General features: G+C 65.7%; 51 protein-coding genes (1 of these 51 running past the window's edge). 29 read left to right on the forward strand and 22 right to left on the reverse strand.

Annotation, left to right across the window (positions count from 1 at the left end):
- Nucleotides 1-154 precede the first annotated feature (154 nt).
- From P1X14_RS09930 to P1X14_RS09940, 3 genes are all read left to right on the forward strand, one after another.
- Nucleotides 155-1,390, forward strand: coding sequence for an MFS transporter (locus P1X14_RS09930; RefSeq protein ID WP_277315195.1), 1,236 nt, complete (start codon nucleotides 155-157; stop codon nucleotides 1,388-1,390).
- A 70-nt stretch (nucleotides 1,391-1,460) separates the two neighbouring features.
- Nucleotides 1,461-2,387: a LysR substrate-binding domain-containing protein gene (locus P1X14_RS09935; protein WP_277315196.1), complete on the forward strand. Its 927-nt coding sequence runs from the start codon at nucleotides 1,461-1,463 to the stop codon at nucleotides 2,385-2,387.
- 68 nt (nucleotides 2,388-2,455) lie between these two features.
- Nucleotides 2,456-3,358: an alpha/beta fold hydrolase gene (locus P1X14_RS09940; RefSeq protein ID WP_277315197.1), complete on the forward strand. Its 903-nt coding sequence runs from the start codon at nucleotides 2,456-2,458 to the stop codon at nucleotides 3,356-3,358.
- Nucleotides 3,359-3,401: 43 nt separating this feature from the next.
- On the opposite strand, the gene P1X14_RS09945 is transcribed toward P1X14_RS09940, so the two are convergent.
- The 4 genes from P1X14_RS09945 to P1X14_RS09960 form a co-directional block, all read right to left on the reverse strand.
- A complete protein-coding gene (locus P1X14_RS09945) occupies nucleotides 3,402-6,338 on the reverse strand; it encodes a TonB-dependent receptor (protein ID WP_277315198.1) in 2,937 nt (978 codons plus the stop codon).
- 158 nt (nucleotides 6,339-6,496) lie between these two features.
- Entirely contained in the window at nucleotides 6,497-7,318 is an 822-nt protein-coding gene (locus P1X14_RS09950; protein WP_277315199.1) for a TauD/TfdA family dioxygenase, read from the reverse strand.
- Nucleotides 7,315-8,643, reverse strand: a complete 1,329-nt coding sequence (locus P1X14_RS09955) for an MFS transporter (protein ID WP_277315200.1) — start codon at nucleotides 8,641-8,643, stop codon at nucleotides 7,315-7,317. The genes P1X14_RS09950 and P1X14_RS09955 overlap by 4 nt, the downstream gene beginning before the upstream one ends.
- 38 nt (nucleotides 8,644-8,681) lie before the next feature.
- Complete coding sequence (locus P1X14_RS09960) at nucleotides 8,682-11,567, reverse strand: TonB-dependent receptor (protein WP_277315201.1); 2,886 nt, start codon at nucleotides 11,565-11,567, stop codon at nucleotides 8,682-8,684.
- A gap of 276 nt (nucleotides 11,568-11,843) precedes the next feature.
- Here P1X14_RS09960 and P1X14_RS09965 point away from each other — a divergent pair, with 276 nt between their 5' ends.
- Entirely contained in the window at nucleotides 11,844-12,833 is a 990-nt protein-coding gene (locus tag P1X14_RS09965) for a TauD/TfdA family dioxygenase (RefSeq protein ID WP_277315202.1), read from the forward strand.
- A gap of 34 nt (nucleotides 12,834-12,867) precedes the next feature.
- Entirely contained in the window at nucleotides 12,868-14,403 is a 1,536-nt protein-coding gene (locus tag P1X14_RS09970) for an ABC transporter substrate-binding protein (RefSeq protein WP_277315203.1), read from the forward strand.
- Here P1X14_RS09970 and P1X14_RS09975 read toward each other — a convergent pair.
- The 6 genes from P1X14_RS09975 to P1X14_RS10000 are packed head-to-tail and all read right to left on the reverse strand — an operon-like array spanning nucleotide 14,400 to nucleotide 20,297.
- Complete coding sequence (locus P1X14_RS09975) at nucleotides 14,400-15,380, reverse strand: oligopeptide/dipeptide ABC transporter ATP-binding protein (RefSeq protein ID WP_277315204.1); 981 nt, start codon at nucleotides 15,378-15,380, stop codon at nucleotides 14,400-14,402. The genes P1X14_RS09970 and P1X14_RS09975 overlap by 4 nt on opposite strands.
- Complete coding sequence (locus P1X14_RS09980; protein ID WP_277315205.1) at nucleotides 15,377-16,360, reverse strand: ABC transporter ATP-binding protein; 984 nt, start codon at nucleotides 16,358-16,360, stop codon at nucleotides 15,377-15,379. Before P1X14_RS09980 ends, P1X14_RS09975 begins: the two co-directional genes overlap by 4 nt.
- Nucleotides 16,353-17,270 carry an ABC transporter permease gene (locus tag P1X14_RS09985; RefSeq protein ID WP_277315206.1) on the reverse strand — a complete coding sequence of 306 codons (918 nt, stop codon included), beginning with the start codon at nucleotides 17,268-17,270 and terminating at the stop codon, nucleotides 16,353-16,355. The genes P1X14_RS09980 and P1X14_RS09985 overlap by 8 nt, the downstream gene beginning before the upstream one ends.
- The gene (locus P1X14_RS09990; protein ID WP_277315207.1) at nucleotides 17,270-18,187 is read right to left on the reverse strand and encodes an ABC transporter permease; all 918 of its coding nucleotides are present in this window, start codon (nucleotides 18,185-18,187) and stop codon (nucleotides 17,270-17,272) included. The genes P1X14_RS09985 and P1X14_RS09990 overlap by 1 nt, the downstream gene beginning before the upstream one ends.
- Nucleotides 18,181-19,332: an enolase C-terminal domain-like protein gene (locus tag P1X14_RS09995; protein WP_277315208.1), complete on the reverse strand. Its 1,152-nt coding sequence runs from the start codon at nucleotides 19,330-19,332 to the stop codon at nucleotides 18,181-18,183. The genes P1X14_RS09990 and P1X14_RS09995 overlap by 7 nt, the downstream gene beginning before the upstream one ends.
- A complete protein-coding gene (locus tag P1X14_RS10000; RefSeq protein ID WP_277315209.1) occupies nucleotides 19,329-20,297 on the reverse strand; it encodes a D-2-hydroxyacid dehydrogenase in 969 nt (322 codons plus the stop codon). The genes P1X14_RS09995 and P1X14_RS10000 overlap by 4 nt, the downstream gene beginning before the upstream one ends.
- Before the next feature lie 169 nt (nucleotides 20,298-20,466).
- Between P1X14_RS10000 and P1X14_RS10005 the strand changes: the two genes are divergently transcribed.
- Together P1X14_RS10005 and P1X14_RS10010 are read left to right on the forward strand one after the other, a co-directional pair.
- A complete protein-coding gene (locus tag P1X14_RS10005; protein ID WP_277315210.1) occupies nucleotides 20,467-21,084 on the forward strand; it encodes a glutathione S-transferase N-terminal domain-containing protein in 618 nt (205 codons plus the stop codon).
- The gene (locus P1X14_RS10010) at nucleotides 21,084-22,265 is read left to right on the forward strand and encodes a mandelate racemase/muconate lactonizing enzyme family protein (protein ID WP_277315211.1); all 1,182 of its coding nucleotides are present in this window, start codon (nucleotides 21,084-21,086) and stop codon (nucleotides 22,263-22,265) included. The genes P1X14_RS10005 and P1X14_RS10010 overlap by 1 nt, the downstream gene beginning before the upstream one ends.
- Nucleotides 22,266-22,268: 3 nt before the next feature.
- Here the strand turns inward: P1X14_RS10010 and P1X14_RS10015 are convergent, their stop codons facing one another.
- From P1X14_RS10015 to P1X14_RS10025, 3 genes are read right to left on the reverse strand one after another with little or no spacing between them, the layout of a single operon-like run.
- Nucleotides 22,269-23,009, reverse strand: coding sequence for a GntR family transcriptional regulator (locus P1X14_RS10015; RefSeq protein WP_277315212.1), 741 nt, complete (start codon nucleotides 23,007-23,009; stop codon nucleotides 22,269-22,271).
- Between the two features lie 17 nt (nucleotides 23,010-23,026).
- Nucleotides 23,027-23,935, reverse strand: coding sequence for a 2-hydroxyacid dehydrogenase (locus P1X14_RS10020; RefSeq protein ID WP_277315213.1), 909 nt, complete (start codon nucleotides 23,933-23,935; stop codon nucleotides 23,027-23,029).
- Nucleotides 23,932-24,756, reverse strand: a complete 825-nt coding sequence (locus P1X14_RS10025) for a TauD/TfdA family dioxygenase (protein WP_277315214.1) — start codon at nucleotides 24,754-24,756, stop codon at nucleotides 23,932-23,934. Before P1X14_RS10025 ends, P1X14_RS10020 begins: the two co-directional genes overlap by 4 nt.
- 137 nt (nucleotides 24,757-24,893) lie before the next feature.
- Here P1X14_RS10025 and P1X14_RS10030 point away from each other — a divergent pair, with 137 nt between their 5' ends.
- The 9 genes from P1X14_RS10030 (at nucleotide 24,894) to P1X14_RS10070 (ending at nucleotide 32,489) form a co-directional block, all read left to right on the forward strand.
- The gene (locus P1X14_RS10030) at nucleotides 24,894-25,757 is read left to right on the forward strand and encodes a fumarate hydratase (RefSeq protein WP_277315215.1); all 864 of its coding nucleotides are present in this window, start codon (nucleotides 24,894-24,896) and stop codon (nucleotides 25,755-25,757) included.
- Entirely contained in the window at nucleotides 25,757-26,374 is a 618-nt protein-coding gene (locus tag P1X14_RS10035; RefSeq protein WP_277315216.1) for a fumarate hydratase C-terminal domain-containing protein, read from the forward strand. Before P1X14_RS10030 ends, P1X14_RS10035 begins: the two co-directional genes overlap by 1 nt.
- A 136-nt stretch (nucleotides 26,375-26,510) precedes the next feature.
- Nucleotides 26,511-27,125 carry a glutathione S-transferase family protein gene (locus P1X14_RS10040; protein ID WP_277315217.1) on the forward strand — a complete coding sequence of 205 codons (615 nt, stop codon included), beginning with the start codon at nucleotides 26,511-26,513 and terminating at the stop codon, nucleotides 27,123-27,125.
- On the forward strand, nucleotides 27,118-28,350 hold the full coding sequence (locus P1X14_RS10045; RefSeq protein WP_277315218.1) for a CaiB/BaiF CoA-transferase family protein: 1,233 nt from the start codon (nucleotides 27,118-27,120) through the stop codon (nucleotides 28,348-28,350). The genes P1X14_RS10040 and P1X14_RS10045 overlap by 8 nt, the downstream gene beginning before the upstream one ends.
- Nucleotides 28,347-28,982 (forward strand): carboxymuconolactone decarboxylase family protein, encoded by a 636-nt coding sequence (locus P1X14_RS10050; RefSeq protein WP_277315219.1) that lies wholly within the window; start codon nucleotides 28,347-28,349, stop codon nucleotides 28,980-28,982. The genes P1X14_RS10045 and P1X14_RS10050 overlap by 4 nt, the downstream gene beginning before the upstream one ends.
- 2 nt (nucleotides 28,983-28,984) lie before the next feature.
- Complete coding sequence (locus tag P1X14_RS10055) at nucleotides 28,985-29,884, forward strand: amidohydrolase family protein (RefSeq protein WP_277315220.1); 900 nt, start codon at nucleotides 28,985-28,987, stop codon at nucleotides 29,882-29,884.
- Entirely contained in the window at nucleotides 29,881-30,666 is a 786-nt protein-coding gene (locus P1X14_RS10060; protein WP_277315221.1) for an enoyl-CoA hydratase/isomerase family protein, read from the forward strand. The genes P1X14_RS10055 and P1X14_RS10060 overlap by 4 nt, the downstream gene beginning before the upstream one ends.
- A 4-nt stretch (nucleotides 30,667-30,670) precedes the next feature.
- Complete coding sequence (locus tag P1X14_RS10065) at nucleotides 30,671-31,276, forward strand: flavin reductase family protein (RefSeq protein WP_277315223.1); 606 nt, start codon at nucleotides 30,671-30,673, stop codon at nucleotides 31,274-31,276.
- A 16-nt stretch (nucleotides 31,277-31,292) separates the two neighbouring features.
- A complete protein-coding gene (locus tag P1X14_RS10070) occupies nucleotides 31,293-32,489 on the forward strand; it encodes an acetyl-CoA C-acyltransferase (protein ID WP_277315224.1) in 1,197 nt (398 codons plus the stop codon).
- On the opposite strand, the gene P1X14_RS10075 is transcribed toward P1X14_RS10070, so the two are convergent.
- The 6 genes from P1X14_RS10075 to P1X14_RS10100 form a co-directional block, all read right to left on the reverse strand.
- Nucleotides 32,486-33,355, reverse strand: coding sequence for a shikimate dehydrogenase (locus tag P1X14_RS10075; protein WP_277315225.1), 870 nt, complete (start codon nucleotides 33,353-33,355; stop codon nucleotides 32,486-32,488). The genes P1X14_RS10070 and P1X14_RS10075 overlap by 4 nt on opposite strands.
- The gene (locus P1X14_RS10080; protein WP_277315226.1) at nucleotides 33,352-34,632 is read right to left on the reverse strand and encodes an MFS transporter; all 1,281 of its coding nucleotides are present in this window, start codon (nucleotides 34,630-34,632) and stop codon (nucleotides 33,352-33,354) included. The genes P1X14_RS10075 and P1X14_RS10080 overlap by 4 nt, the downstream gene beginning before the upstream one ends.
- Nucleotides 34,632-35,078 carry a type II 3-dehydroquinate dehydratase gene (locus tag P1X14_RS10085; protein WP_277315227.1) on the reverse strand — a complete coding sequence of 149 codons (447 nt, stop codon included), beginning with the start codon at nucleotides 35,076-35,078 and terminating at the stop codon, nucleotides 34,632-34,634. Before P1X14_RS10085 ends, P1X14_RS10080 begins: the two co-directional genes overlap by 1 nt.
- Nucleotides 35,079-35,216: 138 nt before the next feature.
- Complete coding sequence (locus tag P1X14_RS10090) at nucleotides 35,217-36,200, reverse strand: alpha/beta hydrolase (protein ID WP_277315228.1); 984 nt, start codon at nucleotides 36,198-36,200, stop codon at nucleotides 35,217-35,219.
- Between the two features lie 59 nt (nucleotides 36,201-36,259).
- Nucleotides 36,260-36,901, reverse strand: a complete 642-nt coding sequence (locus P1X14_RS10095; RefSeq protein ID WP_277315229.1) for a TetR/AcrR family transcriptional regulator — start codon at nucleotides 36,899-36,901, stop codon at nucleotides 36,260-36,262.
- 22 nt (nucleotides 36,902-36,923) lie between these two features.
- The gene (locus P1X14_RS10100; RefSeq protein ID WP_277315230.1) at nucleotides 36,924-38,798 is read right to left on the reverse strand and encodes a sugar phosphate isomerase/epimerase and 4-hydroxyphenylpyruvate domain-containing protein; all 1,875 of its coding nucleotides are present in this window, start codon (nucleotides 38,796-38,798) and stop codon (nucleotides 36,924-36,926) included.
- 326 nt (nucleotides 38,799-39,124) lie between these two features.
- Here P1X14_RS10100 and P1X14_RS10105 point away from each other — a divergent pair, with 326 nt between their 5' ends.
- A complete protein-coding gene (locus tag P1X14_RS10105) occupies nucleotides 39,125-42,067 on the forward strand; it encodes a TonB-dependent receptor (protein WP_277315231.1) in 2,943 nt (980 codons plus the stop codon).
- A 187-nt stretch (nucleotides 42,068-42,254) separates the two neighbouring features.
- Here P1X14_RS10105 and P1X14_RS10110 read toward each other — a convergent pair whose 3' ends face one another.
- The gene (locus P1X14_RS10110; protein WP_277315232.1) at nucleotides 42,255-42,845 is read right to left on the reverse strand and encodes a hypothetical protein; all 591 of its coding nucleotides are present in this window, start codon (nucleotides 42,843-42,845) and stop codon (nucleotides 42,255-42,257) included.
- A 164-nt stretch (nucleotides 42,846-43,009) separates the two neighbouring features.
- On the opposite strand from P1X14_RS10110, the gene P1X14_RS10115 reads away from it, so the two are divergent.
- The 6 genes from P1X14_RS10115 to P1X14_RS10140 all read left to right on the forward strand — a co-directional run bounded on the left by P1X14_RS10115 (nucleotide 43,010) and on the right by P1X14_RS10140 (nucleotide 47,885).
- On the forward strand, nucleotides 43,010-43,615 hold the full coding sequence (locus P1X14_RS10115) for a hypothetical protein (RefSeq protein ID WP_277315233.1): 606 nt from the start codon (nucleotides 43,010-43,012) through the stop codon (nucleotides 43,613-43,615).
- A gap of 153 nt (nucleotides 43,616-43,768) precedes the next feature.
- A complete protein-coding gene (locus P1X14_RS10120; RefSeq protein WP_277315234.1) occupies nucleotides 43,769-44,221 on the forward strand; it encodes a MarR family transcriptional regulator in 453 nt (150 codons plus the stop codon).
- A gap of 155 nt (nucleotides 44,222-44,376) precedes the next feature.
- Nucleotides 44,377-45,606 carry an FAD-dependent oxidoreductase gene (locus P1X14_RS10125; protein ID WP_277315235.1) on the forward strand — a complete coding sequence of 410 codons (1,230 nt, stop codon included), beginning with the start codon at nucleotides 44,377-44,379 and terminating at the stop codon, nucleotides 45,604-45,606.
- The gene (locus tag P1X14_RS10130) at nucleotides 45,603-46,076 is read left to right on the forward strand and encodes a flavodoxin domain-containing protein (RefSeq protein WP_277315236.1); all 474 of its coding nucleotides are present in this window, start codon (nucleotides 45,603-45,605) and stop codon (nucleotides 46,074-46,076) included. The genes P1X14_RS10125 and P1X14_RS10130 overlap by 4 nt, the downstream gene beginning before the upstream one ends.
- Nucleotides 46,073-46,933, forward strand: coding sequence for a fumarylacetoacetate hydrolase family protein (locus P1X14_RS10135; protein ID WP_277315237.1), 861 nt, complete (start codon nucleotides 46,073-46,075; stop codon nucleotides 46,931-46,933). Before P1X14_RS10130 ends, P1X14_RS10135 begins: the two co-directional genes overlap by 4 nt.
- 16 nt (nucleotides 46,934-46,949) lie before the next feature.
- Nucleotides 46,950-47,885, forward strand: coding sequence for a VOC family protein (locus P1X14_RS10140; RefSeq protein WP_277315238.1), 936 nt, complete (start codon nucleotides 46,950-46,952; stop codon nucleotides 47,883-47,885).
- A gap of 39 nt (nucleotides 47,886-47,924) precedes the next feature.
- Here P1X14_RS10140 and P1X14_RS10145 read toward each other — a convergent pair whose 3' ends face one another.
- Entirely contained in the window at nucleotides 47,925-49,568 is a 1,644-nt protein-coding gene (locus tag P1X14_RS10145; RefSeq protein ID WP_277315239.1) for an FAD-dependent monooxygenase, read from the reverse strand.
- 134 nt (nucleotides 49,569-49,702) lie between these two features.
- Between P1X14_RS10145 and P1X14_RS10150 the strand changes: the two genes are divergently transcribed.
- The 5 genes from P1X14_RS10150 (at nucleotide 49,703) to P1X14_RS10170 (ending at nucleotide 54,301) form a co-directional block, all read left to right on the forward strand.
- Entirely contained in the window at nucleotides 49,703-50,623 is a 921-nt protein-coding gene (locus tag P1X14_RS10150; protein WP_277315240.1) for a LysR substrate-binding domain-containing protein, read from the forward strand.
- A 126-nt stretch (nucleotides 50,624-50,749) separates the two neighbouring features.
- Nucleotides 50,750-51,124: an antibiotic biosynthesis monooxygenase family protein gene (locus tag P1X14_RS10155; protein ID WP_277315241.1), complete on the forward strand. Its 375-nt coding sequence runs from the start codon at nucleotides 50,750-50,752 to the stop codon at nucleotides 51,122-51,124.
- 35 nt (nucleotides 51,125-51,159) lie between these two features.
- The gene (locus P1X14_RS10160; protein ID WP_277315242.1) at nucleotides 51,160-51,513 is read left to right on the forward strand and encodes a non-heme iron oxygenase ferredoxin subunit; all 354 of its coding nucleotides are present in this window, start codon (nucleotides 51,160-51,162) and stop codon (nucleotides 51,511-51,513) included.
- A 43-nt stretch (nucleotides 51,514-51,556) separates the two neighbouring features.
- Complete coding sequence (locus tag P1X14_RS10165) at nucleotides 51,557-52,918, forward strand: aromatic ring-hydroxylating dioxygenase subunit alpha (protein WP_277315243.1); 1,362 nt, start codon at nucleotides 51,557-51,559, stop codon at nucleotides 52,916-52,918.
- A 24-nt stretch (nucleotides 52,919-52,942) separates the two neighbouring features.
- Nucleotides 52,943-54,301: an MFS transporter gene (locus P1X14_RS10170; protein WP_277315244.1), complete on the forward strand. Its 1,359-nt coding sequence runs from the start codon at nucleotides 52,943-52,945 to the stop codon at nucleotides 54,299-54,301.
- Here P1X14_RS10170 and P1X14_RS10175 read toward each other — a convergent pair.
- Nucleotides 54,298-55,245: an AraC family transcriptional regulator gene (locus P1X14_RS10175; RefSeq protein WP_277315245.1), complete on the reverse strand. Its 948-nt coding sequence runs from the start codon at nucleotides 55,243-55,245 to the stop codon at nucleotides 54,298-54,300. The genes P1X14_RS10170 and P1X14_RS10175 overlap by 4 nt on opposite strands.
- Nucleotides 55,246-55,463: 218 nt before the next feature.
- On the opposite strand from P1X14_RS10175, the gene P1X14_RS10180 reads away from it, so the two are divergent.
- Nucleotides 55,464-56,564: the 5' portion of an amidohydrolase family protein gene (locus tag P1X14_RS10180; RefSeq protein ID WP_277315246.1), read on the forward strand. Its footprint extends 102 nt past the window's final position; only the first 1,101 of its 1,203 coding nucleotides appear in the window; its start codon is at nucleotides 55,464-55,466; its stop codon lies beyond the right edge, outside the window.

Genomic DNA, 56,564 nt, shown 5'->3' on the forward strand with positions numbered 1-56,564 from the left:
CGGTCGAGGATGCGAACCCGCCTTTCCGCCTGCCGCTCGGCGCCGTGGCCGCCGACACGATCCTGCGCGAGCTGGAAAGCGTGGCGGCCGACATCGCGCCCTGGCTGGCCCACGCCCGCGCGGCCGACGCTCCCTTGCCTGAAGAGGTGCCTGCATGACCCTGTTGCCCAGCCGCCGCTGGGGGATCGTCATCGTCCTCCATCTGATCTGCGCATTTTGCGGGACGATCAGCGCCTCCAAGGGCGTGTTCTTCCCCTCGCTGCTGAAGGAATTCCAGCTCAGCCATGCGGCGGGGGCGACCCTGCTCAGCGCCAATGTCGCGGTAGCAGGGGTGGTGTCGCTGCTCGGCGGATGGCTGATGCTGAAGCGAGTGCGGGCCGAGACCTTCATCGCGGTACTGGGCGCGATCATCGGCGGGGGCTTTCTGGTCGCCGGGACGGCGCAGAATTATACGCAGCTGCTGGTCGCATACATGCTGATGTCCGGGGGCGGCATCAGCCTGGTGGTGACGCCCTTCGTCCTCTCCAACTGGTTCGAAAAGCAGCGCGGCCTTGCCATCGGCATCGCGCTGTCGGGGACAACCACCAGCGGGGTGCTGTTCAATCCGTTGCTTGGCCTGGCGGTCGAGAATTGGGGCTGGCGCAGCGGCTATATCGCACTCGGCGTGGCGATGCTGGCGATCGTGCCGCTGGCGACACTGCTGGTGGTGCGCACACGGCCGCCGGAGCCGCTTGCGAGCGACGGCGCGGCGCCGGTGCAGGCCGAGGGGGTGACGCTGCGCGAAGCGGTGGCGACGCGCGCCTATTGGACGGTGCTGCTCGGCTATGTGCTGTTCTGGGCATCGACCAACGCCTATTTCCTCCACTTCATCCCGGCAGTGCTGGGCATGGGCTATGGCCTGAAGGAAGCGACGCTGATCATGAGCGTGCTGTTCCTGCTGGCCGCGGCGACCAAGCTGCTGTTCGGCTGGCTGTCCGACCGAGCCGATGTGCGCATCGCGCTGGTCGCGAGCCTGATCCTCGCATCCGCGGCACTCGCCTTGCTGTTCGTCTATCTCTCTGGCGGCAGTGCCATCGCGCTCCAGCTGTTCGTGCCGCTCTATGGCCTCACCTATTCGGCGCCGCTGGTGCTGTTCCCGGTGTTCGTCGCCAAGCTGTTCGGGCGGCGCCAGTTCACCATCATCGACGCGACGATCATGGTGGCAGGATCGGCAATCGGATCGCTCGGCAGCGTTTATGCCGGCTGGGTCTATGACGTGACCGGCACCTATCAGATCGCGTTCCTGACGCTGGGAATCGCCATGGCCGCGGTGGGTGGGCTGATCTGGACGCTGCCCGGACGCGCCGTCGCGCGCGAGCGGGCGCAGTCGCTGACGCCGTCCATCGCCTAAATCGCACGGGTTTTGCCCCGCGAACCAAAACTATCTTCCGTTCTGGAGTTAATTCCTATCAATTGAGAGGATGAATGAGGCCCTGCCTTCCCTGACGGCCCTCAAGGTCTTTGCCAGTTGCGCGCGCAACCGCAGTTTTACGCGCGCGGCGGACGAGCTGGGGATCACGCCGGGCGCGGTAACCCAGCATATCCGGGCGCTGGAATTGTGGGCCGGGACGCCCCTGTTCCGCCGCACCGGGCGATCGGTGCTGCTCACCACCAAGGCCGAGGCCGCCCTGCCGCTGCTGACCGAGGGCTTCGGACAGATCATCCAGGGCGCGGGGCTGCTGCGGCTTGAGGACGAACAGGCGCATGTCGTCAGCGTGACTGCGCCGCCGACCTTCGCGGCGAAATGGCTGCTCAGCCGCCTCGACGCCTTTCGCGAAGATCATCCCGAGTTCGACGTGTGGGTCTCGGTCGATGCGCAGGGTCCCCGCGGGGGCAAGGCGCAGTCGGACGTCTATATCCGGTACGGGCTGGATGCGGGCGACGAGGGCATTGCCGAACCTTTGGTCCATGACGAAGTGGTGCCGGTCGCCTCACCCGAGTTCGTCGAGCGATACGGCCTCGGCAAGGGGCCGACCGGCCTGATCGCCGCGCCGTTGCTCCACTATGTCAGCGACAAGGTGGACCCGTCCTTCCCCGACTGGCCGGCCTGGTTCCAGGCGCATGGCATCGCTTCGCCGGTCGAGAGCACGCGGGGGTCGCGGTTCGACCATCCGGGGCTGCTGATCGATCAGGCGGTTTCGGGCCATGGCGCAGCGCTCGCCAAGCGCATCCTTGCCACGCCCGACATTCTTGCCGGGCGGCTGGTGCCGCTGTTCGGCGACCGTACGCCGGTGCGCTCGGCCTATTGGATTTCGCGACCGCGGGGCCGCACGCTGCGTCCGCCGGTCCAGGCGTTCATCGACTGGATCCGGACCGATGTCCGCACGGCTTGCCCGGAACTGCATTGATCAGCAATAGTCTGTACATTTAGCCTATATCGATCCAGTATCCCCGCCAAATGGTGAGAGGATCGGATATGCCCCAGCAGCAACGCCTTGTAGCAAGCCGCCGCGCAATTTTGGCCGGTGCGCTGATCGTGCCGGTGCTGCCAGCACTCGCTCGCCCGGCGGATACGGTGTTCAGCGCGCCAGATGGGGCGGTCGAGCGGATCATCCCGGTTCAGGGTGCAAAGCTGTGGAGCTGGGATTCCGGGGGGAAGGGTCCTCCGATCCTGCTGCTGCATCCCGCAACGGGAAGTGCTGCGATCTGGGAGTATCAATATGCGGCGTTCCGTGACGCGGGGTACCGGGTCATCGCCTATTCCCGGCGCGGCCATTATCGCTCGCCGGTGGAGGCTGGTTCCGATCCGGGCTTCTCGGTCGATGATGTCGATGCGATCGCCGATGCCTATGGGCTGAAGCGCTTCTTTCTGCTGGGATCGGCGGCGGGCGGGTTCATGGTGCCGGACTATGCGCTGACCCGGCCCGAGCGGCTGTTGGGGATCGTCATGGCCTGCACCCAGGGTGCGGCGGCCGATCCGGCATTCCGGGCGAGCATCACCCGCATCCTGCCCGAGGGATTCTCGCAGATGCCGGCATCTTTCCGCGAGCTTGGCCCGTCCTACCGAGCCACCAATCCCGAAGGCATGGCGCGATGGGAAGCGCTGGAGCATGTCGCGACGATCGACGGACGCTTTCGCCAGAAGCCGCGCAACATCCTCGACTGGCCGACCGTCTCGCGGATCGCGGTACCGACGCTGGTGATTGCCGGGGGCGCGGACCTGTACATCCCGCCCGCGCTGGCGCGGATCTATGCCGGGCATATCCCGGGCAGCCGGTTCGAGGTGATCGCGGACAGCGGCCATTCGGCCTATTGGGAACAGCCCGAGGCGTTCAATCGCGCGGTGCTGCGTTTTACCAACAAGCACAAGCGGGGGTGATCCCCCGGCCGCCACGGAGCGGCCGGAGGATCGGGAGCATCACTTAAAACCGCAGGCGGACACCTGCCTTGTAGAAGCGGCCAACCACATCATAGTTGGTGCCGTTGGTCTGGGTCAGCAGCGTGGTCGACGGGATGATTGGCGGATCGCGGTCGAACACATTGTTGACCACCCAGAAGAACTGGAACCGGTCGCCAGCGTCGATCGTGCCCGACAGGTTGAACAGCGCATAGGATCCGATGGCATTGTCCGCATGGCTGACGTCGGCCGGCTGGCCATTGGTCGGCACTTCGGTATAGGCATTGTCGATCACGCCCGCGCTCACGAAGCGGACCTGCCCGGTGACCGAGAAGGGCTTCTGTGCGTAAGTGGCCGAGAAGTTCGCCTTCCAGTGCGGCACCGCGCCTTCCGACTGATCGAGCTGCCCCGCCTGTTCGTTGACCGAGGGCGCCTCGCCCGGACCGCCGGGCACGATGATCGTGAACTTGTCGACATAGGTCGCGTTGGCCCGCAGGTTCAGCTCGCCGCCGCCCAGCGGCAGGCTGTAGCTCGCCGCAAGGTCCATGCCGCGCGTTTCGAACGAGGAGAGGTTCAGGAACTGGTTGGTCACGCCGATCAGCGCGCCGCCGCTAAACTGGAGCAGGCTGCAATAGCTGGTGACCCCGAGACCGCAGAGACGGGCGATTTCGGCCTGGCCGACATTGGCGATGACGTCGCTCACGCGAATATCGAACAGATCGACCGAGAGGCGAAGCCCGCGAACGAAATCGGGCGAGTAGCTGATGCCGATCGTCGTCGTCTTCGAGCGTTCGGGCTGCAATGCGGTGTTACCGACATTGGCGACGCGGACGCCCGGATAGGTCACGCCATTATACACGACGTTGTTGAGCGAGACCGTTGCGGGGACGAGCAACTCGTACAGGCTCGGCGCGCGGATATCGAGCGAGTGGGTGCCGCGGACCAGCAGGCCCTGCACCGGTTCCCAGGTCGCGCCCGCCTTCCACGTCGTGACACCGCCGAACCGGGTATAATCGGCGTAGCGGATCGCGCCGTTGAGTGTCAGCGCATGCGCGAAGGGCAGGTTCGCGGCCAGCGGGACGGTGGCTTCGAAATAGCCTTCGCGGACCGAGAAGCTGCCGGCAAACTGCCCGCCGACCGAACTGTCATACACGCCGGTCAGCGAGACGGCGTCGACCACCGAGTTGAGCGATTCATGCCGGTATTCGACACCTGCCGCGATGGCGACCGGGCCGGCCCAGGTCGAGAAAGGCGAGCCCTGAATGTTCAGCTGTGCGGCATCCTGGATATAGTCGAGCTTCGCAGTCGCCTCGCCCGAATAATAGGCGATCGCCGCCGCGCTCTGCGAACCGTTGCCGAACAGGTTGAGCGGCACGCAGCCATTGTTCGGGTTGGTCAGGGTCGAGCGGCAGGTCGGCTGGCCGGTGACCGGGCTGGTCACCACATCGGCGGCCATGGCGTAGAGCGTGCGGTTGCGCGCCGAGGAACGGCGGTAATATTCGTTCTCGCCATGTGTGTAGGACGCGTCCCAGGTCCAGCCGCCGCCGAAGTCGCCGTTGAAGCCGATCGTGCCGGTCGCGGCAGTCGAGCGGACGATCGTGTAGGGCAGGGGCGTGTCGTAATTGACGCGGGCGAGCACGAAGGACTGGGCGGGCGGCGTCGCGGTCGAGGGACCAACCGGAGCCGGGATCAGTGTACGCAGCGCGGCCGGGATATAGGGATTGTCGGCATAGATGCGGACCTGCGAGCCCGACAGGGTGGTCGGGCTATAGACGCTCACGCGGTCACGGATCGGCTGGTTGATCGATTCACCGTGCGACTGGCCCCATGAGGCGTCGACGAATATCTTCAGCGCCGGGGAAATCTCGAAATCGGCATGACCGTAAAAGACCTTGCGGCGGGTCGAGGCGATCATCGAGTTGCTGCTGAGATCGGGGTTGCCGCCACCGATCTGGTTGGCGGCAAAGGTGGTCGAGGTCGTGGCCGGATTGAATTCGCCGCGAACGAAGGTCTTGGTCGTGGTCGGCGAGGTGAATTGCAGGCCGATCAGCCCGGCACGTTGCGCCGTGGTGCCGCCGGTGGCGTTCACGATCAGGCCGCCCGAAGTATAGTTGCCCGGCTCGGTACCGCTGCGCAGCACCATGCGGGGACGGCCGTTCGCGGCGGTCGCTGTGGGATCGGTGAAGAACTGGTAATAGTCGTCGGCCCAGTCGCGCGAGCGATAGGTGCCGATGCCGTCATTGTTGGAATAGTCGCCCGAGAGGACGACATGGCCGCGATCGCCCGCGAACGAGAAGCCGCCGACCGCGCCGATGCGATATTCGGCGGCGTCGCCGCGTTCGGAGATACCGGCCTGCGCTTCCATCTGGATGCCGTCGATCTGCTTCTTGAGGATCAGGTTGACCACGCCTGCGACGGCGTCCGAGCCCCATTGTGCCGAAGCGCCGCCGGTGACGATATCGGCGCGCTCGATCATCAGCGTCGGGATCAGGTTGAGATCGACCTGATAGGGATTGCCCACGCTCGACGCAGGCACGCTGGGCACGAAGCGGCGCCCGTCGATCAGGACGAGCGTGCGCGGCGAGCCGAGGCCGCGCAGATCGGCGAAGGTCTGGCCCGGCGTCTGGGTGCGCACGCCGTTCGCAGCACCACTCAGGCGCGAGCTGAAGGCCGGCAACTCGCTCAGCAGGCTATAGACATTGGTGACGCCGCGCTGCTCCATTTCCTCGGTGCCGAGCACGAGGGTGGGGGTGGCGGCGGTGAAGCCCGATCGCGTGCGCGATCCGGTGACCCGGATCTCGTCATTGGCGACCGGATCCTGTTCGTCGGTCGCTGCGCTTTCGTCCTGCGGCGTCGCATCGACGCTCTGCGCGAAGGCGGGCTGTGCGAGACACAAAGCGGCCAGGCACGAGGTTGCCGCGAACTTCGCCACGGTGCGCCGGATTCCGGTGATTTCAGACATGACCTCTCCCCAGGGTGGTGCGGCCTTTTCGGCTCGCAATGTCGCGGTGGTGCGCGATCCGGCAGCCTGTGGCTTGCCTGAGCGCGCACGAATTCCGCTCGACCGAGGAGTAGGGATAGCCGCTTATTGAGTCAATAGGATAGCTTTATGACATTACATTATGCGGCGATCAGCGGTTCGCCCTTGATCGCGATGCGATGCATGATGCGGCGCTGTCCCTGATAGTCGTTGCTGGCATAGTGCCAGACTTGGATATTGTCCCAGAACACGACCATCCCCGGCTCCCAGACGATGCGGCACTGGAATTCCGGCTTCTGGCCATGGACGTAGAGGAAATCGAGCAACGGCGCGCTTTCGCGCTCGCTCCAGCCCTCGAAGCGCAGCGTATAGGCCGCATTGACGAACAGGGACTCGCGGCCCGTCACCGGATGCCGGATCACCACCGGATGAACCAGTTCGGGTGCGGGGCTGATATTCTTGTTGAGCCGCTTCGACGCAGCCAGCAACCGCGCATTGCCATGCACCGCGCGCAGCCCGCGCAACGTGTCCTTCATGCCGTCGGACAGCGCGTCGAATGCCGCCGCCATACTCGAGAACAGCGTATCGCCGCCGTGGCGGGGCAGTTCGCGCGCGACGAGGATCGTGCCCCAGGGCGGCTCGGCATGGAAAGTCTGGTCGGCGTGCCAGCCGCCGCCGATATTGTCGACCTGATCCTCGGCCTTGCTCACCTCAGTCATCAGCGGGAAGCCGGGCACGGTATCGACATATTTGCCGACCGTCGCATCGCCGAACTGCGCTGCGAAATGCGCATGGTCTTCGGGTTTCACATCCTGCCCGCGGAAGAAGATCACGCCGCGTTCGGCCAGCACGCGGCGGATCGCCACATAGTCTTCGGGTGCGTGGCGTGCGGTCAGGTCGAACCCGGTGATCTCCGCGCCGATCGCGTCGCCCAGCCAGCGGGCTTCGAACGGAGTGGTCATGCTTGCGGCTCCTGACTGAGCGGGTGAGTAATGAGGGTGCGGCGCAGGATCACCAGGCCGATCAGGGCCGGTGCGCCGATGCAGATGGTGGTGAGCAGCATGCCGCCGCCGATCGCGAGCGGATCCCCGCCGAGAACGCTCGACGACAGCAGGCCGGCGGCCAGCGGTCCCATGCCGGTGCCGAGCACGCTCTGGAACAGCATATAGATCACCGTGACCTTGCCGATCAGCCGGACCGGGGTGCGCGCCGCGAGGATGATCGCGCCGATCGCCGCATAGGCGCCCGAGAAGAGCAGCCCGATGCCCTTGATCACGAAGGTCGCGTTCGCGCTCGGTGCGAAAGGGACCAGTGCGAATGCGGTCAGCGTGATGATCGTGGTGACGATCCCGAACGTGCCGATCGCACGGCCATTGGAGGCGAAGCGATCGAGCATGAAGCCGACGAACAACAGCCCGAGCGGCGCCGCGACCAGCTTCACCAGCCCATAGGTATAGCCGATCTCGGGCAGCGACATGCCGAAGCGCCGCCCGACCAGCGCGGGCAGCCAAGGGCCGTTGGCGAACACCACCAGCGTGCTGAGCGTGGTGTAGATCATCAACGGCGCATAGGTGCGGCGATTGGTCCACATATAGCGGATCGCCTCGCCGAAACCGGGTGCGCCAGCGGCGCCTTCCTTCTTCGCGAGCGGCCGGTCGCGGCGCAGCAGCAGCGGCAGCGGGGTCAGTACCAGGCTGAAGAAGCCGATGACGATCAGCACCGCCTGCCACGGCTTCGCCTGACCCAGAAGCGGAATGCCAGCAAATGCGCCGGAGGCCGCCGCCGAGAGCAAAACGCCGCCGATGATCAGTGCCAGCGACCCGCCCAGATAGGGCGCGGCGGAGAAGATGCTGAAGGCACGGCCGCGCAGCGACAGTGGCACGCGTTCGCGGATCAGCGAATAGCTGACCGGCGTGACCACGCCTTCGGCGGTGCCGACCCCGATCCGGGTTGCGAACAATGCGGCGAAGCTGGACGCGAACCCGCCCAGCATCGTCATGCCCGACCAGATGCCGGAGGATGCGACGAGCAGTCCGCGCCGCCCGCCGCGATCGGCGACCAGGCCCGCCGGAATGCTGGCGGCGGAGTAGAAGAGCGAGAAGCCCAGTCCGATCAGCAGGCCCATGCTGGCATCGGAAACCCCGAAATCCTTGCGGATCGGATCGACCAGCAGCGGCAATAACTGCCGGTCGATACAGGCGCAGGCATAGAGGGCGGAGGTGACCGCGATCAGCAGCCATGCATGGAAGCGCCCGCCCTCGGGCCGGGCGGCGGCGGAAGTCCCCACGACCACCTCCCCCCGGCCCTCGGTCGATGCGGCCGGCATCAGAACTTCACGCGGAAGCCGGCCTGGAAGAAGGTCCCCAGCGTGTCGTAATACTGCCCGTTGGTCGCGATGTTCAGCGTGCTGCTGGGCAGCGGCGGCGGGGCGGTATTGAACACGTTACGAACGCTGGCGAAGAAGCCGAAATTCTCGGTCACCGTCATGTCCGCGTACAGGTTCAGATAGGTGTAGGCGGGCACGTGGTTGATGTTCGCCGTGGTGGTGGCGGACGTGTTGAAGGTATTGTCCACCGTGCCGGCCGAGATGAAGTTCATCTGGCTGGTGAGCGAGAAGCCGCCGACGCGATAGGTCAGCGATCCGTTGATGCGGGTGCGCGGCGTCGAATAGGTGTTCAGCGTGCTGTTCTCGCCCGCACGGTCGATCGGCGTCGCGCCGGTCCCGGTGTTGACGATGACATGCTGGGTATAGGTGCCGTTGACCGTCATCTCGATCCGGCCGGGCAGCGAGATGCCCGACAGCGGGAAGCGATAGGCGAGCTGGGCATCGAAGCCCTGGACATGGACGCCCGCCAGATTCTGCGCGCCCAGCGACAGCGCGGTGGGCGGACCCGCCGGGTTGAAGGTGAAGGCCGAGCAGTAATAGGTGTCGCCGGCATTGCAGAGGCTGGCGATGCTGGTCGCGGGCAGGGTGGTGATCGCCTGCTTCAGATCGATGTCGTAATAATCGACCGAGACCTTGAAGTTGGGCAGGAAGCGCGGCTCGAGCACCACGCCGATCGTGTAGGTCTCGGCCTTTTCGGCATCGAGATTGGCATTGCCGATCGACAGGTTGACGGGAATGTTCGCGGTATAGGTGGTGCTGTTCGCCGGATTGCGGACGCTGACCGAATTGTTGGCGATCGATCCGGGGCTGTACAGTTCGAACAGGGCTGGCGCGCGGATGTCGCGTGAGCGCGTGGCGCGGAAGCGGATGCCCTCGACCGGCTCATAGCTTGCGCCGATCTTCCACGTCGTCTGGGTATCGACCGTGCTGTAATGCGCGACGCGGATCGCGCCGTTCAGGTCGAGCGAGCGGCCGATCGCCGAATCCTTCAGCAGCGGCACGATCGCTTCGATATAGCCTTCGGTCACATCGAACTTGCCATGGAATGGCCCTGCATTGGCGATTTCGAAGCCGCCTGCCGCGCTGATCGCATCGGCGGTGACGGTCTGTTCCTCGCGGCGATATTCGACGCCCGCGCCGATCGAGACCGGGCCTGCCCAGGTATCGAACAGTTCGCCGCGGATATTGGCGGCGGCGGTGCGCTGTTCATAGACGCTGCGTGCGTGGGCGGTGCCGGTCACATAGCTGATTGCGGCTGCCGAGGGCGATCCCTCGCCGAACAGGTTGATCGGCACGCAGCCCGCGGCGGCGGTGGGATTGTAGGTCGAGCTGCCGGGCACGAGCGCGCGGCACATGATCTGTCCGCCCGAAAACACCGCGTCGGTGGCATAGGTGATGCGCTGGCGGATGCCGTTTCCGGCCGTGGCATTGGTGTAGATGTTCTTGCCCCAGCCGATATGGGCATCCCATTTCCAGTTGGCGCCCAGGCTGCCTTCCGCGCCGAAAGCGAGGTGCGGGGTCTTGTTCTCGACGATTGCCGGGCCGTTCTGGCCGCTCGCCGCGAAATCATAGTTCACGCGGTTGAAGGTGAAGGTGCCGTTGGCGCCCAGCGATGCGGCGATCGCCGGGTACAGGGTCTGCAGATAGGCGTTGTCGCCGCGGATCGTGCCGCCGGTGATGCGCGAGGGCAGCGGATTCATCTCGGTGCGCAGCATCGAATAGGAGCCGACGAGATAGATGTGCGTATTGGCGGAAACGTCGAACTGTACCCGCGCATAGGGATCGAAGCGGCGGATGCCGGGGACGAGCGACAGGCCCTTGGCCTGCGACTGGCCCTGGCCGCCGATCATCGCCGTGCCGCTGACGATCGATCCGGTGACGAACGGGGTGGGTGCGCCGCCATTGGAATGGAATTCATAGTTGCGCAGCGAATATCCCGTCGGCCCGGTGATGAGCATGTTGGGCGAGCTGTAGAAATGGACGTTCGGCACGATCAGATTGACCGGCAGGCCGTTGGTCGAAGCCGCCGAGTTCGCGACGATCTGATATTCGCGGGCGCCCCAGGGGCGGGTGTAGATATCGCCGACCTTGTCGGATTCGGAAAAGTCGACCGCAGCGACGATGTGCAGCCGGTCGTCCATCAGCGAAAGGCCGCCCAGCGCGCCGACCCGCTTGGTCAGGCCGTCGCCATAGGTCGAGAAGCCGGTCTGGGCGGTGAGCTGGAGGCCGGTATATTGCTTGCGCAGGATGATGTTGACCACGCCGGCCACCGCGTCCGAGCCCCACTGCGCGGATGCGCCGCCGGTGATCACTTCGGCACGCTCGACCATCAGCGCGGGGATCTGGTTGAGATCGGGCGAGACGCCGGTGCCGGTGTTGTTCGCCGGAGCCTGCGGCGTAACGCGGGCGCCATCGACCAGCACCAGCGTGCGGTTCGAGCCGAGGCCGCGAAGATCGGCGAGGTTGGCGCCGGGCAGCTGGGTGCGGACGCCGTTCGCGCCGGGCGAGATGGTCGGCTTGAATGCGGGAATTTCCTGCAGCACGTCGGCGACGGTGATCGACTGGCGCTGCTCGATCGCCGCCGATCCGACGACGGTGGTCGGTGTCGGCGCGCGGAAGCCGCCGGTGCCGGCGCGGCTGGCGGTGACCACGATCTCTTCATTGGAGGCGGGCTGGGCGGGCGCGTCCTGCTCCGGCTCGGCGGTGGCCGACTCGGTGGCCGGCTCGTCCTGCGACTGTGCCATTGCCGGCGTGCACGCGAGAAGCGCGATGAGGCTGGTGCCGAATTGCAGCGTGCGCCGCGAGAAAATGGTGCGCGTGGACATGATCAACCCTCTCCTGAATGCCGCGGGCCTTACCGGCCTCTCTCGGATAATGCGTTCGATGAACAAAAGCTCTAAGGGATGCACATATATCCCTTTCAAAGTGATGGCAACTCGTTTTGCTCAAAAGGGCAGGTTATTGGCTGAAGGTCGCCTCCCGCCTGTGGTCGCGGCCGCTTTCAGACCGTGGGCCGCAGGTGTCTTCAGCATTTGAAACCTAAAGACTAGACATATGGACTAAATGCGATATGGATCGAAGCGAGGTTTGGAGAGACTCACATGACATCGCCCGTATTCCGCGAAATCATCGATCACCCGAATGCATGGACTCCCGAAGACGGGGTTGAGCGCTTCTGGCGGCAGCTGTCGGAGGCCGAGCTGGCCGCGATCGACGCACTGATTGCGCAGACGCGCGACGTGGATCCGGTGAAGGTGACGCGCGAGCAATTCTCCAATTCGGTGATCGATGCGCTGGCGGACGAGATGCGTGAGATCATCCTGAACGGGGCCGGGCTGGTGATCCTGAAGGGCGTGACGCCCGATCGCTACAGCGAAGAGGATATGAAGCGCCTCTATTGGGGGCTTGGCACCCATCTCGGCCGCGGCCTGCCGCAGAGCCGCCAGATGGAGATGCTCGGGCTGGTCCAGGAGGAAGAGGCCAACCCGATGATCCGCGGCTATCGCAGCTCGGCGGCGCTCGGGATGCATACCGATGCCTTCGAGATTGTCGGCCTGATGTGTGTGCGCCGTGCCGAAGAAGGCGGCGAGAGCAGCCTCGCCAGCGCGCTGACCATGCACAACAAGATCTTCGCCGAGCGGCCCGAGCTGCTCGATGCGCTCTATGAGGGTTATTATTTCGTGCTGCAGGAATTGCAGTTCACCGACCGGCCGACCACCGATGCGAAGATCCCGGTCTTCTCGAACAAGGACGGCGTGGTCAGCGTGAACGCAGCGAGCAGCTATATGCGCCACGCCGCTGAACTGCGGAAGGAGCCGTTCCCCGCCGATCTCGACGAAGCGCTCAAATTCTTCGACGAGATCGCCAATCGCGAGGATGTCCGCGCCGAGTTCCTGCTCGACGATGGCGATGTGATGCTGTGGAACAACTATACCCATCTCCACTCGCGCCGGGCGTTCCGGAACTCGACCGAGCGCAAGCGGCTGCTGCTTCGCCTGTGGCTCGAGGTCGAGAATGGCCGCGACGTGCAGCCCGATTATGCGTTGCGCGGACGCTCTTTCCGCTGGATCAACGAGCAGGTTCCGGCCTGATCCCTTCGGATCGGCCGCTATGCATGGGGATATCGTGACTCAGCCCATCTTCGATCGCCGTCAGCTGATCGGCATGGCGGCGGGATCGCTGGGGCTGGCGGCGCTCGGCGGCTGCGTGCGCCGCAGCGACGGGCGTTTCGTCGTCGCGATGAACCAGGCGCCGCCTGCGCTCGATTATGCGCTGGCCGGCGGTGCGGCGAACATCGCCAAGCCGCTGTTCGAGAATATCGTCGAGCCGCTGCTCGGCCGCGCCCTGGACGGACGGATCGTCCCGCAGCTGGGCGACTATACCCTCTCGCCCGACCTCAAGATCGCGCATTTCACCATTCGGAAGGGCGTGAAATTCCACGACGGGTCGCCGTTCGACGCCGGCGACGTGAAGTTCAGCCATGAGCGGATGAAGCGGCTGATGCCGATCTATCGCGCGCGCACCCGGGGCGTGACCAAGGTGGAGGTGATCGACGAGCATCGCGTCGATTTCCACTTCAAGGACAATGCGCTCACCTTCGTCCGCAACGCGTTCCTCTACATCTATTCGCGGCGCTATCACGAGCGGGTGGGCGAGGCCGAGGCGGCGCACCGTCTGAACGGCACCGGCCCCTATCGCATGGCCGAGCATCGCCAGTTCCAGTTCGTCGATCTGGAAGCACATGAGGGCTATTGGGGCGGTGCGCCGGCGATCAAGAAGGCGCGGATGATGTTCGTGCCGGAGGATATGACGCGCGTCTCGATGCTGCGCTCGGGCGAAGCGGACATGGTGATGGCAGTGCCCTTCTCGATGGTGCCGATGCTGCAAAAGGCGGGGTTCGGGATTGCGCGGGCGGACATGCATCCGACGTTCAGCGTGCGGTTTCAGCTCGCCAACCGCAACACGCCTTGGGCCGACCGGCGCGTGCGCCTCGCCATTGCCCATGCCATCGATTCCAATGCGATCATCAACGGCGTGTTCGCGGGCATCCCCCGCCACTATGCCGGCTTCGCGCCGGGCGAACCGGGATACGATCCCGCGCTACAGCCCTATGCCTATGATCCGGCACTTGCGCGCAAATTGCTGGCCGAGGCGGGGCATCCGAACGGCTTTGCCATGCCGCTCGTCTACTGGACCAACGCCTATTACGGCATGCGCGAAACGACCGAGGCGGTGGTGCTGTACCTGCGCGCGATCGGCATCGACTGCCAGGTCTCGGGCATCGACGCCGCGCAGGGGCTGGAGATGAACCGCGAGGCGGCGAAGGATCCGAACGCCCGGCTCGTCACCATCGCGCCCTCGCTGCTCGCCAGCTATGGCGAACCGTCCGAGGCGATGCGGCAGGGCTATACCAGCGGATCGCCCTATTCCTGGTACAACGACAAGGGCTTCGACGCGATGGTGAAGCGGGCCGCGACGTCCGCCGACCCGGCCGATTACGACGCCGCGCTGCGCGCCTGTGCCCGCAAGATCCATGACGACATGCCGATCATTCCGGTGTGGAACAATGTCGCGCTCTACATGATGCGCCCGGGCGTCGGCTTCACGCCGACCGCGCGGGACATTCCCGGGATGAGCGTCCGCAACGTCAGTATCGCCTAAGCGGCGGCAGGCTCCGCGAAGTGGCAGGCAGCGGTGCTGCCCGTCACCGTCTTCACCACCGGCGGCACACTGATCGCGCAGACCGGCTGCGCGTTCGGGCAGCGGGTGCGGAACACGCAGCCCGAGGGCGGATCGATCGGCGACGGCAGGGGGCCGAACAGGCGAATGCGCTCGCGCCTGCGGTCGGGATGCGGCGGCAGCACCGAGGACAACAGTGCCTTCGTATACGGATGCTGCGGCGTCTCCATCACCTGCGCGGTGGTGCCGCGCTCGACGATCTTGCCGAGATACATCACCGCCACGTTGGACGACATGTGCTGCACCACCTCGAGATCGTGCGAGATCAGCAGATAGGTGAGGCCGAACCGCTCCTGCAGGTCGCTGAGCAGATTGAGGATCTGCGCGCGGATCGAAACGTCGAGCGCCGACACCGGCTCGTCGAGGATCAGAAGCCGGGGCTGGAGCGCGAGTCCGCGGGCGATGGCGATACGCTGCCGCTGGCCGCCGCTGAATTCGTGCGGGAGGCGATCCGCGGCATTGGCGGGCAGGCCCACCACGCGGATCAGTTCCGCCACCCGCGCCGCGATCTCCGCACGCGAGGATTCGCTCGCCGCCACCAGCGGCTCGGCGATCGCCTGGAATACGGTGCGGCGCGGATTGAGCGAGCTGTACGGGTCCTGGAACACCGCCTGCACCTGCCGCCGATATTTGCCCAGCGCCTTGCCACGCGCGGCCTGCACGTCCTCGCCATCGAAGCGGATCTGGCCGCCGGTCGGGTTCTCCAGCCGCAGCAGCAGCTTCGCGGTGGTCGATTTGCCGCAACCGGATTCGCCGATCAGCCCCAGCGTCTCCCCTTCGGGCACGGCGAAATCAACCCCGTCGACCGAACGCGCGACCGGGTGCGGCCGCTGGAACAGCTTGCCGGGCACGCGATAATGTTTCTTCAGCTCGATCGCTTCGAGCAGCGGCCGGGTCATGCTTCGTCCGTCCTCCAGCAGCGCGAATAATGGCCCGGACCCGCCTCGATCGGCGGCGGCGTCTCTTCGCGGCAAAGCGGCAATACCTTGGGGCAGCGTGGCGCGAACGGGCAGCCCTGGGGCCGTGCTGCGACGTCCGGGGGCGAACCCTCGATCGTCTGCAGCCGGTGCGTGCTGCCGCCTTCGCGCGGGACTGCCGCGAGCAAGGCCTGGGTATAGGGGTGGCGCGGATCGTCGAAGATCGCGCGGATCGGCCCCTGTTCGGCAACGAGGCCGGCGTACATCACCAGCACGCGATCGGCGAGGCGGGCGGTCACGCCGAAATCATGGGTGACCACGATCATCGCCAGATTGCGCTGTTCCTGAAGGTCGGCCAGCACGTCGAGAAATTGCGCCTGTGCGGTGGGGTCCAGCGCAGTGGTCGGCTCGTCGGCGATCAGCAGCTGCGGATCGCACGACATGGCGATGGCGCCGACCATTCGTTGCAACATGCCCCCGCTCATCTGGTGCGGATATTGGCCGAGCCGGGTCTTCGCCGCGGGGATGCCGACCAGCTCGAGCAGCTCGAGCTGCCGTGCCTCCAGCGCTTCGCCTTCGAGGCCCTTGTGCGTGCGAAGCCCCTCGGCAAGCTGGTTGCCGATGGTGAAGAGTGGATCCATCGCCACCATCGGATCCTGCATGATCATCGCGATGCGCGATCCGCGGATCTTGCGGAGTTCCTCCTCGTCGAGTGCTTCGAGATCGATCCCGTCGAAATCGAGCTGGGCGGAGACCGTGCGGCCGCCGCGCGGCAGCAGGCCCATCAGTGCCAGTGCCATCGTCGATTTGCCGCAGCCGGATTCGCCGACGATGCCCAGTGTCTCGCCGCGATCCAGCGTGAAGCTGACGCCGTCGACGATGTGCAGGTCGCGCGTGCCGTCGCGGCTGCGCAGATGGACGTGCAGGTCCTCGACCTCCAGCAGGGGACGGGCGTCACTCATAGCGGATCCGCGGATCGATGATGCCGAACAGCATGTCGACGGCAAGGTTGAGCAGCACAGTGACTACCGAAACGAACAGCGCGCCCGCCTGGATCACCGGGAAATCGCGCGAGGCCAACGCCTCGACCATCAGTCGGCCGACGCCGGGCCAGTTGAACACCGTCTCGATGATGACGGTGCCCGCGAGCAGGTAGCCGAGCTGGATGCCGAGCAGCGCGACGACGGGGATCGCCGCGTTGCGCAGGGCATGTTTCCAGACGATCGTGCGGCGCGAGATGCCGCGGCTGCGCAGGAACTTCACATAATCGGCGCTCAGCGTTTCGAGCATCGAGGATCGGGTGAGGCGCAATGTCGTCGCGATCGATCCGATGGCGATGGCCAGCATAGGCAGGATCATCGATTCAAGGCTCAGCCGTCCGCTGCTCGGCAGCCATTGCAGCTGGATCGAGAAGAACAGGATCAGCATCATGCCGATCCAGAAGGGCGGCGCGGAATCGGCGAGGATCGCACCGCCGCGCAAGCCGCGGTCGAGCCAGGTCCCGCGATTGAGCGCCGCGACGACGCCCAGCGCGATCCCCGCGACCTTGGCCAGCACGAAGGCGGACAGGGCCAGCTGCAGCGTCGCCGGCACCACTTGCAGCACCAGCGGCAGCGCCGGTTCGCCATAGCGTAGCGAGATACCGAAATCGCCCTGCAGCGCATGCATCGCGTAACGCAGATACTGGATCCAATAGGCCTGATCGAGGCCGAGCTCGGCGCGCAGCGCCGCGACTTCGGCCGCGCTGGCATCCTCGGGCAGCATGTGCAGTGTCGGATCGCCGGAGAGGCGCGCAGCGATGAAGACGAGGATCGAGATGCCGATGATCGTCACCACGGCGCGCCCGAGGCGGCGGAGGAAATAGTTGAGCATCAGATCTGGCTCGTCCGCGAATCGAGCGCATCGCGCACCCAGTCACCGAGCAGGCTCGACCCCAGCACAGTGAGGGTGATGGCGAGGCCGGGCATGGTCGGGATCCACCATGCGGTCGCAAGGAAGTTGCGGCCCTGTGAAACCATCAGCCCCCAGGCGCTATAGGGCGGCTGCACGCCGAGGCCGAGAAAGCTGATCCCTGCCTCGGTGGTGATCGCCCGGCCGATCTGGATGGTGAAGAGCACCACGCAGGTGGCGAGCAGATTGGGCAGGATGTGGCGGGTGATGATCCAGAAATCGCCGCAGTTCGCGACGCGGGCGAGGGCGACATAGCCTCTTTCACGAAGCGTCAGCGTCTGGCCGCGCACGACGCGGGCGAAGCTGGCCCAGAACAGCAGCACGATGCTGACCACGATGGTGGTGAGGCCCCCGCCCAGCGCCGCGCCGAGCAGGATGATCATCAAGGTGGCGGGGATCGACATCTTCACATCGACCAGCTGCATCAGCAGCGAATCCACCCGGCCGCCATAATAGCCCGCGACCAGCCCGATGGTGATGCCGATCAGGGCGGAGCCGACCGTGCCGACCAAAGCCACAACCAGCGAGACCCGCGCGCCTTCGATCAATGTGCTGACGATATCCCGTCCGAACGCATCGGTGCCGAGCAGGTGGCTCCAGCTGCCGCCTTCGAGCCAGGCCGGGGGCTGTTGGACATGGGTCAGGTCGATCCCCGCCGGATCATAGGGCCAGAGCCATGGGCCGAAGATGCCGAAGACGAAGAGCGGTGCGAGCAGCAGGATCGGCAGCCAGGGCAGCTTGCGCGCCTTGGCCACCCATGCGCGGCGCGACGGCACGACAGCCACCGCGGGCGGATCGACTGCGATCAGCTGGGGTGGGGGCGGGGACTCGCTCACCATGGCAGCAGCGCGTCCTTGCCGAATTCATAGCCGAAGCCCGGTGCGTCCGACGGCACGATCCGGCCATCGACCGGGGTCGCCATGCCGGGGATGCGCTTCGCCTGATCGAGCGGAATCCCGGCGGGGGTGCGGACGACATATTCGCACGGCTCGGTCTCGGGCAAAGCCAGCGAGAAATGCTGGCCGGCGGGCATGCCGCCGCCGCCATGCGCGCTGGTCGCGATGCCCGCGGCTTCAGCGATGGCGTAAATCTTCAGAGTCTCGGTAAGGCCGCCGGCCCAGCGGATATCGGGCTGGACCATGTCCGCCGCGCCGCGCTGGACGAGATCGCGGAACGCATGGCGGCCGTGATGATCCTCACCGGTGGCGATGGGGGTGAACGGCGCGGCGCGTTTCAGGGCGACGAGGCCGTCGATGTCGTGCGGCATCAGCGGCTCCTCGATCCAGCGCAGCCGGTATGGCGCCAGCCGCTCGGCGACGCGCACGGCATAGTCGAGGGTGAAGGACATGACCGGATTGAGCATAAGCTCGGCATCGCCGCCGATCCGCTCGCGCACCGCGGCGACTTCGTCCTCGAGCCGGTTCAGCCCGGCGATGCCGTCGACATGGTGTGCGCTGTTGCGCATCTTGAACGCCTTGAAGCCGAGTTCGAGGCCCCATTCGATGTCTGCGCCGGTGAAGTAGCAATCGAGATGCGGGCGCACCGGGCCGCCGAGCAGCCGGTATACCGGCTGGCCGAGCAGCTTGCCCTTGAGATCCCACAAGGCGAGGTCGATCGCGCTGCGTGCCAGCGAGGCGATGCCGTTCGCGCCGAAGCGCTGGGCGGATCGCCACATGATGTCGTTGAGCAATTCGGTCGCGAAACAGTCGCGGCCCTCGATCAGGTTCGCGAAGAAGCGGACGGTGGGCGCCGCCAGATCGCCCCAGTGCGAATGGCCGAGGCCGGTCTCGCCATTTTCGGCGGTGACACGCACCCAGAATTCGCCCGAGACTTCACCGGGCGTGGTCGCGGGCGTGCGCGCGAATTCGGGATAGCGGTGGATCGGGAAGGGGACGCCGCCCGCCACCTTGCGCGGTATACCGGCTGGCGCCGCCATGGGCGGTGCCGGGGGCTGGCGCAGCATCTCGACAGAAACGAGCTTCATGGGCGGCCGTAGGGAAGCAGCTTGGCGAAGGGCTCGCCGGCGATGAATGCGTCGAGGTTGCGCTTCACCGTCGCGCCGAGGCGTCGCGGGGATTCGGTGCTGCCGCTGCCGCCGACATGGGGCACGAGGATCAGGTTCGGGGCTTCCCAGAGCGGGTCTTCGGCCGGGAGCGGCTCGGGGTCGGTCACGTCGATCGCCGCGCCGCCGAGATGGCCGGATTGCAGTGCTGCGATCAGCGCCGGCTGGTCGATCAGTCCGCCGCGAGCGATGTTGACGATATAGGCGCCGGGCTTGCAGGCGGCGAAGGCGTCGGCGTTCAGCAGCCCGCGAGTCTCGGCGGTGAGCGGCGCGGCGACCACCACGGCGTCGGCACGGGCCAGTGCGGCGTGCAGGTCGCCGGTCTTCACCGCTTCGTCGATATCCGGTCCGCCACTGCCCGATCGCGTGACGCCGATCACGGTCATGCCCAGCCCCTTGAGCCGGTGCGCGATCTCGCCACCGATATTGCCGAGGCCGACCAGAACCGCAGTACCGCCATAAAGCGACTTGTAGGTGCCGGTGCGCAGCATCTTCCAGACCTTTGCGGTGCGCGCGCGCTCCCAATCCGGGATAGCGTGCGCGATGGAGAGCAGCAGCGCGACGGCGTGTTCGGCGACGACCGGTCCCGAATGCCCTTCCGATCCGGTCACCGCGATCCCGTCGCGAATGCCGAGCGCCTCAAGATTGTCGTTGCCGGCTGAAACGCTCTGGAACCAGCGCAGCGACTTGTTCTCGCGGATCGTGCGTTCCATCTCGGGCGTGTAGAGCGAAGCGCCGGCGCTGATGAAGCCATCGGCGCCATCCAGCGCGGCCAGCGCCTGCGCGGCATCGTCGGCGACCACCAGATCGATCCCCGGCGTATCAGCGATCCGCTCGAGAATGCCGGCGCGGTAGCTGGGAACATGGATCCACAACACGATCTTCATCCGCCCAAGCGCTCCTCTACCCGTCCCGCACGGTTTCGCATCCGCCGGAGCCATCGTCCTAACCCGCTCATACCCTATATGTCAAACAACTAGCCTTTCGGTTTATTTCATTGACGGCACGGCCCTCGCGCGGCAGTCAGGGCTTCAAAACAGGATGAGGAAATCCCTGATGAGGCTCTACTGGTCGGCGCGCTCGCCGTTCGTGCGCAAGGTCTCCATCGTCGCAGCCGAAACCGGTACCGAGGCGCAGATCGAGCGCGTCGCGATGGCCATCGCCCAGCCCAAGGTTAACGCCGATGTGCTGGCCGCCAATCCGGTGGGCAAGATTCCGGTGCTGATACTGGACGATGGCCTGGCCCTCACCGATTCGCGCGTGATCTGCGAATATCTCGATACGCTGCACGATGGCCCGCGACTGTTCCCGCAGGGAACGGAACGCTGGGCGGCGCTTCGCTGGCAGGCGATGGGCGACGGATTGCTCGAACAGTTGCTGTTGTGGCGCAACGAATCGCTGCGCCCAGATGGCGAGCGGTCGCAGGCATTCATGGACGGATACCGCACGCGCTTCCTCGAAGGGTTCGACCGGCTGGAAAGCGAGGCCGGAGCGCTTACTGCGGCACCCTTCTCGATCGGCCATATCGCGATCGGCTGCATGCTGGGCTTTACCGACTTCCGCTTTGCCGATCTGGGCTGGCGCGAAGGCCGTCCGGGTCTCGCGGATTGGTATGCGGGCTTCGCCGCGCGACCGTCTGCAGCCGCCAACCCCGCCGACCCGGATGCCGCGTGATGAAGATCACCGGCCTCGAAAGCATCCATGTCGATGGCGGCTGGACCGTCATCTCGTATCTGAAGGTCACCACCGATTCGGGGCTGACCGGCTGGGCGGAGTATAGCGGGCATCAGGCGATCCCGGGCGTGCTGGCGGCGATGGCGCCGCGGGTGATCGGCAAGGATCCGCTGAACCTCAACGCGATCGACGCCAGCCTCTATCAGCTCCAGCGGCCTGCCCCCGGCAGCCTGTTCCAGCGCGGATCGGGCGCAATTCTCAACGCCTGCCTCGATATCAAGGGCAAGGCGCTGGGCGTGCCGGTCTATGAGTTGCTGGGCGGCAAGGTGCGTAACACGACCGAGCTTTACTGGTCGCACTGCGGCCTGTTCCGGGCGGGGTTCCCGACGGCGTTCGAGCAGGTGATCGGCAAGCCCGGCGTCCGCTCGCTCGACGATCTGAAGCGCGCTGGCGAGGAAGTCGCGGCGGCGGGCTACACCGCGCTTAAAACGAACCTTATCCGCTTCGACGACCCGACAACATCATCGATGATGCGCGGCCAGCCGGCGATGAACCTGGACTCGCGGACGATTTCGGCGCTGGTCGACCAGCTCGGTGCGCTGCGTGATGGCGCGGGACCGGGGGTGCGGCTGGCGCTGGACGTCAACTTCAACTTCAAGGTCGAGGGCTTCCGCCAGCTTGCCCGCGCCTGTGAGCCGTTCGATCTGATGTGGATCGAGATGGATATGCCCGATGCCGGATCGCTCAAGGTCGTCCGCGATTCGACGACCACGCCGATCGCCAGCCTCGAGATGCAGCTCGGCCGCCGCAATGTCCGTCCGTTCCTCGACGCTTATGCAGTCGATGTCGCGATCATCGACGGGCAGTGGAACGGGCTGCACGAGACGATGAAGATGGCGCATATGATCGACGCCTATGACGTGAACGTCGCCGCGCATTGCTCGGCCGGGCCGCTCGGCGCGCTGATGAGCGCGCATTTCTGCGCCGCGATTCCGAATTTCCGCATTCAGGAACACGAAGCGGATGTGATGCCGTGGCACGACGCGCTGCTGACCGAACCCAACCAGGTCGAGCGCGGCCAGTTTGTGCTGAGCGATCGTCCGGGCTGGGGCGCCGATGTCGACGAAGCCGTTGCCCGCGCCCATCCGGGCGAGAACGGGTTCAGCTGGAAACGCGGCTGAAGTTTACTTCAGCCGCATGTCGAGATGGACGACGTCGCCGCGATAGATGCCGCGCGCGATCAGCACGACCTGACCCTTGTCGTCCACCGCGACGCGATTGACGAAGGCGACCGGCAGGTTGAGCGCCACGCCCAGCTCGCGCGCGGTCTCGACATCCGCCGATCCGATGGTGAGCGTCTGGCGGGCATCGGTGATCTCGATGCCGGGACGGTTGGCGATCAGCTTGAGCGCGGTCTCGTTGCGATAGGCGGCGGCCGGGATCAGCTTGCGGATGCGTTCGTCGACATAGACGTCGGCGATCATATAGGGTTGGCCGTCGCGCGAATGGCGGCGGCGCAGGTGGCGATAGGCCGGGGCGAGCTGGCCGTAATCGATCTGGATCTCGGGCGGCGCGACCTTGGCGGTGTCCGACAGAACTTCGATCTTGGCGCCCTCGCGCGACAGCAACAGGCCCGACCAGTCGGTCTGCACTTCGCACCAGATCTGCTCGGCGGGGGATTTCTCGACGAAGGTGCCCTTGGCGCGATAGCGCTTGATCAGCCCGTCGCTCTCCAGCACGCCCAGCGCCTGGCGGATCGTCGCGCGGGCGACGCCGCATTCGTCGACCAGATCGTCGACGGTCGGAATCTGTGCGCCGACCGGCCAGGTGCCCGAGCCGATCCGGCCGCGGAACAGGGACGCCAGCTGCACGTAACGCGGCACCGCGCTCAGCGTCAGATCCGGCCGCATATTCGCTTCGGTCAAGGGGTGCTCCAGCCCAGTCAAACGGTTTCGGCAAGGAACGCGGCGATGTCGCGATCCAGCTTGGATGCGATGTCGGCGCGCGTTTCAGCCGTAAGTGCAGCATAATGGGGTTGGAGCACGACATTGTCGAGATCGAAGAAGCTGGGATCGATGTTCGGCTCGCTGCGATAGACGTCGAGCGCCGCGCCGCCGATGCTTCGCGCGGCAAGCGCTTCGATCAATGCATCCTCGTCCACGACTTCGCCGCGGGCCACATTGATGAGGAACCCTTGCGGTCCCAGTTTCTCCAGAACCGCGCGGTTGATCATGCCCGCAGTTTGTGGACCGCCCGGACAGGCGAGGATCAGCACGTCGCTTTGTTCGGCCAGCGCGGCAACATCGGCGACATGCTCCCAGGGCAGTTCCGGCTTCGCATTGGGCGTGGTGTAGCGCACGGTCATGCCGAGGCCCTGTCCGCGCCGGGCGATCGCCTGACCGATCTGGCCCATGCCGACCACACCTAGCGACCCGCCCGAGATGCGGCGCGACAGCGGCATCTTTTCCGGTCCCCAGCGATGCGCGCGCACGAAGCGGTCGGCTTCGACGATGCGGCGGGCGATGGCGAACATCAGACCGATCGCGGCGTCAGCGACATCCTCGGTCAGCACGCCGGGCGTGTTGTCGACGCGGATGCCGCGCTGTTCGGCGGCGGGCAGATCGATCTTGTCGAGGCCGACGCCGTTGCAGGCGATCATCTTCAGGCCGGGGATGCGATCCATCGTCGCGGCGTCGAAGCCCTTCATGCTGGTCGTCACGGCGATGCGGAAGGGTTCGTCCGGCCGGGCGTCGGCCAGTTCGACCAGCTCGTGGGTCCGCGAGAGCAGGTTGCGCAGTTCGTCGGGGATCGGGCCGGTGACGACCAGTCGTTCGCGTGTGGTAGCGGTCATGCCGGGATCAGTGCCTCGCCCTGGACCGCGACGCGATGCATCACGCGGCGCTGGCCCTGATAGTCGTTCGCGGCATAATGCCACACCTGGATATTGTCCCAGAAGCCGACCGTGCCGGGGCTCCATTTGAAGCGGACCTGGAATTCCGGACGCTGGCCGTGGATGAAGAGGTGCTTGAGCAGCGGCTCGCTATCCTCTTCGCTCCAGCCGTCGAAGCGCAGCGTATAGGCGCGATTGACGAACAGCGACTTGCGGCCGGTCACCGGGTGGCGGATCACCACCGGATGCGTGGCATATTGCGGGGTGGCGCCGGCGGTGTTGAGCCGGGTCGCGCTGCGCAGCAATTTCTCGTTGCTGTGGACGGCCTTTAGCCCGTCGAGCGTTTCCTTCAGGCCGTCCGACAGTGCGTCATAGGCTGCGGCCATCGACGAGAAGAGCGTGTCGCCGCCGAAGCTGGGCAATTCGCGCGCGACCAGCACCGCGCCGAAGGGGGGCTTTTCGTAATAGGTCTGATCGGCATGCCAGCCGCCGCCGATATTCTTGAGTTCGTCCTCTTCCTTCGAGACGACCGACATATTGGCGTATCCGTCGACCGTCTTGACGAAGTTGATGTCGGTCGGCGTACCGAAGCGGCGAGCGAAGGCGTCATGCTGTTCGGCGGTCAGGTTCTGGTCGCGGAAGAAGATCACGCCATGCTCGGCCAGCGCCTGACGGACATCGATCAGCGTCTGTTCGCTCATCGGCTCGGCGAGATCGATATTGCCGATTTCGGCGCCGATATATCCGTTTATCGGCCGCACCTCGATCGCGCTGTTCCGCACTTCCGTCTCCTGTACACTCGCCTTGCGGCTTCGATTTCTCTATAGGATAACATTATGACCCTTGCAAGCGCGGGGCAGGCGGGTCTAGGGGTTTGTCGACCCGGCGGCAGCACCGGGAAACGGGGTATCGGAGTGTTATGATCACCCATGAAGCCATTTGCGATCTGACCGCCGCGCTCTACGACTGGTCGTTGCGCGCGGTGCCCGAGGATGCGCTGGCGGGGATCCGTGCCGCCCGTGAGATCGAGAGCAGCGAAGTCGCACGCAGCACGCTGACGATGATGCTCAACAGCGCCGAGCGTGCTGCCGCGAACAACGGCTATGTCTGCTCCGACAATGGCGTGCCGGTCTATTTCGTGAAGTACGGCACGCGTTGTGGTTTCTCTGGCGACGTGAAGGCCGCGATCCGCGAAGGATTCGACTCGCTGGTGCAGCGGATCGACCCGCCATTGCTCAAGCATGTCACCAATCCGCTGACCAACGAGCGCGGCTATCAGGGCAAGGACATGCCGCTGATCAGCTTCGACGTGTTCGACAGCGACACGATCGACATCATCTGCCAGCCCAAGGCGCTTGGTTCGGGCCGCTGGGCGGCGCTGGAGATCTTCACTTTCCCCAGCCTCGAGGAGATCGAGGAATATGTGATGCGATGCGTGCTGACCGCGGGATCGCAGCATTGCCCGCCGGTGGTGATCGGCGTGGGGATCGGCGGGACGTTCGACCAGGCGGCGAAGCTCGCCAAGAACAGCACGTTGCGGCACATCGGATCGACCAATCCCGAACCGGTGCTGGCGGCGATGGAGGAACGGCTGACTCGCGCAGTCAACGCCACTGGCTTCGGCCCGATGGGCACCGGCGGGGATACCACCGCGCTGGCGGTGCATATCGATTACTCGGCCGGGCACGGATTCACGCCGGTCGCGGTGTGCTTCAACTGCTGGATCAACCGCCGGACCCAGGCGCGCATTCATGCCGATGGCCGGGTGGAGCGGGTGGAGTGATGCGGACGCACCATCTGCAACTGCCGCTGACCAAGGCGGACGTGGCCGAGCTTCGCGCCGGCGATCTGGTGATCCTCTCGGGCGAGATCGCGATCACCGCGGGCCTGCCGACCCATCAGCGGATTCGCGAGGCGATTGCGGGGAAGTGCGACCTGCCGTTTCCGCTAGAAGGCGGTACGCTGTTCCATCTCGGCAGCTATAGCGAGGACACGGTGGAGGGCCTCCGCGTGCGCTATATGAACCCGACCACCAGCACGCGGTTCAACGGATATATGCCGGAGTTCATCCGGTCGCTCGATCTGCGGCTGGTGGGCGGCAAGGGCGGGCTGGACGACGCTTCGGCGGCGGCGATGCAGGAGACCGGCTGCGCTTATCTCTCATTCCTGGGCGGCGGGTGTCAGCTGCTGTCGGCGGCAATCGAATCGGTTAGCGCGGTTGGCTGGGACGATCTCGTTGCGCATTATCGCTTGGTGAAGCTGCGCGTGCGCGATCTGGGTCCGCTGACCGTCGCAATCGATTCGCATGGGAACAGCCTCTACGCGAAGCTGCGCGACGATGCGGCGGGACGCTTGCCCGAGCTGATGGCGATGCTGGCCCGCGACCGCGCGGGCGGCTGACGGCCCTTTCGCGCCACTTCGGCTGCAAAATCAGGATCAAGGCGACCATTTTGTTGACGTCGGCGATCGTCCTAATATACAAAAGGCCATAAGAACAGACTTTGGGGTTAGGATGACCGGGCAGCCGCCGAAACGAATGACGATGCATTGGTCGCCCAAGTCGCCTTTCGTGCGCAAGGTGATGCTTGCGGCGCATGAACTCGGGCTGGACGGCGAGATCGACCGGGTGCGCACCGTCACGACGATGCTGCGGCCCAATCCTGACCTGTTGCCCGACAATCCACTGTCGAAGATACCGACGCTGGTGCTGCCGGATGGATCGCCGCTCTATGATTCGCTGACGATCTGCGAATATTTCGATCATCTCGCCGGGGGCGGCATCCTGTTCCCCGCGCCGGGGCCCGATCGCTGGGCGCAATTGCTGTGGCATTCGCTGGGCGACGGGCTGCTCGACATGGTGATCCTGTGGCGCAACGAGCGCGAGAAGGATCCGGGCATCCAGTTCGACGTGTGGCTTGATGCTTTTGCCACCAAGACCGCGCTCTCGCTCGACCGGCTGGAGGAATATGCCCCGGCCATGGCTGCCGCGACCTTTGGCATCGGCCATATCGCGGTGGGCTGTTGCCTGTCCTATCTCGATTTCCGCTTCGCCAATCTGAATTGGCGCACCGGGCGGCCCGAACTTGCCGCATGGCACGAAACGTTCAGCGCGCGGCCCTCGGCACAGGCCACGGCGGTGGTCGATGCCTGAGCCGCGCACCGGCCCCCTCTCGCATATCCGCGTGCTCGATCTCGGCCGGATCATGGCCGCGCCATGGGCGACGCAGATGCTCGCCGATCTGGGCGCCGATGTGATCAAGGTCGAGCGGCCCGGTGCTGGCGACGATACGCGCAGCTGGGGTCCGCCCTTCCTGAACGACCGCGACGGCAATCCGACGCGCGAGGCCGGCTATTATCTCTCGGTCAATCGCGGCAAGCGTTCGCTCGCGCTGGATATCGGCTCGCCCGAGGGGCAGGCGATCGTCCGCAAGCTGGCCGAGACGGCGGACATCGTCATCGAGAATTTCAAGGTCGGCGCGCTGGGGCGCTATGGACTCGACGCGGCGTCGCTGCGCGCGATCAATCCGCGGCTGATCTATTGTTCCGTTACCGGCTTCGGCCAGGACGGCCCCCGCGCCGAACAGGCCGCCTATGATTTCGCCATTCAGGCGATGGGCGGGCTGATGAGCGTGACCGGCGAACGCGACGGCATGCCCGGCGGCGGGCCGCAAAAGGTCGGCGTACCGATCGTCGACCTGATGACCGGCATGTATGCGGCGGTGGCGATCCTCGCGGCACTGGCGAAGCGATCCGAGACGGGCGAGGGCGACACGATCGATCTCGCCATGCTCGACGTCTCGGCTGCCTTCCTCGCCAATCAGGCGATGAACCATCTCGTTTCGGGCAAGGTGCCCGTACGTGGCGGCAATCGTCACCCCAACATTCAGCCGCAGGACGTGTTCGCCTGTGCCGACGGGCATTTCGTGCTGGCGGTGGGCAATGATGGGCAGTTCGCGACCCTGTGCCGCGTGCTGGGCCGCGAGGAATGGGCGTCGGACGCGCGCTTCGCGACCAATGCCGCCCGCGTGCGGGCCAATGCCGAGCTGACCGTGTTGCTGACCGCCGAGTTCGCTCGCTTTGCAAAGGACGAGATCGTCGCGGCGCTGGAAAAGGCGGGCGTGCCCGCCGCGCCGATCAACACGGTGCCGCAGCTGTTCGAAGATGCGCAGCTCAGGCATCGCGAGATGCTGCGCGATCTGCCGCATCCCTTGTCGGGCACGGTTCCGCAGGTCGTCAGCCCGATGCGCTTCGCCAACGCGCCGCTACGCTTCGATCATGCGCCACCCTTGCTCGGCCAGCATTCGCACGAAGTGCTCGCCGAAATCGGAATCACTCAGGCTGAGCGCGCCGCGCTCGCCAACCGGGGAATCATATGAATCTGGTTTCGACCGAAACAGGGCAGGGCGCCCGCGCCAAGCCGCGCGTACCGCTGCTGCGGACCGACGAGATGTCGCCCGAACAGCGGCGTATCCACGACTCGGTCATCGCCGGTCCGCGCGGCCGGATGATCGGACCGCTGCTGGCCGCGATCCACAGCCCCGAACTGGCGGCCTTGTGGTCGCGCTTCGGTGAGCATCTGCGCTTCAACACCCAGTTGCCCAAGACGCTGAACGAACTGGCCATCCTGGTGTGCGGGCGGCGCTGGTCGAGCCAGGTCGAATGGTATGTCCATGCGCAGGCGGCGACCGATGCCGGGCTGGATCCGCAGGTGATCACGGCGATCCGGCTGTGCGAGCCCCCGGTCTTCCACGACGAGGCCGAGCTCGAAGTCTATGAATATACCCGGTGCCTCCAGCAGCAGGGGCAGGTCTCCGACCGGCTGCATGCCGCGATCAAAGCGCGCTGGGGCGTGCGGGGCGCGGTCGAGCTGACGGCGGTGATCGGTTATTACACGCTGGTGGCGATCACGCTGAACGCGCACCGGATCCCGGTGCCGGACGAAGCCGACGAGCCGCTGCCGCACTCGGATACATTGATCGATCTGCCGCCCGGCCAGCTGGCCGGCTGACGATGGTGCAGGTCGAGACCGTCGCCGCGCCGCTCGCGTCGCGGCCGGCATTGCCGTTGCCTGCGGGTGCGGTCGATGCGCACAGTCACGTCTTCGGACCGTTCGACCGGTTTCCGCCGCAACAAGCCTCGGTCTATGCGCTGCCCGATGCGCCGCCCGCGGTTCACAAGGGGCTCCGCGAGACGATTGGAGTGTCGTACGGTGTCCTCACCCAGCCGGCACCTTATGGTGATGACCCCTCGGCGATGCTGTCGGCCATCGAGGGATCGGTCGGCGCGCTTCGTGGGGTTGCGGTTGCCTCGCCGGATATTTCGGATGCCGATCTGGCCGATTGGGCGGCTCGGGGCATCGTTGGGCTGCGCTTTGTCGAGATGCGCGCGCCGGGTGGCGCCCGCTATCCCGGCAGTATCGGGTTCGACGCACTGGAGGCGCTTGCGCCGCGGATGCGCGAACATGGCCTGCATGCCCAGCTCTGGGCGAGCGCCGATCAATATGCCGAGGCATTGCCCGGCCTGCTGAAGCTTGGTCTGCCGCTGGTGCTCGATCACATGGCCTCGCCCGACCGGGTGCGCGGCGCGGCCGATCCGGCGTTCCGCAGCATCGTCGAGCAGATGGCAGGCGGCGATATCTGGGTGAAGCTGACCCTGTGCCGTTTCTTCGGAGCAGCGGCGGACTATGGCGATGTGCGCCCGTTCCACGATGCGCTGGTTCAGGCTGCGCCCGGACGGCTGCTCTGGGGATCGGACTGGCCCTATGTCCGGCTCGACCCGGCGCCGGACGCGGGCAGGATGCTGGATATTTTCGCGGACTGGACGGCTGACCCGTCGGTTCGAAAGGCGATATTGGTGGACAATCCGGCGCAGCTCTACGCGCTGCCGCCGTTTGAAGGAGAAGCAGGATGAAGGGGCTCGAACAGCTGGAGAAATTCCGCGTCGAGATTGCGGATCATGTCGCGACCGTGACGATCACTGCCCCGCCGGTGAACGCGCAGGGGCGCCAGTTCCGCGAAGAGATCATCCGCATCTTCGACATTCTTGGCCTCGACCGCGATGTGCGCGCGATCATCCTGACTGGTGAGGGCAAGACCTTCTCCGCCGGCGCCGATCTGTCCGAGCGTTCGGCAATTGCCGATGAACCGGGCGGCTATTCGCGTCACAACCGTCTGGTCCGTGCCGCGTTCGACGTGGTGATGGAATGCCCCAAGCCGGTGATCGCCGCGGTTAATGGCGCGGCCATCGGCGCCGGATGCGTGCTGGCGCTGGTCAGCGATATCCTGCTCGTGTCGGACAAGGCGTTCCTGTCGATGACCGAAGTGGATTACGGCCTCGCGGGCGGCGTGCGCCATGTGCTGCGGTCGTTCAGCCCGTCGGATGCTCGGCTGATGATCTACACGGCGCGCCGGATCAGCGGTCCCGAACTGTATCGCATGAATGTCGCCTCGGCGTGCCTCGCACCCGATGATCTTCTGCCCGAGGCCCGCGCCATCGCGGCCGAGATCGCGGGCAAGGTGCCGCTGGCGGTGGTCGCGGCGAAGCGCTCGTTCGGGTTGACCGAGGAGATGCCGCTGCGCGACGGCTATCGCTACGAGCAGACCCAGACCGCGGCGCTGGCCAATACCGAGGACACGAAGGAAGCGCTCGCCGCGTTCCGCGAGAAGCGCAAGCCGGTCTTCCACGGCCGCTGAGCCGATGCGGTTCGACGTCGCGGAGCTGGACGCGGTCAAATGCGCGCGGCTGGTCACGGCGACGGTCGTGCCGCGTCCGATTGCGTGGGTGGTGACTCAGGCGCCTGACGGGACGCGCAACGCTGCGCCTTTCTCGTTCTTCAACGCCATGTCTTCCTGGCCGCCGGTGCTGGCCATCGGGATGCAGCCGCGTGCGGATGGCAGCCCCAAGGATACGCTCGCCAATATCCGGGCGACGGGGGAATTCGTGGTCAATCTGGTGCCTCATGCGCTGGCCGACGCGATGAACCTGACGGGCGGCGCGCATGCGCCAGCGGTCGACGAGATCAGGCTGGCAGGCCTCGATTCGGTGCCGTCGGAGCATATCGTGCCGCCGCGGATCGTCGGGGCGCCGGTCGCCTATGAATGCCGATTGCGGCAGGTGGTCGATATCGAGGCAGGGCGGGCCATCGTGCTGGGCGACGTGCTTGCGATGCATATCGACGATGCGGCGATCCTCGATGCGGATGCGGGCAAGATCGATGCCCCGGCGCTGGACCTCGTTGCCCGAATGCACGGCGCCGAACATTATCTGAGGACCAGCGACCTGTTCCGGATCGCCCGGCTCTAGCTTCAAGGGAATTATCATGCGCGAAGCCGCCATCGTCAGCACGGCGCGAACTCCGGTCGGCAAGGCCTATCGCGGCTATTTCAACGCGACCGAGGCGCCGGTGCTGGCCGGCCATGTGATGAACGCGGCGATCGAGCGGGCCGGGGTCGATCCGGCGCGGATCGACGACATCTTCTGGGGCGTGGGCAATCAATGGGGCACGACCGGCGCCAATGCCGGGCGAATGGCGGCGTTCGCGGCGGGCCTGCCGCTGGAAGTCCCCGGCTTCACGCTGGACCGGAAATGCGCATCCAGCCTGACGACTCTGGCACTGGCGGCGCGATCGATCATCGCTGGCGATATCGACGTCGCGCTTTCCGGGGGCATGGAGTCGATCAGCCATACGGTGACCAAGGATGCGCCGCGCTTCGTCAACCAGTCGGTCACCGCGAACCAGCCCCACGCCTATATGGCAATGATCGAGACCGCGGAGATCGTCGCCGAGCGCTATGGCATCAGCCGCGAGCGGCAGGATGACTATGCGGCGCAAAGCCAGCAGCGCGCCGCGGCGGGGTTGGAAGCAGGCGCCTTTGCCGAAGAGATCGTGCCGATCACGGTCGAGAAGGCGCTGTTCGACAGGGAAGGGAACCGGACCGGCTCGGAGCAGGTCACCGCAAGCCGCGACGAGGGCATCCGTCCTGGCACCACGGCCGAAGCGCTCGCCGCGCTCAAGCCTGTCTGGAAGGGCGGGCAACTGGTCGTCGAGGGCAAATATGTGACCGCGGGCAATGCCAGCCAGCTTTCGGATGGCGCTTCAGCGCAGCTGGTGATGGATCGTGCGACCGCAGAATCCGAAGGGTTGCCGATCCTTGGCATCTATCGCGGCTTCCAGGCGGCAGGCTGCGCGCCCGAGGAGATGGGGATCGGCCCGGTCTTCGCGGTGCCAAAGCTGCTCGCGCGTGCCGGGCTCAAGGTCGAGGATATCGGCCTGTGGGAGCTGAACGAGGCCTTTGCCAGCCAGGCGCTCTATTGCCGCGACACGCTGGGCATCGATCCGGAGCGGTTCAACGTGAATGGCGGCGCGATCGCGATCGGGCATCCGTTCGGGATGAGCGGATCGCGCGTGCTGGGCCATGCCCTGATTGAGGGCCGGAAGCGCGGTGTGCGCTATGTCGTTGCGACCATGTGCACCGCGGGCGGCATGGGGGCCGCCGGACTGTTCGAGATCGTCTAGGCGGCGTCCTGCGCTCGCGCTGATTCGACGAAGCTGCGCAGCATGCGGTCGCGGTCGGCGGTCAGGCCGGTGAAGATGTCGAACGCTGCTGCAGCCTGAAACACCACCATCCCGCTGCCGTTCAGCGTCCGGCATCCGCGCATGCGGGCCTCGCGCAGCAGGCTGGTCTCGAGCGGGAAATAGACGATGTCCGCGACCCAGAGTTCGGGCCGGAGCAAACGCGGCGGCACCGGGCTGTCCGGCTGCTTGGCCATGCCCATCGGGGTGGCGTTGACCGCCCCATCGGCGCGCGCGACCGATGCTTCCAGATCGAGGCCGGGAGCTGCTCGGTCCGAGCCGAAGTCCGCGCGCAGCTTGGCGACGAGCGCATCGCGTTTGACCACATCGACGTCGAACACCGTCAGGCACTCGACGCCGAGATCGAGCAACGCCTGCGCCGTGGCCGATCCGGCCCCGCCCGCGCCGACCTGCACGACCGATCGCATCGTGGCCCCGGCAAGGCTTCGCTGCACGCTCTCGTAAAAGCCGATCACGTCGGTGTTGTGCCCGATGCGGCGGCCGCCCTCGAACCGGATCGTGTTCACCGCGCCGATCCGCTCGGCTTCGGCGGACAGGCCGGTGAGCAGCGGGATCACCGCCTGCTTATAGGGATAGGTGATGTTGAGCCCTGCCACGCCCAGCCGCTCCGCGGCGTCGAGCAGATGCGGCAGGTCCCGCTCGCTCCAGCCCCGCGCGGCGAAGTCGTACAGCGAATAGACCAGCCGCAGTCCCTGCGCGTCGGCCTCATGCTCGTGCAGCCAGGGCGAGCGCGACGCGAGGATGTCGCGCCCGACCAGCCCGGCGAGGATGCGGTTTGCCTGGATCATTCGAGGGTAACCCGTTCGACGGGGCCGAGGATGAAGATGTACGCCGCCGCCCCGACGATCCCCAGCGTGGCGATATAGGCCAGTGCGCCATAGAAGCTGCCGGTCCACTGGACGACCAGGCCGATCACGATCGGGGTGATGATCCCGGCCAGGTTCGCGCACAGGTTGAACACGCCGCCGGTCAGCCCGATCATCGATTTGGGCGCGACGTCGGAGATCAGGGTCCAGCCGAGATTGACCATGCCCTGCCCGAAAAAGGCGACCGACATAATCGCGATCACCACGGCGTTGCTCTCGACATAATTGGCTGCGACCATTGTCGAGGTCATCAGCAGGCCGGCGATGATCGGCAGCTTGCGCCCGAGCGTGGCCGATCCGGTGACGCGGATGATCCGGTCCGACACCACGCCGCCCAGCAGAACGCCGATCGACGCGGCGATATAGGGCAGCGAAGCGGAAAAGCCCGAACGCAGCCAGTCCATCCCGCGCTCCTCGGCCAGATAGCTGGGGAACCAGGTGAGGAAGAACACCAGGGTCGAGTTGCCGCAGAACTGGCCGATCGATGCGCCGAGGATCTGCCGCTTCGACAGCAGGCGGCCGATGTTGCGCAGCGTGAACGGCACGCGCGGTGCCGCAGCGACGACGGTCTCCTCGCCATCCGCGATCAGCGCGAGTTCGGCCGCATTGACCCGCTTGCTCTCGTGCGGTTCGCGATAGAGCGCCCACCACATCATCCCGAAGGCGATGCCGAGCCCGCCGACGATGAAGAACAGCGAGCGCCAGCCCCAGCTCGCGACGATCCAGCCGAGCACCGGGATCATGAACCCCAGCCCCACATATTGCCCCACCGAATAGACGCCGGTCGCCCGCGCGCGTTCTCCTTGCGGGAACCAGTGGTTCAGGATGCGGCTGTTGCAGGGGAAGCAGGGCGCTTCGCTCAGCCCCAGCGCGAGCCGGGCTGAGAACAGCCCAGCCACGCTGGTCATGAAGCCATGTGCGACGGTGGCGGCCGACCACAGGATCAGCGATCCCGCATAGGTGAGCCGCACGCCCAGCCGGTCCAGCACTGCGCCGCCGGGGATCTGGGCAAAGGCATAGGTCCAGGAGAAAGCCGAGAAGATCAGCCCCATCATCGCGGGCGAGATGTCGAGCTCGGCGACGACCGCGGGCTTGGCGACGCCCATCACCGAGCGATCGAGATAGTTGAGCATCGTCGCCAGCGTCATCAGCGCGAGGATGCCGAAGCGGACATGGGTGGGGCGCATCGCCGTGGCCATCATCCGCGCTCCCGCAGCCAGGCGATGTGGCGCACCGCCAGCGCATAGCCATGGACGCCGAGGCCCGAGACGATGCCGGTGACCACCTGCGTCATGATCGATTTGGAGCGCCATTCGGCCTCGCGCCGATGGATGTTGCTGATATGCACCTCGACGATCGGGCAATCGCACAGCTTCAGTGCGTCGAGCACCGGATAGGCGGCATAGCTGAACGCCGCGGGATTGATCACCACCCCCGCTGCACCGCGTCGCGCGGCCTGGATGAGATCGACCATCTCATGCTCGGCATTGGTCTGATGGAAGGCGAGGTCGTGGCCGGCGGCCTGCGCCTCGGCGCGGCACATCGCCTCGATATCCGCCAGCGTGTCGTGGCCGTAAATCTCGGGTTCGCGCTCGCCGAGCAGGTTTAGATTGGGTCCGTTGAAGACGTGAATTGTCCCGGCCATTCCGAACGATACCCCTCCGCTGCGCACCCTGATCCGATCGTCCGGGCGGCGTTGTCGGTTCTCGTTAGCTCAGCGAACGCGTCACGCAAAGCGAAATGTACGAACCAGTACATACACGTAGAATGCGACGGCCTTTGCTCAGTGTGCGGCGAGCCTGCGGTGGAAGAAATCGAAGGTCGCGTTGAGCGCGCGGACCGTGCCGTCGCGCGTCTCCGCAGGGGTCGCGCCGATCAGGCTATGGTCGAGTCCTGGCATCAGGATCGCCTCGACGGGAATGCCGGTCGCGCGCATCCGCTCCAGCGCAGTCGCAGACTGGCTTGCGGGGATGACCCGGTCGGCGGTGCCGTGGATCAGCAGGAAGGGCGGGTCGTTGCGGTCGAGATAGGATAGCGGGCTGGCAGCGCGGATCCGGTCCTCCGGGCAGGGGGTGCCGGCCGTGCAGCCGAGAAGCGCCAGCGGCGCGCCGTCGGGCGCTGCCATCATCGCCGGAAAATCGAAGACGCCGTACCAGATCGCCGCGGCCTGAACGCATTCGCTGCCTGCAGGTCTCGAGTCGATGCCGGGCACGCCGCAGGTCAGCGCCGCCAGCGCCGCGAGGTGTCCGCCGGCCGATCCGCCCCACAGGCCGACTCGCGCCGGATCGATTCCGTAACGTGCCGAATTGTCCCTGAGAAAACGGATCGCGGCGCGGACGTCCTGGAGTTGCGCAGGGAACTTGGCCTCGCCCGACAGTCTATACTCGATCGACGCGACCACGAACCCCTCGCCCGCCAGCGCGGCCAGCACATCGGGGAAGTTGGCGGAGGCCCCGGCATGTCGGGTATGCCCGCCGGACCAGCCGCCGCCATGGACATAGATGACCAGCGGACGCGGCTTCGCGCGCATCGCCTCGGGCGGTAGATAGAGGTCGAGCCGGAGCGGGCGGTATCCCGGGATTGTCGAGAAGACGATGTCCGAAAGGCCGGTCACGCCCCCGGCAAAGGCGGTGCTCCGGACCGGATAGCGATCGTCGAGGACCGGCCGGTCGGCCACCTCGAAGCTGCGCTGCGCCTGTGCGGACCAGGGCAATGCGGACAGCGCCAGCAACATCGCGGCGCCGGCAAGACGGACCAGCTTCGACATGTGTCTCTCCTATGTACCAGATCGTACATAGTCGAGCCGAAGGAGATCGGGCAAGCAGGTCAGGCGCGGACGGATGCCAGTACGGCGTCGATCACCTGCTCGCGGCGCTTGTCGCGCGCCTCGGCCACCGACAGGTCGATGTCGAAGATCGCACGCAGCGTGTAGCGGTTCGATACGTTGTAGAAGCACAGTGCGCTGATCGTGAAATGCAGCCCGACCGGATCGATTCCCTTGCGGAACACGCCTTCGGCAACGCCCTTGTCGAGGATCGACTGGAGCGCCGAGACCACGCTCTGATTGCGGTCCCGGATTTCCTTCACTTCGCTGATATGTGCGCCGTGCAGGATATTCTCGTTCATCACCAGCCGCACAAAGGCCGGGTGCTCGACATGATAGTCGAACGTATGGATGATCATCGCGCGGAGCGCGGCTTCCGCGTCGAGGGTCTGGAATTCCAGCGCCTGCTCGCGCTCGCGGATGCCGCGATAGGCCTGTTCCAGCACGGCGCGGTACAGCTCTTCCTTCCCGCCGAAATAATAATAGATCATCCGCTTCGATGAATGGGTCTTGTCCGCGATCTCGTCGATCCGTGCGCCCGCCAGTCCCTTGTCGGCGAATTCCGCCAGCGCGACTTCGAGGATATTCGTGCGGGTGCTCTCGGCAAGTGCCGCGCGCAGGCTGGCTTTGCTCATCTGCTTCATTGCGCCGGACGGGTCCCTTCAGTCAGGCCACGACATCCGGTTTGAAGCGCGACTGCGCCGCCAGCCGGATCGCGGCATTCACCGCGCCATAGCCCGCATATTCCCGGCGCTCCACTATTTCGAAGAATACGCGTTTGCCGAAGGCGCGGCTGTAGAACTGGAAATATTCCGAATCGCCGTCGCGGTCGTACAATATGTCGAGGCCGGCCATCCGCTCGACCAGATCCGGGTCGAGACCGAAACGCGCTTCGATATCGTCATAATAGTTGCGCGAGATTTCGAGTCGCTCCAGCCCCAGCGCCTGCGCACGCTCCGCCGCGGCGAAGACGTCATCGGTGGCGAAGGCGAGATGCTGGACGCCCGCACCGATATAGGAATGGAGGAAGCGCGAGCTGAGCGTCTCGCGCGCCATCGATCCGTTCAGCGTGATGCGAAGCTGCTTGCCCGGCGATTCGACCGCCTGGCTCTGCACCAGCCCGAGCGGATCGGCGACCTCGACCTGAGGCGTCTTCGAGACGTCGAACAGCGCGACATAATAGAGGAGCCAGCTGAGAAACTCCTCGTAGAACATGGTCTGCGCGATGTGATCCACCGTCGCGAGTCCAATGCCCGAGACCGCGGCTTCCGCACCTTCGATCGCGACGAACTCGCTCTCCCACACGGTCTCTTCAGTGCCCGCCTCGATGAAGTAGATCAGGCTGCCGCCGACCCCGCGCACAGAGGGGATCTGCATCTCTTCCGGCCCCACCGCCTGCGCGAATTGCGGGATCGACAGCGCGGCGGCGCGTTCGAGCGCCGCGGGCACGTCGCGGACGCTGACGCCGATCGCGCAAACAGACGCGCCGTGCACCATGTCGAAACTGTGCGCGAAGCCTTCGGGATCGCGGTTGACGACGATGTTGATCTCGCCCTGCCGCCAGCGCTCGACTGCCTTGCGGCGATGCCGACCTACGGCCGCGAAGCCGAGCGTCGTGAGCATGTTCCCCAATGCTTCGGCTTCGGTGTCATTGGCGGCGAATTCGACAAAGGCGACACGCTCGGCGGCGACCGGGCCCGGCATGGCGGGCGCGATCGGGGGGCGCGGGCGGCGGGCGACCTCGTCCGCCATGGCATGCAGCGAGCGCAGCCCGTCGAGCGCGACGCCCGAAGCCGATCCGGCGCGGAACCGGTCGTTGAAGATCTCGAGCGACCAGAAGCCGTCGAACCCGATGCGGAAGATCTCCGCCGCGAAATCGGCGACGGGCAGGTCGCCTTGCCCCGGCATGTTGCGGAAATGGCGGCTCCACGAGAGATAATCCATGTCGAGCCGCGGTGCGTCGGCGATCTGGACGAGGAACAGCTTCGCCGGATCGATATCGCCGATGCTCGACGAGGGGATGTTGCGCGACAGCGAGTGGAAGCTGTCGAGGATCAATCCCAGTGCCGGATGGGCGACGTCGCGCACCACGCTCCATGCGTCGCGATGGTCATGGACGTGCCGGCCCCAGGCCAGCGCCTCATAGCCGATGCGCAGGCCGCGCTTCGCCGCACGCTCCGCCAGTTCGGCGAAATCGTCGAGAATGCGGCTCCGCTCGCCCAGCGATTGCGGTGAGCAGTTGGAGCAGACCAGCACCAGATCGGTGCCGAGTTCCTGCATCACGTCGAACTTGCGCTCGGCGCGGTCGAAGGTGCGGCTGCGCAGATCACCGGGCATGCCCTCGAAATCGCGGAACGGCTGGAACACCGTGCATGCCATGCCGAGGTCGCGGACGATTCCTCCGACTTCGCGCGGGGTTCCCGGGAAGGACAACAGGTCGTTCTCGAAAATCTCGACGCCGTCGAAGCCAGCCTCGGCCACGGCGCGCAGTTTCGTCTCGAGCGTGCCGCTGATCGAGACGGTGGCGATGGAAGTGCGCAAGCGCGTTGCTCCAATCATGAACTATCCAGTTGCTTAATATTCCCACGGTCGCGTGTCACGTTCCGCCGGGGTCGAAAATCACTATTGTACTAACTGGTACGTTATGCAAATATCGAAGCGTAGAAAGAGCGTCGCGTTATCAAGTCGGCGCCATTGGGGAGGTTGTCAGGTCGCCTGCAAAAAGCGTGGGCGCGGCGTGGTTTCGCCGTGCATGTCCTCGTGCGGGCTTTCGGTCTCCATCCCCATCACCGTGACCATGCCGTCGGGACAAGGCGGCCGATCCGGCGTTCGTTCGAACGGCGCGCCGACAAATGAGGGGAGAGATTATGCTGCGGACCGTTTTGCTATCTTCGATCGCGACCTGCGCACTGGCCTGGGCGCCTGCCGCTCATGCTCAGGATGCCGGCCAGGCACCGGTGGTGGAAGAGCCGGAGGCACAAGCCGAGGAAGGCGGGCTGATCGTCGTCACCGGATCGCGCATCGCCCGTCAGGATTTTCAGTCGCCCAGCCCGATCGTGACGATCGGCACTGACACGCTGACCAGCACACCCTCGGTCAATATCGAAAGCACGCTGAACCAGCTGCCGCAATTCGCTCAGGGCCAGAGCCAGAGCGCGATCGGCGCGGTGGCCAATGGCGGCCGCGCGACGCTGAACCTTCGCGGTCTTGGCGAAACGCGCAACCTGATCCTGCTCGACGGCCGCCGCCTGCCGCTGTCGAGCGCGTTCGGTGTCGTCGACATCAACAACATCGCGCCGGGCATCCTTGAGAGCGTCGAGACGATCTCGGGCGGCGCCTCGGCGGTCTATGGTTCGGACGCGATCTCGGGCGTGGTCAATTTCCGGACCCGCCGCGATTTCGAGGGCATCCAGCTCGACGCACGCTACGGCCAGAGCTTCCAGGGTGATGCAGGGACGTTCGACATTTCGGGCACGGGCGGCATCCGCAGCGCCGACGGACGCGGCAGCGCGATGCTGTCGCTCTCCTATTCGCGGCGCAACGTGCTGTGGGGCCATGAGCGCTCGGACTTTTTCGGGCTCGGCGTGCTGTCGTCGTTCATTTCGACCGGCACCTATGTGCCTTCGGCAACGAACCTGCCGCAGCAGGCGGTCGTCAATTCGGTGTTCGCCGGTTACGGCGTCGCGGCCGGCACGGTGCCCAATTCGCGCAGCCTGGGCTTCAACGACGACGGGACGCTGTTCAGCCAGGTCGGCGCGGTCAACTACAAGGGCCCGACCACCAATTTCTATTCCACCTTCGGCGGCACCGTCCGCCAGCCGGTGGCGATGCAGGAATATATCGTCCAGCCGATGGAGCGCTACAATGTGTTCGGCAAGGTCGAGTATGAGCTGAACGACGGTCTGACCGCCTATGGGCAGATCCTCCATACCAACACCCGCGTGACCGGGCAGGTCGGCTGGTCGCCCACGGTGTTCGTAATCCCGACCATGCCGGTCACCAATCCCTTCATCCCGGCGGCCCTTGCGACGGTCCTCGCCTCGCGGCCCAGCCCGACTGCGGATTTCACCCTCAACTCGCGCTTTACCGGGTTCGAGGATCGTAAATTCCATGCGGATGTGAACACCACCCAGTTCATCGTCGGCCTGCGCGGCGATATCGCGCCGGGCTGGTCGTTCGACATTTACGGCCTGCATGACTCGGTCGACATGGTCGAGACGCAGGACAAGGCGCTGCTCCTGTCGCGGATGCGAACCCTGCTCTATGCCGCGGACGGCGGCGCATCGATCTGCGCGGGCGGCTTCAACCCGTTCGGCATCCGCAACCAGGAAAGCGTGTCGCGCGCCTGCCGCGACTATATCGAGGCGCGGACGCACGACTATACCCGCACGACGCAGGACATCATCGAAGGCAACATCACCGGCAAGCTGTTCCCGCTTCCCGGCGGCGATGTGCGCTTCTCGCTCACCGGCACCTATCGCGAGAACAGCTTCGAGTACGATCCCGATCCGTCGCGCGAGAATAACGACATCATCGGTACGCTGGGCAGCGTGCCTGCGGCCGGATCGCTCAACGTCAAGGAAATCGCAGGCGAACTGCTCGTCCCGCTGCTGCGCGACATGCCCTTTGCCGAGAGCCTCGAGTTCAACCTTGGCTATCGCTACTCCGACTATAACGTCACCGGATCGTTCAGCACCTATCGTATCGAGGGGTCGTGGCGCCCGATCACACCGCTGCTGATCCGCGGCGGTTACGAGCGCGCAATCCGCGCACCCAATATCGGCGAACTCTATAGTTCGGCGCAGACCGCGCAGGCCCAGATCGGTTCGCCGCCGGGTGCTGGAGATCCGTGCGACGTCCGTTCCTCGGCGCGTAGCGGTGCCAATGCCACCCAGATGCGCGCGCTGTGCATCGCCACCGGCGTGCCCTCGGCGATCGTCGATACCTATCAGTACACCACGGTCGCGATCGGCACGGTCTCCAGCGGCAGCACCGCGCTGAAGCCCGAGACCGCCGACACCATCACTTTCGGCGCGGTGCTCCGCTCGCCGTTCAACAGCCCATGGACTTCGGGCTTCTCACTGTCGGTCGACTATTACGACATCCGCATCTCCGACGTGATCTCGCAGGTGTCGGGCGTCACGACGATGAACAAATGCTATAATCTGGACGGCAGCAACCCGACCTATGCCGCCAGCAATCTCTATTGCCAGCTGATCCGCCGCGACGGCACCGGCGGCATCAACACCGTCTCGACGCCCTATCTGAACCTGGGCGGCCTGCGCACCAGCGGCATCGATATCCAGGCCGATTGGAAGGTGAATCTGGCCGATGCCGGCATCATGCCCGGCACGCTGAACGTCAATCTGGTGGTCAATTTCCTCAACAGCTACGAGGTTCAGATCCTGCCCGGCGCGGCGTTCGTCGATTATTCCGGAACGATTGACGGTACCCAGGCCGCGACAACGCCGCCGGTTGGCCTGCCGCTGCCCAAGTCGAAGATCTTCACCAGCGTCGGCTACAGCGTCGGCCCGGTGCAGGCCGGTCTGCGCTGGCGCCACCTGCCGGCGATGAGCGACGTCACTGCAGTTACCCGCCCCGCCAGCCCGGCGGCCGGCGTACCTGCCTATGACATCTTCGACCTCAGCCTTGGCGTGCAGGTGACCGACAAGGTGCGGCTGAGCGGCGGGATCAGCAACCTGTTCGACGTGGCTCCCCTGCAGATCGCGGGCACGCCAGGCCTGACCCAGCCGGGAACGTACGACATCATCGGTCGCTCGTTCTTCGTATCCCTGAGTTCGCGGTTCTAGGCGCGACCGTCTTCAGCACCCGTCCGGTACGCCGGACGGGCGCAACCCGTGACCGACAAGAAGCCGCTGGCCGGTTTCTCACGGCGCAGTTCGAGCTCCGAAGCGGGCCCGGCCTGCGCCGTTTTCGTGTTGCCCCCTGTAATGCCACCACGCCGCGATACTAGCTTCACTTGAGGGGGCACGAAGCTTACTCCGCTTCGACAGCAGAATCCCCCTCCGCCTCGACGATTGCATGAGCCACTTCGCGCCATCGGAAGGGAGAGAGGTCGATCGGCTGCATTTCCAGCGAGCAAGCGGTGCATGTACGCGCGGCAGGCGAGCCGTTGAAGGTATCGCAGGCGTCGGCATATCCGGCTTGCACCGGGCCGGTGTCACCGTCGATTTCGTGACGACCAATTTCCTGCCCGCAGTTCGGGCACAGCCAGAGGACGGTCTCGGATCCCGGTTCGCGTGCCTTGTAGCGGACGAGGATGCCGGGGCTGCTGGTCAGCACGCGGTGGGTATAGCCGGCGGGGATATAGACATAATCGCCGGGTTCGGTGTCGAAATAACGCGTCGGCCCATCGGCGAACTCGATGCGTGAGGCGCCCATGGGCTGGGCGATCACACTGTCCTTGGCGCAGCGCAGGAAGAAGGGCTGGTCGACCGAATTGCGGCTGAGGTGGAGCTGCGGGTCGATCTCGGGCCTCAGCATCGGAAATTCGTCGAACGACTGCAGCCGCTCGGCCTCCTTCACGAAGTTGAACTTGTTCTTCCGTCGAGTGCGCACCGGCTGCATTTTTCACGATCCTCCCCAGCCGGCACGCATCGCCTGCCGCGGCCCAAAGTTGACAAATACTTGTCTTTAAGACAGCATCTTGTCAATAAGGCGCGACTGAGGAGATGGAAGCGGTGGTTGAAGAAGCAGGCACGCAGCGGGCAGTTCCGATGCCCGTGGTTCCAATGAAGGTGAATGCTTTCAGCGTGGCCCAGCAATCGAATGCGCAGCTGTTGCCGATGTTTCCCTATGTCCATCGCGGTGCGATCGTCCCGTGCAGCATCGCGTTCGAGAGCGACGGAAGCGGCGCGAAGATGGGCTATTTCGTCCACACCAACAGCGTGGACGAAATCGCGCTGACGCTGGCTTCGAACGGGCCGCAGCGGACGGGCGACGTCTTTGTCGGCCCGCGCTCGCATGGCGTGGGAGGCGGATCCACCGTTGCCTTCTTCCGCGTCGGCGTGGTGACGCAGCGCCAGCTGGAGGAAGGGGAGCAGCCGGAGGAGGCGACCCTGTTCTGCGAGCAGTGCAATGTCGAATTGCTTCGCAATGGGGTCGATATGGCGGAGACGAACGAGGCGGATCGCTATGCACCGCTCCCGTCGATCGTGCTGCTGGACGAGCTGGTGACGCAGTTCAACGCGTCGGAGACGGCGCGGACCTGCAGCGCGTGCGGGCACGTCAATCCGCCCTTCCCGGCGATGATCTGGGGCTGGAGCCGCTATCTGCGCAACTCGCGCACGGCGCAGCGCGGCTGGGACGGCGTGCGCGAGCCGGAGTCCGCACGCTGATCTTCCCTTGTCGAGAAGCTGCTCGAATTGCCCGGGCGCTTGTGCGATGAGCGCGTGCGGATACGCGCGGCACAATGGCGGGAAGCGAGGGCAGGGCATATTTCGGAGCGGATCGGAATCGGGCAAGCGAGCGCCGTACCGGCGGAACCGCTGATGGCGCGCACCGAAAAGGGAGACGCGCTCGACGCCCTCATCTTCGCGATCTTCAAGGCCAATGGTCGGCTGATCCGTGGCGGCGAAGCGCTGTCGAAGGATCTGAACCTGACCGCGGCGCGCTGGCAGATCCTGGGCGCGATCGACGTGAACCCGCGTACGGTTGCGCAGATCGCGCGCCATTTCGAACTGACCCGGCAAGGCGTGCTCTGGGCGGTTCAGGGCATGATCCGTGACGGGCTGGTCGAGCTGATCCGCAATCCGGACCATCGCCGCGCCAAGCTGGTTCAGCCTACCGTGCACGGGCGGGCGCTGTTCCACGAAGTCTCGCAGCGGCAGCGCAAATGGGCCAACGAGCTGGCCGAACCCTTTGCCGTCGCCGACATGGATGCGGCCGCCATTCTGCTGATGAAGCTCGCCGCCGCCTTTGCGCCGGAGCAGGACGCGGACTGACCGCCTGCCCGTAAAGGCGCCGCACATCGTTTCGAAAAATCGATCCGGCCTTGAACGGACGGCTTCGGCTGTGCCAGGGTCAAGTTGACAAGTCACTTCCTGTATGACAAGTACTTGTCAATTAAACGCGGCCGGTTGCCGCGCGTGGAGGCGGGATGCTGGAGGCGGGATCAGTCGTCATCATTGGCGGGGGCCAGGCGGCGGCGCGCTGTGCGCAGGCATTGCGCGCCGCCGGTTTCGCTGGCGGCGTCACGATCGTCGGCGACGAGCCGCATCTGCCCTATGAACGGCCTGCGCTCTCGAAGGCGATGCTGCTCGATCCAGCGGCGGCGATACCCTTCGTCCTTCCCGAAACGCACTTCGCGGCGAACGCGATCGACGTACGTACCGATTGCGTGGCAACCGAAATCGATCGCGCGACGCAGACGGTCAGGCTCGCGGATGGTGAACGCATTTCCTATGACCGTCTTGTCATCGCCACGGGCAGCCGGACGCGAACTGTGGCGATCGACGGCGTCGATCCCGCATCCGTCCTGACGCTTCGCACGCTGGACGAGAGTCGGGCGCTCAAGGCGCAGCTGGCCTCCCGGCCTGCGCTTGCGGTTATCGGAGGCGGGTTCATCGGGCTGGAGGTCGCGGCGAGCGCGGCGTCGCTCGGGTGCGCGGTGACAGTGATCGAGGCGGCCGAGCGTCTGCTGCCGAGGCTGGGTTGCGCGCAGGCGAGCGCGATCGTCCTCGCGCATCATCGTGCACTAGGCATCGATGTACGGCTGGCGACGGTCGCGCGTAGCGGCGCTGATAGCGCGCTGCAGCTCTCCGATGGTAGCAGCGTGCGGGCCGATGTGATCCTCGCCGGCGTGGGCGTGACGCCCGATACGGCGCTGGCGGAAGCGGCGGGGCTTGAGGTGGAAGACGGGATTCTCGTCGACGCGTTCGGCGCCACCTCCGATCCGTGCATCTTCGCCGCCGGCGATGTGACGCGGCATTACAGTCCGGTGCTGGGCCGCCATGTACGGCTGGAATCCTGGCAGAACGCCAATGCGCAGGCCGATGCGGTCGGCAAGACGATCGCGGGCCTGCCCACCGAGAGCGCCGAGCTTCCGTGGCTCTGGTCCGATCAGGGCGACCTGAACCTGCAAATGGCCGGCGCGCCGGCCGCGATCGACCGGACGGTGATGCGTGGCGATCCCGCGGGTTCGGATGGGGTGACGATCTTCCAGCTTCAGGGTTCCCGGCTGGTCGGTGGCGTCACGCTCAATCGTGGCCGCGACATGCCGCTGATCCGGCGCCTGCTGGCACAGCCGGCCCTGGAACTGGATGTCGCGGCGCTGGCTGACCCGGCAGTGCCGCTGCGGCGGCTGCTGCCCGCGCGGGAGGCGGCATGACGATCCTGATCCTGGTCGCGACGATGAGCGGCAATGCCGAGATGGTCGCCGACGAAATCGCCGGGCGCATCGAGGATGATGGCGGCACGGCAAGCATCCTGCGCATGGAGAAAGCGAGTGTCACAACGCTGGCCGGGGCAACCGGTCCGGTGCTGATCTGCTCGTCCACCTATGGCACCGGCGACGTGCCCGACAATGGCGCCGCGCTTTACGCTGCGTTGCAGGCGGAACGGCCCGACCTCGCGCATCTGCGCTATGGCGTGATCGCGCTGGGCGACAGCGTCTACCCACAGACCTTTTGCTTTGGCGGCAGGAAATTCGACGAGCTTCTCGCGTCGCTCGGTGCGCAGCGCGTCGGGGACCGGCTGGAGCATGACGCCCGGAGCGGCATCTATGCCGAGGACGCGGCGGGCGACTGGGTCGAGACCTGGCTGCGGGATCTGGAAATGATGGGAGAGAATGGCCGATGAAGCTCGCGCGCTTTCAGGCGGAGGATGGAGTCCGCACCGGCATCGTGGTCGGCGACGGGCTGATTGACATCGTGCGCGCGGGCGGGCCGGCGGGCACGATGCAGTCGATCGTTGCGGGGGGCGAGGAGATGCTGACGGCGCTTCGCGCGATCGAGCATGCGCCCACCACGCATCGCCTTGCCAATGTTCGCCTGCTCGCGCCGATCGAGCGGGCGGGCAAATATCTCGCGATCGGCATGAATTACGGGAAGCATGTCGCCGAAGCCGACAAGCTCGGCGTGCCGCGGTCGCAGCATCAGGTGTGGTTCAACAAGCAGACCAGCTGCCTGTCCGGTCCCTATGACGAGATCGATCCGGGCGTCACCGAGAAGCTGGACTATGAAGTCGAGCTCGGCGTCGTGATCGGGCGACCGGCGAAGCATGTTACCGCAGCCGACGCGGCGAGGCATGTCTTCGGCTATTTCGTCGCCAACGACGTGTCGGCCCGCGACTGGCAGTTCCATTCGCCGACCTTCATGATGGGCAAGTCGTTCGACACCCATGGCCCGATCGGCCCGTGGATCGTGACCGCCGACGAGGTGCCGGATCCGCATGCGCTCCAGCTGCGCAGCTACGTAAATGGTGAGCTGCGCCAGTCGAGTGACACCAGCCTGATGCTCGCCAATGTGTGGGAACAGATCGCCTATCTCTCGACCGCGTTCACGCTCGACGCCGGTGATCTCATCGCGACCGGAACGCCTGAAGGCGTGGGCGCGGGCCGCGAGCCGCCGCTGTTCCTGAAGCCCGGCGATGTGGTGCGCTGCGAGGTCGAGGGAATCGGCGCGATCGAAAACCGGGTGCGGGCGCCCCAATTCTAGGACGGAGAGACACGCCATGGCGGTTCTTGGGTTGCTTTCGGTGACGCTGGAAGTTCCGGCGATCGGCCCCGGCGTGAAATTCTACACCGATGCGGGGCTGGTCGCTGAAATCGATGGCGATACCGCGCGCCTTCGCTGTGCCGGGCAGGAGCGGGAGTCGATCGCGCTGCTGGGCGGGGCACCCCGCAAGCGCCTGCATCACATCCGCCTGCGTGCGGAGGATCTGGCGGGAATCGCGCAGCGCGTGCCGGCCGCCGGCGGCGATCTGGCCGCGGCACCGCAAGGGTTCGAAGGCGACGGCCTGTGGGTGCGCGACCCGCACGGCACGCTGTTCCATCTTGTCGAACAGCCGGCCGATGCCGACCTTGCCGAAGGCGCCCGCTTCGAGATCAACCGCCCGGGCCACACGATCCGGAAGCGCCGTTCGGCGATCCTGCCATCGGCAGCCTATCCGCCCGTCGCGCCGCTTCGCCTCGGCCATGCCTTGTTGTTCAGTCCCGACGTGCCGGCGAGCGTCCGCTTCATGGTCGAGGGCCTCGGCATGGCGCTGGCCGACCATGCGCAGGACGTCATCGCCTTTTGCTGCGCGCGGCGGGACAGCGATCATCATGTCGTGGCGTTCGCCAAATCGCCGGACATCGGCTTTCACCATGCGAGCTTCCAGGTGAACGATCCCGACGAGGTCGGCCGGGCCGGGCGCGCGCTCACCGCCAAGGCAGGCAAGGGCGATTGGGGCGTGGGCCGCCATACGATCGGGTCGAACTTCTTCCACTACATCCAGGACCCGTGGGGATCGTGGTTCGAATATTATTCGGACATGGACTTCATCGACGACCACGCGCTGTGGACGCCGACCAACTATGCGATGGAAGACAGCCTGGCGAGCTGGGGACCGGCGGTGCCGCCAGACTTTGTCCATAATTACGAAGCCGATCCGGCGGCGGTGGCCTAGATGGATCGCGACCCGGTCAGCATCGGCGCATCGGCAGGGTCAGCTGCAGGGCTGGCCCGCCGTGATCGACGCGGGCTGGCCTCCGGCGACCATCAGCAGCAACTCCGATCCTGTCCAACAGTCGCCGCGCCAGGCGACATGCTGGTCCGGCCGGATCAGCGCCATGCGAGCGCCGTACAATCCGGCGAGGTCATGTTGCGTGACGTCGACCAGCTTGAGCGGGATGCCGGCTTCCGTGGCTTCGGCAATCGCGCGGTCCGCGCCTTTCGCATCGGCGTCGAGAATGAGGAGGGTGAAGCCCGGGCCGAACAGGTCGTAGAGCGATTCACCCGGCGCCAACCAGCGATGCGGCGCGACGCAGCCCGGCTGGGCGGAGGGTACGTAAATGGCGGGAAGCGGCTTCGCGGCGTGCCCGTCCTCGGAAGCGATCAGCGGCGAATCCACGTAGCAATAGCCGAGCACGACGCCGAGGCTCTTGAACTCGCGCTGCTTGATCGCCGCGATCCGCGCGCCGAGCCGCGCGCGTGCAGCCTCAGCTTCGGTGCCTTCATCCTCGAGGCCCGGCTCGTACAGGTCGCCGCTGAGCACGGCATGGTTGGCGACGGCTTCGTCGATCACCTGACGGTGGAGCGGCCGGCGCTCGGTCTCGTAGCTGTCGAGCAGGGCTTCGCCGCCCCAGCCGTCCAGCATCGCGGCGATCTTCCAGCCGAGATCCACCGAATCCGCCACGCCCATGTTCATGCCATAGCCGCCGAACGGGGGATGGAGGTGGCAGGCGTCGCCGATCAGGAAGGCGCGGCCCAGCCGGTAGCGATCGGCGATCAGCTCGCTCGCGACCCATTCGTCGGTGCTGAGCACTTCATAGGGCAGGTCGATCCCGGTTGCCTTGCGGATCAGGTCTGCGGCTTCCTCGCGGCTGAACCGGGCGTCCTGCGGCACGCCGGTCGGCATGAAGAACCACAGCTCACCGCGATCCATCGGGCCGATCAGGCTCGGCACATCGGCATTGACCTGCCAGTACATGATCCCGCGATCGAGCCGGTGGGCATCGGCGAGTCCGGGGGCGCGGAAGACGATATTGTAGTTGCGCGACAGGCCATAGCGGCCCTCCATTCGCGCGCCGATCTGCTCGCGAACCGTGCTGCGCGCGCCGTCGGCGCCGACCAGATAGTCGCTTTCCACGATGAAGCTCACGCCGCGCTCGCGATCGCGGACCCGGCTGCGCACGGTCTCGCCATCCTGCTCGAAACCTTCGAACTCGGCGTTGAACCGGATCTCGACCGCCGGCAACGTTTCCGCATGCCGCCGCAATACCTCTTCGAGCAGATATTGCGGAATCCACTGCGCATGCTCGGAATAAAGCGGGTCGGGCGCGGGATCGCAGTTGAAGGCGTTGCGGATCGTGGTGAGCGGATGCCCGCCCAGCCGCGTCGCGAAGATCACGTCGGACGGATAATCGATTCCGAACGGCGAGGCCTCGGCCAGCGCGCCGGCGATGCCCCAGCGACGCAGATGCTCGCGCGTCCGGCTATGGGTCGTCTTGGCGCGGGGCGCATAGCCGACCCGGTCGTTGCGCTCGACCACGATGCAGGGAATCGATCTCGAGCCCAACTCGATCGCGAGGGCAAGGCCGGCCGGGCCAGCGCCCACGATCAGCACCGGCGTGCGGCTCGTCGATTCCATGCAATCCTCTCCCCGTACGGCGTCGCTTCAGGCTCCGCCGTCGCGCGCCCTGCGGAGTCCCGCATTTCCTACGGGTGCCCGGCAATGCGGAGAGGATGGCAAGTTCGTCCCGGTGATAGTGAACTGGCATAGCGATGAAGCTGAACCAGATCCGCGACGTGCTGGCAGTCCATGAGCGGGGCAGTATCCGTGCCGCCGCGCGGCATATCGGCATCGCCCAGCCGGCGGTCTCACGCAGCATCCGCGAGCTGGAGCATGATCTGGGCGTCGCGCTGTTCGAGCGAAGCGCGCGCGGGATCACGCTTACGCCGATGGGGCATCTGTTCATGAAGCGCGCCTCGGCGGTGCATAATGAACTGCAACAGGCACGCGACGAGATCGACCAGCACCGCGGCCAGACCACCGGGCTGGTTCGGGTCGGCCTTTCGACCGTGGCGCATCTGTCGCTGTTGCCCGGCGCGCTGGACAGGTTCCGGGCGCGCTATCCCCGCGTGACGCTCAAGATCCAGGAAGGCCTGTTCCCCGCGCTGGAGGCGGCGCTGAAAGAAGGTGCGCTCGATTTTTATGCCGGGCCGCTGGCCGAGACGCCGGCGCCGCAGGAATTCGTGGTCGAGACGCTGTTCGAGAATATGAGGCGGGTATTCTGCCGCAAGGGGCACAAGCTGGCGGGGGCGACCTCGCTCGCTGCGCTGCGCGACGCCGAATGGATCTCGACGACCGTCACGTCCAATCAGGGCGCGGAACTGCTGCCCCTGTTCGAGGGGCTCGGGCTGGCACCGCCGATTATCGCGCTTCACGCTCCCTCGGCGCTGAGCATGGTGCTTGCGGCCGCGCACTCCGACCTTCTGGTCATGCTCCCGGAGCAATGGCTCGATTCCCCGCTCACTCGCGAACTGCTGGATTGCATCCCGGTGGTGGAGGCGCTGCCGGGCGCGCCGATCTGCATGCTGCACCGTGCCCGGCTGCCGCTGACGCCGGCCGCGGAATATCTGTCCGACATGCTGCGGCGGTCCGCATTGAACCGGCCGAACCTCCATCGCGGCGCCGGGGCATGAGGATGCCCGTAAGGTATCGCCGGGACGGTTTTGCCATCCTCAAGCATCCGCGCCGGTCCGGCTATCAGGCCGCAGCGATGGGCGTCCGGGCAACCGCCGGCAGCATCCGCAGATCGGGAGAGAATGATGCCGGGGCCGGAGATCCGCCAGGTCGACCGCAATGTGAGCTTCGTGGACCAGCTTGCGTCGGGCGCGGGGCCGGTGGTCCTGATCAACACCTTTCATGTCGAGCCCGGCACGGTGGAGCGGATGCTCGAATGCTACGCGCTGGACGCGGCGTTCATGCGCGCGCAGCCGGGATGTATTTCGGCGCAGCTGCATCGCGGCGTCGGCAACAGCAGCATGTTCGTCAACTATGCCGTCTGGGAATCTGCGGAAGCGCTGGATCGCGCCCGATCAAAGCCGGAGTTTCGTGCATTGGTCGACCTGTTCCCGGAGGGCATGATCGCCTCGCCCCTGCTGGTGGAAAAGGTGGCCGTGCCCGGAATATGCCTCGCATGATCGCGACGACCGCAGGGGGCGGAAACGGGTGAGCCATGACCGCACCGCTCGACTTCACGGCGCTGGCGACCGTCTCGCAGATCGGCGAAGGCGAGATGATCGCTGTCGATGCCGGTGGCCACGCGGTGCTGCTGGCCCGGGTCGATGGCGAATGGTTCGCCGCCAGCAATGTCTGCACACATCTTCGGGCGCGGCTCCATCTCGGCAGCCTGGCAGGGCATCGCCTGGCCTGCCCGCTGCATGGCGGCGCGTTCGACATCCGCACCGGTGCGCCGCTGTGCGAGCCGGTGCGGCGCGGCATCGAAATCTATCCGGTCCGGCTGAACGGCGATGCGATCGAAGTCGCGCTGCCCCGGGAAGCCAGCCCGGAACCGGGATTTGAATGGTGAGCGAGCCGCGAACGCGGGCGCTCGAAGCTAGAGGACGAATGAGATGAACGATCCAGTCGCACGCCAGAAGGTGCTTTATCCGGATGCGCCGAAGGGCTCGCTCGCGGTGAAGCGTCCGGAGGTGGACAATAGCGGGGTGTCGATCACCGGCGATCGCTATTACCGCAAGGACATTTTCGAGCAGGAATGGGATCGGATCTGGACGCGGACCTGGCACCTTGCCGGCCCGCTGTGCGACCTGAAGCAGCCGGGCGACTTCTTCACCTACGACTTCATGCATGAGAGCTTTCTCATCACGATGCTGGCCGACCGCTCGGTCCGCGCCTTCTACAATGTCTGTCCGCATCGCGGGAACCGACTGGTCTATACCGAACATGGTTCGATGGAGGCGTTCACCTGCCTCTACCACGCCTGGTCGTTCGCCAACGATGGCCGCCGCCTTTCGATCAAGGATCCGGAGAGCTTCGAGGGGGTCGATACCTCGCGCGCGGATTGCCTGAGCGCGGTCCGCTGCGAAGTGCATGCCGGGCTGGTCTGGATCAGCATGAACGAGGATGCGCTGCCGGTGAAGGAAGCGCTTGGGCTGCCCGAAGGGCTGCTGGAATCGTATCGCCTAGGCGAGATGGTCACGGTCAGCCGGCAGGTGCAGGAAGTCACCGGTAACTGGAAGCTGGCGCTCGAGAATGTGATCGAGGGCTATCATTTCGACGTGGTCCACGAGCCGTTCCGCATGCCCGAGTTCGTCAATCCGATGGGCATCCAGTACGATCTGCACGGCAATGGCGCGAGCGGCTGGTTCGCGCCGTTCGGTCAGCCGACCGCCAAGGGCGATCAGACGGTGCTGAACGATTCGCTCAAGGGCTTCCTTAAAAATGCCGGCGTCGATCCCGAGACCTTCACCGGGACGGCACTGGATGTCCGGCCGACCGTCCAGAAGCTCAAGCGCGATCATGCGATCGCGGCCGGCTTCGACGTCACCGGCTTCATCGACGAGCAGTTCACCGATGCCTGGGGCGTGAATGCCTTTCCCAACACGCTGCTCGCGATGAATTTCGAAGTGGTGCTGCTCCAGCGTTTGCAGCCGCATCCCAAGGATCCCGAGCGCTATTTCATGACGCCGATCGTGCTCTATCGTCCCGGTTCGGTGTCGGGCACCGGCCTGCCGCCCTATCTCAGCGTGCCGGGCATGGACCTAGACCCGCAGACGATCCCCGCGACGCGGCGCTATTCGATCGAGGACGGCTTCCAACTGGGGCCGCTGATCGAGCAGGATGTCGACATCATCGAGAAGACGATGCTCGGGGTGAAGTCGCGCGGGTTCAAGGGGCCGATCTGGGGCGAGCAGGAACAGCGCCTGCGGCACTTCCATGCCGAGTACGACCGGTACATGAATGGCGAAAAATGAGCCGGATGACGCGGGGAAGATGAGATGAGCACCAAACCGGCGGTCGACATCGTTAGGTTCCTCGAGGATCGGCGCTTCGGCTGGTGGCATGCGAAGATCATGCTTCTCTGCTTCCTGATGCTCCTCGTCGAGGGCATGGACTATAACGCGCTGGCAGTGGCCGCGCCGTCGCTCATCCGCGGCTGGCAGGTGTCGAAGAGCGAGATCGGCATCGCCTTTGCGGTCAGCAATCTTGCGGTGCTGGTCGGAACACTGGCGTTCAGCGCGCTCGGCGACCGGTTCGGCCGGCGGCTCGGCATCATCGTCGGCGTGCTGCTGTACAGCGTGCCCAGCCTCTGCACGGCGTTCGCGAGTTCGGTCGGCGAACTATACCTGCTGCGCTTCATCGCCGGACTCGGCATGGGCGGCGTGATGCCCAATGCGATCGCGCTGCTTACCGAGATCGCGCCAAAAGGCCTCAAGTCCCGTATCGTGATGATCCCGTTCATCGGGATCGGGCTGGGCGTGGCGGCGATCGGCGGGGTGGCTGCGGCCTTCATTCCGAAGTTCGGTTGGCCGGCGGTGTTCCTGATTCCCGGCGTATCGGGGCTGATCGTCTGTGTGGCGCTGGTGCTGTGGCTGCCGGAATCGATCCGCTATCTGACCGTGGCCAAGCCGGACTCGCCCCAACTCGACAAGGCATTGCGGGCATTGGATCCGAGCCTCGACGCGAGCTCGGTCGCCTCCGGTCCGGGCAACCATGCTCCCGCCGCGCGGCCGGGCCTCGGTATCCTGCTCCGCCGCGAGAACGGGCTGATGAACCTGCTGCTGTGGCTGTGCTTCGCGTTCGAATATCTGACCTTCATCATCCTCGCGAGCTGGCTGCCCCTGATCCTCGAAACGGCAGGGCTGTCGCCGACCGAAGCCTCGCTCACCTTCGCCTATGTCGGGCTGGCCAATCTCGGCACCCAGCTGCTGATCGCGATGTTCCTCGATCGCTATCATTTCGGGGCGATGCTCGTCGCGACGCTCGTCACCATGGCCTGCTTTATCGGCTTCGGCATGCCGGGACTGGACAAGACCAGCCTGATGGCGATCACCGTGCTGCTGGTTGCGGCTTCCGGCGCGACGCACAGCGCGCTGAACGGGCTGGTCGGCAATGTCTATCCGACCAACATCCGCGCCACCGCGGTCGGCATCGCATCGGGCTTCGGCCGTGCCGCCTTCATCGGCGGGCCGGTGCTCGGCGGCTATCTGCTGGCGCAGGCCTTGCCCTTCCAGACGCTGACGCTGCTGATCATGGGGCCGTATCTTCCGGTCGCGCTGATCTGCCTGCTGCTCGCCCGGCTCTATACCGGCAAGGTCGCGGAGGCGCGGGCGCTCGATCGCGAGGCTTCGGCCTAGCCGTTCTGCGCGCGGCGATATTCGCGGGGCGTCAGCTGGAACTGGCGCTTGAATGCCTGGGCGAACGCAGTGTCCGAACGGTAGCCGGCCTCTTCGGCGATGGTCGAGACCGGCTTGCCGGTGGTCGCCAGCTGGCTCGACGCCAGATGCAGCCGCCAGTCGGTGAGATAGTCGCCCGGCGACTTGCCGACGAGGATGTGGAACTTCTTGGCGAACACCGCGCGTGACATCGTCGCGATCTCGGCCAGTCCTGCGACCGTCCAGTGGTGCTGGGGCCGCTCATGGATGGCAGTCACTGCGCGGGCGATGCGCGGATCGGACAGGCTGCGCAGCCAGCCGGACGTCTGCTCGGGCTGGAGCCTGAGGTGCGCGCGGATGATGCTGATGAACACCAGCTCGGCCAGTCGCTCGGCCGTGGCGACATAGCCGGGGCCCGGCGCGACTTCCTCGCTTTCGAGGAACTCCCTGGCCGATTGCATGGTGGCGAGGAGATGGCTGTCGCTGTTGCTCAGGTAGATATAGGGCGGCAGCGCGGCGAGCAGGGGGTTCCGCTTCGTATCGCCAAAGCCGAACACCGCGCTGATCGCGCGTGTCGCCGGTCCGTCGCCATCGCCATAGGCCAGCCGTCGCGGCGCCGTCAGCTTGACCGAATTGGACCAGGGCAAGGGCGGGAAGGCCGTTTCCCACGCGATCGGCTCCACCTCGGGATCGGACGCGATCGAATAGGACTGCCCATGCAGCGCAAGGATCAGATCGCCTTCCTGCATCCGGATCGGCGCCATCCCGTCAAAGGTAAGCCAGCACGCGCTGCCGACGATCGACAGGAAGAAGGGTTCGGCGAAGCCGGGCTTGGTGACGAAGCCCCAGGGCGCCCGAAAGTCGCAGATGTGCCAACCGCTCGCCTTCAGGCGAACCGTCGCCAGCACGTTGCTGAGCAGGTCCATCCGGTGCTCCATCCTCTCCGTGTATCCGCATAGCCGGGTTCGGCCGGTCCGACGAGCGCCCGGTGGCCCCGGCCGGATGCAATCGAGACGATCGCTTGGGAATCTCAGACGGTCTCGCGTTGCCGCGCCGAGCAGCCGGTCCGTATCGTCAGCCTGCGATTAACGCGCCTCCGCCCTGCATCGAAGGGCGGTGCGCATCTTTCAGGAGAGGGTTTCCGATGCGGAACGGGTACAAGGCAATCGACGTCGATCTTCACATCATGGAGCCGCTCGACCTGTGGGAAAAGCGGTTGCCGGAGCCGTACCGCTCCGCCACCCGCTACCACGCGCCGGGCGGTGTCGAGATGCACGGCAATTACGAGCTTGGCGTCGGCGACCAGAAATGGATCGTGAAGAGCCCGATCATCTCGGGCCAGGCCAAGCGGCGTTGGGCCGATCCGGCGGCGAAGCATCTGCTTGACTTCAACCGCCACCCGACACCGGAGCTGATGCTGGAAGGCATGGCCGCCGAAGGGCTGGACGTGGCGGCGATCATTCCGTCGATGACCTTCCAGCTCACCTCCGCCGACAATGCTGACCCCAAGCACATCCTGGCGATCTGCCGCGCCTATAACGACTGGATCGCCGAATTCTGCTCGCAGCATCGCGACCGGCTGCGCTTCTGGGCATGGGTGCCGCGCCACGATGCCGAGCTGGCGGCCGAGGAAGCCAATCGCTGCGTTAAGGAGCTTGGCGCCGACGGCGTTGCGATGACGCTGGGCGCGGTCGGCGGGCGGCTGCTGACCGACCCGCATTTCGAACAGCTCTGGACCGAGACGGAGAATCTGGGCGTTCCGTTCGGCCTCCATGTCTGGGGCGCCAACGCAACCCTCGCCGACGATACCGGCCGCCGTTACTGGAAGCAGCCTTCCGGCTTCGGCATCGGCAGCATCTTCTCGGGCATCCTCCAGGGCATGAGCAGCGTGCCCGAGCTGATCTACAGCGGTGTGCTGGAGCGCCATCCAGGCCTGCGCGTCCTCACCATGGAAACCGGCAATACCTGGCTGATCTACCTGCTCGATCGCATGGACGAGAAGTGGGAAAAATATGAGCAAGAGATCGGCGAGACCTATGGCGTCAAGCTGTCCATGCCGCCGAGCGAGTATTTCAAGCGGCAATGCTATGTGACGTGCGAGGGCGAGGAGAAGGGCCTCAATTACCTGCTCGACATGGGGCTGGCCGACAATCTCACCTTCAGCACCGATTATCCGCACCATGATTCGCCCTGGCCGCTCGCGACCCAGAACTTCCTCGATCAGGAACTGGGTGACGAAGCGAAC

It is taken from the genome of Sphingomonas sp. AOB5 (assembly GCF_029433115.1).
Classification (GTDB): Bacteria; Pseudomonadota; Alphaproteobacteria; order Sphingomonadales; family Sphingomonadaceae; genus Sphingomonas.

Coding starts and splice junctions, on each gene's coding strand:
- P1X14_RS09930 (WP_277315195.1), top strand. CDS start 155: ATGACCCTGTTGCCCAGCCGCCGCTGGGGGATCGTCATCGTCCTCCAT.
- P1X14_RS09935 (WP_277315196.1), top strand. CDS start 1,461: ATGAATGAGGCCCTGCCTTCCCTGACGGCCCTCAAGGTCTTTGCCAGT.
- P1X14_RS09940 (WP_277315197.1), top strand. CDS start 2,456: ATGCCCCAGCAGCAACGCCTTGTAGCAAGCCGCCGCGCAATTTTGGCC.
- P1X14_RS09945 (WP_277315198.1), bottom strand. CDS start 6,338: ATGTCTGAAATCACCGGAATCCGGCGCACCGTGGCGAAGTTCGCGGCA.
- P1X14_RS09950 (WP_277315199.1), bottom strand. CDS start 7,318: ATGACCACTCCGTTCGAAGCCCGCTGGCTGGGCGACGCGATCGGCGCG.
- P1X14_RS09960 (WP_277315201.1), bottom strand. CDS start 11,567: ATGTCCACGCGCACCATTTTCTCGCGGCGCACGCTGCAATTCGGCACC.
- P1X14_RS09965 (WP_277315202.1), top strand. CDS start 11,844: ATGACATCGCCCGTATTCCGCGAAATCATCGATCACCCGAATGCATGG.
- P1X14_RS09975 (WP_277315204.1), bottom strand. CDS start 15,380: ATGACCCGGCCGCTGCTCGAAGCGATCGAGCTGAAGAAACATTATCGC.
- P1X14_RS09980 (WP_277315205.1), bottom strand. CDS start 16,360: ATGAGTGACGCCCGTCCCCTGCTGGAGGTCGAGGACCTGCACGTCCAT.
- P1X14_RS09985 (WP_277315206.1), bottom strand. CDS start 17,270: ATGCTCAACTATTTCCTCCGCCGCCTCGGGCGCGCCGTGGTGACGATC.
- P1X14_RS09990 (WP_277315207.1), bottom strand. CDS start 18,187: ATGGTGAGCGAGTCCCCGCCCCCACCCCAGCTGATCGCAGTCGATCCG.
- P1X14_RS09995 (WP_277315208.1), bottom strand. CDS start 19,332: ATGAAGCTCGTTTCTGTCGAGATGCTGCGCCAGCCCCCGGCACCGCCC.
- P1X14_RS10000 (WP_277315209.1), bottom strand. CDS start 20,297: ATGAAGATCGTGTTGTGGATCCATGTTCCCAGCTACCGCGCCGGCATT.
- P1X14_RS10005 (WP_277315210.1), top strand. CDS start 20,467: ATGAGGCTCTACTGGTCGGCGCGCTCGCCGTTCGTGCGCAAGGTCTCC.
- P1X14_RS10010 (WP_277315211.1), top strand. CDS start 21,084: ATGAAGATCACCGGCCTCGAAAGCATCCATGTCGATGGCGGCTGGACC.
- P1X14_RS10020 (WP_277315213.1), bottom strand. CDS start 23,935: ATGACCGCTACCACACGCGAACGACTGGTCGTCACCGGCCCGATCCCC.
- P1X14_RS10030 (WP_277315215.1), top strand. CDS start 24,894: ATGATCACCCATGAAGCCATTTGCGATCTGACCGCCGCGCTCTACGAC.
- P1X14_RS10035 (WP_277315216.1), top strand. CDS start 25,757: ATGCGGACGCACCATCTGCAACTGCCGCTGACCAAGGCGGACGTGGCC.
- P1X14_RS10040 (WP_277315217.1), top strand. CDS start 26,511: ATGACGATGCATTGGTCGCCCAAGTCGCCTTTCGTGCGCAAGGTGATG.
- P1X14_RS10045 (WP_277315218.1), top strand. CDS start 27,118: ATGCCTGAGCCGCGCACCGGCCCCCTCTCGCATATCCGCGTGCTCGAT.
- P1X14_RS10050 (WP_277315219.1), top strand. CDS start 28,347: ATGAATCTGGTTTCGACCGAAACAGGGCAGGGCGCCCGCGCCAAGCCG.
- P1X14_RS10055 (WP_277315220.1), top strand. CDS start 28,985: ATGGTGCAGGTCGAGACCGTCGCCGCGCCGCTCGCGTCGCGGCCGGCA.
- P1X14_RS10060 (WP_277315221.1), top strand. CDS start 29,881: ATGAAGGGGCTCGAACAGCTGGAGAAATTCCGCGTCGAGATTGCGGAT.
- P1X14_RS10065 (WP_277315223.1), top strand. CDS start 30,671: ATGCGGTTCGACGTCGCGGAGCTGGACGCGGTCAAATGCGCGCGGCTG.
- P1X14_RS10070 (WP_277315224.1), top strand. CDS start 31,293: ATGCGCGAAGCCGCCATCGTCAGCACGGCGCGAACTCCGGTCGGCAAG.
- P1X14_RS10075 (WP_277315225.1), bottom strand. CDS start 33,355: ATGATCCAGGCAAACCGCATCCTCGCCGGGCTGGTCGGGCGCGACATC.
- P1X14_RS10080 (WP_277315226.1), bottom strand. CDS start 34,632: ATGGCCACGGCGATGCGCCCCACCCATGTCCGCTTCGGCATCCTCGCG.
- P1X14_RS10085 (WP_277315227.1), bottom strand. CDS start 35,078: ATGGCCGGGACAATTCACGTCTTCAACGGACCCAATCTAAACCTGCTC.
- P1X14_RS10090 (WP_277315228.1), bottom strand. CDS start 36,200: ATGTCGAAGCTGGTCCGTCTTGCCGGCGCCGCGATGTTGCTGGCGCTG.
- P1X14_RS10095 (WP_277315229.1), bottom strand. CDS start 36,901: ATGAAGCAGATGAGCAAAGCCAGCCTGCGCGCGGCACTTGCCGAGAGC.
- P1X14_RS10105 (WP_277315231.1), top strand. CDS start 39,125: ATGCTGCGGACCGTTTTGCTATCTTCGATCGCGACCTGCGCACTGGCC.
- P1X14_RS10110 (WP_277315232.1), bottom strand. CDS start 42,845: ATGCAGCCGGTGCGCACTCGACGGAAGAACAAGTTCAACTTCGTGAAG.
- P1X14_RS10115 (WP_277315233.1), top strand. CDS start 43,010: ATGAAGGTGAATGCTTTCAGCGTGGCCCAGCAATCGAATGCGCAGCTG.
- P1X14_RS10120 (WP_277315234.1), top strand. CDS start 43,769: ATGGCGCGCACCGAAAAGGGAGACGCGCTCGACGCCCTCATCTTCGCG.
- P1X14_RS10125 (WP_277315235.1), top strand. CDS start 44,377: ATGCTGGAGGCGGGATCAGTCGTCATCATTGGCGGGGGCCAGGCGGCG.
- P1X14_RS10130 (WP_277315236.1), top strand. CDS start 45,603: ATGACGATCCTGATCCTGGTCGCGACGATGAGCGGCAATGCCGAGATG.
- P1X14_RS10135 (WP_277315237.1), top strand. CDS start 46,073: ATGAAGCTCGCGCGCTTTCAGGCGGAGGATGGAGTCCGCACCGGCATC.
- P1X14_RS10140 (WP_277315238.1), top strand. CDS start 46,950: ATGGCGGTTCTTGGGTTGCTTTCGGTGACGCTGGAAGTTCCGGCGATC.
- P1X14_RS10145 (WP_277315239.1), bottom strand. CDS start 49,568: ATGGAATCGACGAGCCGCACGCCGGTGCTGATCGTGGGCGCTGGCCCG.
- P1X14_RS10150 (WP_277315240.1), top strand. CDS start 49,703: ATGAAGCTGAACCAGATCCGCGACGTGCTGGCAGTCCATGAGCGGGGC.
- P1X14_RS10155 (WP_277315241.1), top strand. CDS start 50,750: ATGCCGGGGCCGGAGATCCGCCAGGTCGACCGCAATGTGAGCTTCGTG.
- P1X14_RS10160 (WP_277315242.1), top strand. CDS start 51,160: ATGACCGCACCGCTCGACTTCACGGCGCTGGCGACCGTCTCGCAGATC.
- P1X14_RS10165 (WP_277315243.1), top strand. CDS start 51,557: ATGAACGATCCAGTCGCACGCCAGAAGGTGCTTTATCCGGATGCGCCG.
- P1X14_RS10170 (WP_277315244.1), top strand. CDS start 52,943: ATGAGCACCAAACCGGCGGTCGACATCGTTAGGTTCCTCGAGGATCGG.
- P1X14_RS10175 (WP_277315245.1), bottom strand. CDS start 55,245: ATGGACCTGCTCAGCAACGTGCTGGCGACGGTTCGCCTGAAGGCGAGC.